Raw genomic sequence first — 57671 nt, forward strand, 5'->3', positions numbered from 1 at the left:
TTTACTGTAGCCTGATATTGAATTTTGGTACAGTTTGTACAGGATAGGCGGGAGCCATTGAAACCGGAGCGCTAGCTTCGGTGGAGGCGCTGGTGGGATACCGCCCTGACTGTATTGAAATTCTAACCTACGGGTCTTATCGACCCGGGAGACAGTGTCAGGTGGGCAGTTTGACTGGGGCGGTCGCCTCCTAAAGTGTAACGGAGGCGCCCAAAGGTTCCCTCAGAATGGTTGGAAATCATTCGTAGAGTGCAAAGGCATAAGGGAGCTTGACTGCGAGACCTACAAGTCGAGCAGGGACGAAAGTCGGGCTTAGTGATCCGGTGGTTCCGCATGGAAGGGCCATCGCTCAACGGATAAAAGCTACCCCGGGGATAACAGGCTTATCTCCCCCAAGAGTCCACATCGACGGGGAGGTTTGGCACCTCGATGTCGGCTCATCGCATCCTGGGGCTGTAGTCGGTCCCAAGGGTTGGGCTGTTCGCCCATTAAAGCGGTACGCGAGCTGGGTTCAGAACGTCGTGAGACAGTTCGGTCCCTATCCGTCGTGGGCGTAGGAAATTTGAGAGGAGCTGTCCTTAGTACGAGAGGACCGGGATGGACGCACCGCTGGTGTACCAGTTGTTCTGCCAAGGGCATAGCTGGGTAGCTATGTGCGGAAGGGATAAGTGCTGAAAGCATCTAAGCATGAAGCCCCCCTCAAGATGAGATTTCCCATAGCGTAAGCTAGTAAGATCCCTGAAAGATGATCAGGTTGATAGGTTCGAGGTGGAAGCATGGTGACATGTGGAGCTGACGAATACTAATAGATCGAGGACTTAACCATATAATATGTAGCAATGTTATCTAGTTTTGAAGGAATATGCCTTCAATAGTTTGGTGATGATGGCAGAGAGGTCACACCCGTTCCCATACCGAACACGGAAGTTAAGCTCTCTAGCGCCGATGGTAGTTGGGACCTTGTCCCTGTGAGAGTAGGACGTCGCCAAGCAAGAACCTAAGTCATTTCGACTTAGGTTTTTTTGTGTTTATTTTTATTTACCGAATGCTATAATCCATAAATTTAATAAAGCTAAAGACGAAAAAGAATGAAATAGCCACTAAAGTAATACTTAAAATAGGACACATTATTTCTATCATAAGTATATATTTTAAATAATGAGATGCTATAAATAAGTATTTAATAATTACAGAAATTACTGCAATAGAGAAAAATAAATAGGATAATAGCATAGTTCTTTCTTTAACAGTTATCCTCCTTAGAAATTAAATCGTTATAATAATACAAGAGTGTATATATTTTGATTTAAAACATACTGAAGTGCCATTTAAAAGATTATACGTAAAATAGATGTCTAGAAATATATATTCTAATTCCCTTTTCTTCTTGCATATAGTTGCAATTCTTCTTTTGAATACAACTAAAACACGAACGTTATTGACTACTAATAAAAAAACATTCGATTATTTATTGACATTGTTTATGAAATATTGTTAATATAACCATAGAAACAATAATATAAGACCTCATATAATCGCGGGGATATGGCCTGCAAGTCTCTACCTAACGACCGTTATTCGTTAGACTATGAGGGAAAGTCACTCGGTATTTTTCTATTCACAAGGGATACGTATGCCTGAGTAGAGCGCTTTCTCTCATAGTAAAAGAGAAACTGTTCTATTTCAGGCTTTTTTTATTTGAATCGGGGGGATTCTAATATGAAATCACTAGTTGGAGTCATAATGGGAAGTACGTCAGACTGGGAAACAATGAAATATGCTTGTGACATTTTAGATGAATTAAATATACCGTATGAGAAAAAAGTTGTATCCGCTCATCGGACTCCGGATTATATGTTTGAATATGCAGAGACGGCTCGTGAACGTGGATTGAAAGTTATTATTGCTGGAGCTGGTGGAGCAGCACATTTACCAGGAATGGTTGCAGCGAAGACAAATCTTCCTGTAATTGGAGTTCCAGTTCAATCAAAAGCATTAAACGGCTTAGATTCATTATTATCCATCGTCCAAATGCCAGGAGGTGTTCCAGTTGCAACTGTTGCAATTGGTAAAGCCGGTTCAACGAATGCTGGATTACTTGCCGCACAAATACTTGGATCATTCCATGATGACATACATGATGCATTAGAATTGAGACGAGAAGCGATTGAAAAAGATGTGCGTGAAGGTAGTGAGCTAGTATGACGAGAATCATTTTACCTGGAAAAACAATCGGCATTATTGGAGGCGGCCAGCTAGGAAGAATGATGGCATTGGCAGCTAAGGAGATGGGATATAAAATTGCTGTTTTAGATCCTACAAAGCATTCGCCATGTGCACAAGTTGCTGATATTGAAATTGTTGCACCATATGATGATTTAAAAGCAATTCAGCATTTAGCAGAGATAAGTGATGTTGTCACATATGAATTTGAGAATATTGATTATAGATGTTTACAATGGCTTGAAAAACATGCGTACTTACCACAAGGTAGTCAGTTGTTAAATACAACGCAAAATCGTTTTACAGAAAAGAATGCGATTGAGAAGGCTGGGTTACCAGTAGCAACGTATAGACTAGTTCAAAATCAAGATCAGCTTACAGAAGCAATTGCTGAGTTATCATTCCCTTCCGTCTTAAAAACGACGACAGGTGGATATGATGGGAAAGGGCAAGTTGTTTTAAGAAGAGAAGCTGATGTTGAGACAGCAAGAAATCTTGTGGATAAAGCAGAATGTATTTTAGAGAAATGGGTGCCTTTTGAAAAAGAAGTATCAGTTATTGTGATTCGTAGTGTAAGTGGTGAAACAAAAGTGTTTCCAGTAGCAGAAAATATTCATGTAAATAACATTTTACATGAATCTATCGTTCCAGCTCGCATTACAGAAGAGCTTTCTCAAAAAGCAATTGCTTATGCAAAGGTACTTGCGGATGAATTAGAACTTGTGGGAACACTAGCTGTAGAGATGTTTGCTACAGATAATGGTGAGATTTATATTAATGAATTAGCGCCACGACCTCACAATTCAGGACACTATACACAGGATGCATGTGAGACGAGTCAATTTGGTCAACATATTCGAGCAATCTGTAATTTACCTCTAGGAGAAACAAATTTGTTAAAACCAGTTGTCATGGTAAACATTTTAGGCGAACATATAGAAGGGGTCCTAAGACAAGTGAATAGATTAACCGGGTGCTATTTACACTTGTATGGAAAAGAAGAAGCAAAAGCACAGCGAAAAATGGGGCATGTTAATATTTTAAATGATAATATTGAAGTCGCTCTAGAAAAAGCGAAGAGTTTGCATATTTGGGACCATCAAGAACAACTGTTGGAGGGAAAAAGATGATTAGTCGTTATACACGCCCTGAAATGGGTGCGATTTGGACGGAAGAGAACAAATTTAAAGCGTGGTTAGAAGTTGAGATTTTAGCTTGTGAAGCATGGGCTGAGCTTGGCGATATTCCAAAAGAAGATGTTAAAAAAATTCGTGAACATGCATCATTTGATATTGATCGTATTTATGAAATTGAAAAAGAAACACGTCATGACGTAGTTGCATTCACTCGTGCTGTATCAGAAACGCCAGCATTAGGCGAAGAACGTAAATGGGTTCATTACGGTTTAACATCTACAGACGTAGTAGATACAGCATTATCTTACATCTTAAAACAAGCGAATGAAATTATATTAAAAGACTTAGAGAACTTTGTAAGCATTTTAGCTAACAAAGCGAAAGAGCATAAATACACAATCATGATGGGAAGAACACATGGTGTTCATGCAGAACCAACGACATTTGGTTTAAAACTTGGTCTTTGGTATGAAGAAATGAAACGTAACGTAGAGCGTTTCAAACAAGCTGCTGATACAGTTCGTGTTGGTAAACTATCTGGTGCGGTTGGTACATATGCAAATATCGATCCATTCGTAGAAAAATATGTTTGTGAAAATTTAGGATTAGAAGCAGCACCAATTTCAACACAAACATTGCAACGTGATCGTCATGCACACTACATGTCAACACTTGCACTAATTGCAACATCTATCGAAAAGATGGCAGTTGAGATTCGTGGTTTACAAAAGAGTGAAACACGTGAAGTTGAAGAAGCTTTCGCAAAAGGTCAAAAAGGTTCTTCTGCAATGCCACATAAACGTAATCCAATTGGTTCTGAAAATATGACTGGTTTAGCTCGTGTTATCCGCGGTTATATGATGACAGCTTACGAAAATGTTCCATTATGGCATGAGCGTGACATTTCTCACTCTTCGGCAGAACGCGTAATTTTACCAGATGCTACAATCGCATTAAATTACATGTTAAATCGCTTTGGTAATATCGTTAAAAACTTAACTGTATACCCAGAGAATATGAAACGCAATATGACAAGAACATACGGCTTAATTTATTCTCAGCGCGTAATGCTTACACTAATTGACAAAGGTATGGTACGTGAAGAAGCTTATGATATCGTACAGCCTAAAGCGATGGAAGCTTGGGAAACACAAGTACAATTTAAAGAGCTTGTAGAAGCTGATGAGCGTATTACAAGCAAGTTAACACAAGAAGAAATTAATGAATGCTTCAACTATGAGCATCATATGCAACACGTTGATACAATCTTTGAACGCCTTGGATTAAACGAAGCGTAAAATTTCATATGGCACAGAATAGAGTCATTCTGTGCCATTCTTTATAAAAACATTATTCACATTTTTCAAACTACAGGGGGCTTGCGAAATGCAAAAGCTAGAATTGCTGTATGAAGGTAAGGCAAAAAGAATTTATCGTACAGAATCAGCAGATATGGTTTGGGTAGAGTACAAAGATAGTGCGACTGCTTTCAATGGGGAGAAAAAAGAGACGATTACAGGAAAAGGTCGTTTGAACAATGAAATTACAACTTTATTGTTCAGAAAGTTACAAGAAGTGGGAATTAAAACGCATTTTGTTGAGAAGTTATCTGAAACAGAACAACTTGTTAAAAAAGTGAGTATTATTCCTTTAGAAGTTGTCACAAGAAATGTAATTGCAGGAAGTCTTTCAAAACGATTAGGAATGGAAGAGGGAACTGTACTTGCAGAACCAATCGTAGAATTTTACTTCAAAGATGATGATTTAGGAGATCCGCTTGTAACGGAAGATCATATTCGTGTATTAAACGTTGCATCACCAGAGCAAGTAAGTGTATTACGAGATATGGCTCTACAAATCAATCAAGTGTTGATTGATCATTTCGCAAGCTGTCGTGTAAGATTAGTAGATTTCAAATTAGAGTTTGGTGTAACGGAAGAAGGAGAAATCATTTTAGCGGATGAAATTTCACCAGATACTTGCCGTTTATGGGATGAAACGAGCAATGAAAAGTTTGATAAAGACGTATTCCGTCGTGATCTTGGAAATTTAACAGATGCTTATGAAGAGATTTTAAAACGTTTAGGGGGAATTTCACATGTATAAAGTTAAGGTATATGTAACATTAAGAGAGAGCGTATTAGATCCACAAGGAACAGCAGTAAAAGGAGCACTTCATAGTCTTTCATTCACAGAAGTACAAGATGTTCGAATCGGAAAGTACATGGAACTAACAATTGATAAATCTGTATCTGATTTAGATAGCAAGGTAAAGGAAATGTGTGAAAAACTATTAGCGAACGTTGTAATGGAAGACTTCCGTTATGAAGTTGAGGAGGTTGTCGCACAGTGAAATTTGCCGTAATAGTATTTCCGGGTTCGAACTGTGATGTCGATATGTTCCATGCAATTAAAGATGAGCTTGGCGAAGAAGTAGATTACGTTTGGCACGATACAGAGAATTTAGATGAATATGATGCAATTCTACTACCAGGTGGATTTTCTTATGGTGACTACTTACGCTGCGGTGCTATCTCTCGCTTTGCTAATGCAATGAAAGCAGTGCAAAAAGCTGCTGAGCAAGGAAAGCCGATTTTAGGTGTATGTAATGGATTCCAGATTCTTGTTGAATCAGGATTACTACCAGGAGCGTTAATGAGAAACGAAAACTTAAAATTTATGTGTCGCACTGTTCAGTTGCGAGTTGAAAATAATGAAACGATGTTTACATCACAATATGGAAAAAATGAAGTAATTAATATTCCAATTGCGCATGGTGAGGGGAATTACTATTGTGATGAAGCGACTCTTAAACAATTAGAAGAGAACAATCAAATCGCATTCCGTTACGTAGAAAACCCTAACGGTAGCGTTTCAGATATTGCTGGTATTGTAAATGAAAAAGGAAATGTACTTGGTATGATGCCACACCCAGAGCGTGCTGTAGATGAATTACTTGGCGGTGCTGAAGGGTTAAAAGTCTTTCAATCTATCTTAAAACAGTGGAGGGAAACATATGTCGTTAATGCTTGAACCAAATCCAACACAAATTAAAGAAGAGCGTATATATGCGGAAATGGGGCTAACAGACGAAGAGTTTGCCATGGTTGAAAAGATTTTAGGTCGTCTGCCAAATTATACAGAAACAGGGTTATTCTCTGTAATGTGGTCTGAACATTGTAGTTATAAAAATTCGAAACCAGTTCTTCGTAAGTTTCCAACTACAGGTGAGCGCGTTCTGCAAGGACCTGGAGAAGGTGCTGGAATTGTAGATATCGGTGATAATCAAGCAGTTGTATTTAAAATGGAAAGTCATAACCATCCTTCAGCTATTGAACCATATCAAGGAGCTGCAACAGGTGTTGGTGGTATTATTCGTGACGTATTCTCTATGGGAGCACGTCCGGTAGCTCTATTAAACTCACTTCGTTTCGGTGAATTACAGTCACCACGTGTGAAATATTTATTCGAAGAAGTAGTAGCAGGAATTGCAGGATACGGTAACTGCATCGGTATTCCGACTGTTGGCGGCGAAGTACAATTTGATCCATGTTATGAAGGAAATCCACTTGTAAATGCAATGTGCGTAGGTTTGATTAACCACGAAGACATTAAAAAAGGGCAAGCGCACGGTGCTGGTAACACAGTAATGTACGTAGGAGCATCAACTGGTCGTGACGGTATTCACGGTGCAACATTCGCGTCGGAAGAACTATCTGAAAGCTCAGAAGCGAAACGTCCAGCGGTTCAAGTAGGGGATCCATTTATGGAAAAACTTCTTATTGAAGCGTGTTTAGAATTAATTCAATCTGATGCACTTGTTGGAATTCAAGATATGGGTGCGGCTGGTTTAACATCATCATCTGCAGAAATGGCAAGTAAAGCAGGAATGGGTATTGAAATGTACTTAGATGATGTACCACAGCGTGAAACAGGAATGACACCATATGAAATGATGCTATCTGAATCACAAGAGCGTATGTTAATTGTCGTGAAAAAAGGTAGAGAACAAGAAATAGTAGATTTATTTGAGAAGTATGGTCTTGCAGCGGTTACGATGGGGAAAGTAACAGAAGATAAAATGCTTCGTTTATTCCATAAAGGTGAAAAGGTAGCTGAAGTTCCAGCAGATGCTTTAGCAGAAGAAGCACCAATTTATCATAAGCCATCAAAAGAAGCAGCATACTTTGCTGAATTCCAAGCAATGAAAATGGAAACGCCAAAAGTAGAAAATTATAAAGACGCGTTATTTGCTTTATTACAGCAACCAACAATTGCAAGTAAAGAGTGGGTATACGATCAATACGATTACCAGGTTCGCACAAGCACAGTTGTTACGCCAGGTTCAGATGCTGCAGTTGTACGTGTACGCGGTACAGAAAAAGGATTAGCAATGACGACAGATTGTAACTCTCGCTACATTTATCTAGACCCAGAGATGGGCGGTAAAATTGCAGTAGCAGAGGCAGCGCGTAATATCGTATGTTCTGGCGGAGAGCCACTTGCAATTACAGATTGCTTAAACTTCGGTAACCCAGAAAAACCAGAAATCTTCTGGCAGATTGAGAAATCAGTAGACGGTATGAGTGAAGCTTGTCGCACATTACAAACACCAGTTATCGGCGGAAACGTATCGATGTATAACGAGCGTAGTGGTGAAGCTGTATATCCAACACCAACTGTTGGGATGGTGGGACTTGTGCATGACTTAAAACATGTAACAACACAAGAGTTTAAGCAAGCTGGTGATTTAGTGTATGTAATTGGTGAGACGAAAGCTGAGTTTGGCGGAAGTGAATTACAGAAAATGATTCACGGCAAAATTTTCGGTCAATCACCAAGTATCGATTTAGATGTAGAATTAAAACGCCAAAAACAAGTATTAGAAGCAATTCAGGCTGGTCTTGTTCAATCTGCACATGATGTTGCTGAAGGTGGTTTAGCAGTTGCGATTTCAGAAAGTGCAATTGGTGCTAAAGGCTTAGGTGCTACTGTGAAATTAGATGGAGAAGCAACAGCAGCATTATTCGCTGAATCACAGTCTCGCTTCGTGATAACTGTAAAACGTGAAAATAAAGAGGCGTTTGAGAAAGCAGTAGAAGCAATCCAAGTTGGAGAAGTAACAAGTACAAATGAAGTAACAATTCATAATGAAGAAAATGAAGTATTACTTACAGCAAATGTAGATGAAATGAGAAAGGCTTGGAAAGGGGCAATCCCATGCTTGCTGAAATAAAGGGGTTAAACGAAGAATGTGGCGTTTTCGGAATTTGGGGGCATGAAAATGCAGCACAAGTTTCATACTACGGATTGCACAGTTTACAGCACCGTGGGCAAGAAGGCGCAGGCATTGTCGTAAATAATGGGGAAAAAATCGTCGGTCACAAGGGGTTAGGTTTAATATCAGAAGTGTTTTCAAGAGGTGAGCTAGAAGGATTAAATGGAAAATCAGCAATCGGACATGTACGATATGCAACAGCTGGTGGAAGTGAAGTTGCTAACGTTCAACCATTGTTGTTCCGTTTTTCCGATCATAGTATGGCGTTAGCTCATAACGGAAATTTAATTAACGCAAAAATGCTTCGTCGTGAATTAGAAGCAGAGGGCAGTATTTTTCAAACTAGTTCAGATACAGAAGTACTTTTACATCTTATTAAACGTAGCACGAAAGATTCTTTAATTGAAAGTGTAAAAGAGGCTTTAAATAAAGTGAAAGGTGCGTTTGCGTATCTTTTACTAACTGGAAATGAAATGATCGTTGCATTAGATCCGAATGGGTTCCGTCCGCTTTCAATTGGAAAGATGGGGGATGCTTACGTTGTAGCATCTGAAACATGTGCTTTTGATGTAGTAGGTGCAACATACATTCGTGATGTAGAACCGGGTGAATTACTTATCATTAATGATGAAGGAATTCACGTAGATCGTTTCACAAACGATGTAGAACATGCAATTTGTAGTATGGAATATATTTACTTTGCACGACCAGATTCTAATATTGCAGGCGTTAATGTTCATGCAGCACGTAAGAATATGGGGAAACGTTTAGCGGCAGAAGCTCCTATTGAAGCAGATGTTGTTACTGGTGTACCAGACTCTAGTATTTCAGCTGCGATTGGCTATGCGGAGGCGACAGGTATTCCATATGAGTTAGGATTAATTAAAAATCGTTACGTTGGACGTACGTTTATTCAACCTTCTCAAGAACTGCGCGAGCAAGGGGTTAAGATGAAGCTTTCCGCAGTAAGAGGTGTAGTTGAAGGGAAACGAGTTGTTATGATTGATGACTCTATCGTAAGAGGAACGACAAGTAAACGAATTGTTCGTATGCTTCGTGAGGCTGGAGCGACAGAAGTTCACGTAAGAATTGCTTCACCACCTCTGAAATATCCATGTTTCTATGGCATTGATATTCAAACGAGAAAAGAATTAATTGCAGCAAATCATACAGTAGAAGAAATCCGTGAAATGATCGGAGCAGATTCTTTAACATTTTTAAGTGAAGATGGATTAGTAGATGCAATTGGACGTCCATATGAAGGGAAATATGGCGGCCTATGCATGGCTTACTTTAATGGGGACTATCCAACAGCTCTTTATGATTATGAGCAAGAGCTTTTAGAAAGCATGAAATAAGAAAAGTGAGAAAAGCTTCTACTTCTTTTGATGTAGAAGCTAGATCCTTTCTTAAAATAGCCCGCCCTGGATGGGGAGAAATTAAAAGACGAGGTGTAAATAACGATGGCGAATGCATATAAGCAAGCAGGAGTAGATATTGAAGCTGGATATGAAGCGGTATCTCGCATGAAAAAACACGTACAAACAACTATGAGAAAAGAAGTACTAGGCGGTTTAGGCGGTTTTGGAGGTATGTTTGATCTATCAAAATTTGCATTAGAAGAACCTGTATTAGTATCTGGAACAGATGGCGTGGGAACGAAATTGATGCTCGCTTTTATGGCAGATAAACATGACACAATTGGTATTGATGCAGTAGCAATGTGTGTAAATGATATTGTTGTCCAAGGCGCAGAGCCGCTTTTCTTCCTTGATTATATTGCTTGTGGTAAAGCTGAACCTAGTAAAATTGAAAACATCGTCAAAGGTATATCAGAGGGCTGTCGCCAAGCTGGTTGTGCATTAATCGGTGGAGAAACAGCTGAAATGCCAGGAATGTATTCTACGGAAGAATATGATTTAGCTGGTTTTACAGTTGGGATTGTTGATAAAAAGAAAATTGTAACAGGTGAAAAGATTGAAGCTGGTCACGTGCTAATTGGCTTAGCATCTAGCGGTATTCATAGCAATGGTTACTCTTTAGTACGAAAAGTGTTACTAGAAGATGGAGAACTATCTTTAGAGCGTATTTATGGCCGCTTAGAACTACCTCTTGGTGAAGAATTATTAAAACCAACGAAAATTTATGTCAAACCTATTTTAGAACTATTGAAGAAACATGAAGTATACGGTATGGCGCATATTACAGGTGGCGGATTTATTGAAAATATTCCACGCATGTTGCCAGAAGGAATCGGTGCTGAGATTGAACTAGGATCTTGGGAAATTCAGCCGATCTTTAGTTTGCTTCAAGAAGTTGGAAAACTGGAAGAGAAAGAAATGTTCAATATTTTTAACATGGGTATTGGTATGGTAGTAGCAGTGAAGGAAGAAGATGCAAAAGATGTTGTTCGTCTTCTTGAAGAGCAAGGAGAAATGGCTCGTATTATTGGACGTACTATACAAGGAGCTGGCGTTACTTTTAATGGGGGCACAGCACTATGAGTAGATTAGCAGTTTTTGCTTCTGGAAGCGGATCTAACTTTCAATCTCTCGTTAATGCGGTAGAAGAAAAAAGATTGGATGCAGAAATTAGTTTATTAGTATGTGATAAACCAGAAGCACGCGCTGTTGGACGGGCAAATTATCATCATATTCCGTGTTTTGCTTTTTCAGCGAAAGCATATGAGTCAAAAGAAGCGTTTGAAAAAGAGATATTAAAGAAGCTAGAAGAATATGAAATTGATTATGTTATTTTAGCTGGATATATGCGTTTAATCGGGCCGACGTTATTAGAAGCATACGGCGGGAAGATTATTAATATTCATCCATCATTACTACCGAGCTTTCCGGGTAAAGATGCTGTCGGTCAAGCGTTAGAAGCAGGTGTGAAAATAACTGGAGTAACAATTCATTATGTAGATGCAGGTATGGATACAGGGCCAATTATTGCACAAGAAGCAGTGGCTGTTTCTGAAGGGGATACGAGAGAAAGCTTACAAAAGAAAATTCAACAAGTTGAACATAAATTATACGTAAATACAGTGAATCAAATTGTTCAGTCTGTGAAAGAATCAACTGTTAACTAACATACAACCAGGGGTGAAGGATAAATGAAAAAGCGTGCATTAGTAAGTGTTTCAGATAAAACAGGAGTAGTAGAATTTGTTAAAGGATTACTAGAACAAGGGATTGAAGTTATTTCAACAGGTGGTACGAAAAAGTTACTAGAAGAAAACGGCTTACAAGTAATCGGCATTTCTGAAGTAACTGGTTTCCCTGAAATTATGGATGGCCGTGTGAAAACATTACATCCAAATATTCATGGTGGTCTATTAGCAGTTCGTGATAATGAAACACATGTAACACAAATGAATGAGTTAGGTATAGAGCCAATTGACTTTGTTGTTGTTAACTTATACCCATTTAAAGAAACAATCGCTAAGCCTGATGTAACATTTGCTGATGCAATTGAAAATATTGATATCGGTGGCCCAACAATGATTCGCTCTGCTGCGAAAAATCATAAATTCGTATCGGTAATTGTAGATCCAGTAGATTATGATATTGTGTTAGCAGAACTGAAAGAGAACGGTGAAGTAGCAGAGGAAACAAAACGTAAACTAGCAGCGAAAGTATTCCGTCATACAGCAGCGTATGATGCGCTAATTTCTAACTACTTAACAGAGCAAATGGGTGAAGAAAGTCCAGAAACATTAACCGTGACATTTGAGAAAAAGCAAGACTTACGTTATGGCGAGAACCCACATCAAAAAGCAACTTTCTATAAAGCGCCATTCGCAGCAACTTCTTCTGTTGCATACGCAGAACAATTACACGGTAAGGAATTATCGTATAACAATATTAATGATGCAGACGCAGCGCTTAGCATCGTAAAAGAATTTACAGAACCAGCAGTAGTAGCAGTAAAACATATGAATCCATGTGGTGTTGGAGTAGGAACTAATATTCACGAAGCATATACTCGTGCTTATGAAGCAGATCCAGTATCAATCTTCGGCGGTATTATCGCAGCAAATCGTGAAATTGATAAAGCTACAGCAGAAAAGTTACATGAAATTTTCTTAGAAATTGTTATCGCACCTTCGTTCTCACAAGAAGCTTTAGAAGTGTTGCAAAGTAAGAAGAACTTACGTTTATTAACTATAAATATTGAAAAAGCGACAAGTGCAAGCAAAAAACTAACTTCTATACAAGGTGGACTTCTCGTTCAAGAGGAAGATACGTTATCATTAGATGAAAGTACAATTTCAATTCCAACGAAACGTGAACCTTCAGAGCAAGAATGGAAAGATTTAAAACTAGCTTGGAAAGTTGTAAAACATGTGAAATCAAACGCAATTGTTTTAGCGAAAGATGACATGACAATTGGTGTCGGTGCGGGACAGATGAACCGTGTAGGTTCTGCAAAAATCGCAATTACACAAGCTGGTGAAAAAACACAAGGTAGCGCGCTTGCATCTGATGCTTTCTTCCCAATGCCAGATACATTAGAAGAAGCAGCAAAAGCAGGAATTACAGCAATCATTCAACCGGGCGGATCAATCCGTGATGAAGATTCTATTAAAGTGGCAGATACTTATGGGATTGCTATGGTGTTCACTGGCGTACGTCATTTCAAACACTAATAGAGGATGTTTAAAAAGTCCGGTTAAGATAACCTTCGCATGTCGTCGTTGCATCGCCAGTGCGGTACTCATGTAGGAAAGCTACACTCCGTGTCCTCCTGGCAAATGCGCCTAGACCTGCTCGGTTCTCTTAATCCTCCTTTTTAAACCTTTATTGATATGGATGTTTAAAAAGTCTGGTTAAGATAACCTTCGCATGTCGTCGTTGCAATGCCAGTACGGTACTCATGTAGGAAAGCTACACTCCGTGTCCTCCTGGCAAATGCGCCTAGACCTGCTCGGTTCTCTTAATCCTCCTTTTTAAACCTTTATTGATATGGATGTTTAAAAAGTCCGGTCGAGATAACCTTTTATTGATATGAAAAAGCAAACTAGGAGCATAGCTTCTAGTTTGTACTTATTTAATTATTGGGGGATGAAATATGAATGTTTTAGTAATTGGCCGCGGTGGGCGTGAGCATGCTTTAGCTTGGAAGTTTGCACAATCTGAAAAAGTAGAAAAGGTATATGTAGCACCAGGTAATGAAGGTATGAGAGATGTTGCAACACCAGTTGATATTGATGAAAATGATTTTGATGCATTAGTTTTATTTGCAAAAGAGAATAATGTTGAGTTAACTTTCGTTGGACCAGAAATTCCGCTTATGAATGGAATTGTTGATCGTTTTAAAGAAGAGGGACTTCGCGTATTTGGTCCGAATAAAGCGGCTGCTGTTATTGAAGGTAGTAAAGCTTTTACAAAAGAGCTTATGAAAAAGTATGATATTCCAACTGCGGCGTACGAAACTTTTACAGATTATGAAGAAGCAGTACAGTACATTCAAAAAGTTGGTGCACCAATCGTTATTAAAGCTGACGGCTTAGCTGCGGGTAAAGGTGTAACGGTAGCGATGACGCTTGAAGAGGCATTACAAGCTGTGAAAGAAATGCTGCAAGATGTGAAATTCGGCGCGGCAAGTAAGAAGGTTGTTATTGAAGAGTTTTTAGATGGACAAGAATTTTCATTAATGGCATTCGTGAATGGAACAACTGTACATCCAATGGTAATCGCCCAAGATCATAAAAGAGCTTTTGATGGTGATAAAGGTCCAAATACGGGCGGAATGGGTGCATATTCTCCAGTACCACAAATTCCAGAATCAGCAGTTCAAGAAGCGATTCAAACCGTATTGCATCCAACTGCTAAGGCGATGATTGAAGAAAACCGTTCGTTTACAGGTATTTTATACGCAGGTCTTATTTTAACAAATGATGGTCCGAAGGTAATTGAATTTAATGCACGCTTCGGTGATCCTGAAACAGAAGTTGTATTACCTCGATTAGAAAACGATTTAGTTGATGTATGTAACGCTGTATTAGATGAAAGTGAACTAACGTTACAATGGTCAGAAGAAGCGGTAATCGGTGTTGTACTTGCTTCTAAAGGATATCCAGAAGCATATAAAAAAGGTGATATTATTAGCGGACTAGATGCACTGCAAAATGTGATTGTTTTCCATGCAGGTACAGCAATGAAACATGGGGACTTTGTAACGAACGGTGGCCGTGTATTATTTGTTGCTTGTAAGGCAAGTAGTTTACAAGAAGCAAAAGATAAAGTATATAAAGAAATCGGTAAAATTGAGAGTGATGGTCTATTTTATCGAAGTGACATAGGATATCGTGCAATTGGGCATGAGATGACGAAAAGTTAATATGTAAAAATCCCGCTGAGGAATCAGCGGGATTTTTTATGCATCTTTATCTTTTTTTAATTTCCCTTTTTGCTTTGCCATTTCTCGAAGTAAATACTCGATGTGTGCATTGACGCTACGAAATTCATCATTTGCCCATTTTTCGATGACTGCGTGTAATTCAGGATCAATACGTAATGGAAAGCTTTTCTTTTTAGCCATAATTACTTATAGCCCTTAGTATAGGCTTCCTGTATTAATAACTGGCTGCGCACCTTTATCTGAAACGATGGCAACTAATAAGTTGTTTACCATATTTGCTTTACGCTCGTCATCGAGTTCTAGTACGCCTTCTTCATCTAACATATGGATGGAGTCTTTCGCCATCTTCACAGCACCTTCAACAATTTCTTTTCTAGCAGCTAATACTGCTTTTGCTTGCTGGCGTTGTAGCATTGCATGGGCAATTTCTGTTGCGTAAGCTAAGTGCGTTAAACGAGTTTCTAATACTTCTACACCAGCAATTTCAAGACGCGCCTCTAACTCACGTTTTAATTCCTCAGAGATTTCTTCAGTATTTCCGCGTAACGTAACGCAGGTTTCATCTTGGAAATTGTCATAAGGATATTTTGTTGCAACATGGCGGATTGCCGTTTCGCTTTGAATTTCTACAAATCGATCATAATGTTCAACACCAAACATTGCTTTTGCAGAATCAACAACTTTATATACGATAACAGCTGCAATTTCAATTGGATTTCCATCAACGTCATTTACTTTTAATTTTTTACTGTTAAAGTTTTCAACACGTAAAGATACAGTTTGACGGAATGCGAACGGAATCGTTAAAAATAAACCGTTTTGACGAATTGTTCCTAAATAATTACCGAAGAACGTAATAACCTTCGCTTGATTCGGTTGAACAATACCGATACCTGTAGCGAGAACTGCGGCTAATATAATAGTTAGTGCCGCTCCTATGAAAATTTCTTGTGCAAGGAAAAATACACCGATAGCAGCTAAAATCAAAATTCCAATAATACCGAGAAAACCATTTACATAAAATACTTGTTTTTCTTTCATATGATCGCCTCCTGATATAAAAATGATATCACTTTTATATCATTTTAAGCAAGAGGTATGCATCTAATTTTCTGAATTTTATTGGTTGATATCTTTTATATACATTTTAAGGTTCAAAAAGAGAATGTACGTTCTGTTTTGTGGTAAAATAAAGAAGACTTAACCGCCCACTGCAGCAGCTAAGTCCCTTTGAGAGCATCTTGCATCGTGACAAATGATTCAAAGCGGTTTTGCCAGGATTATATCTTCAATCGCTGACTCAATCTCTTTGTCAGAAGCGTCATAACTTCCTTTTGACTCTGGCTTGTCATGAGTGGAAGTTTGATTCACTTCTTCTTTAGCATGTCCTTTTTCAGCAAAATTCATGCTAGGCATTTTAAATGCCCCCATATTCATGTATTTTCCGAATTTCCACATTTCAACAACAGGGCAGAAACGAACAATTCCTTCTGCAACTTTCATTGCACCAATCCATAGAAAAATGTTAGACCAAGTGCACCACGGCTTGCGTACAAGTTTAGTTGTACTACATCCGAAGAGGACGAGACCAAGTGTAATTCGAATTAGAGCGTTTATTGTCCCGATATTTTGCTTCATTAGAAAAACACTCCTTTTTATGAAAGTTGAAATAGATAATACTATTTCTTTTATTAGTATCCCGTTTGATTTTTGGGATATGTAATCCAACATTTGACGTGGAAAAAGATGTTGGAATGTGCGTGTGTGTAAGTAACTTTTTTTGTTATAATGAAAGAATGCATAAAAGGAACTTCAAAATTAAATCCTCTAGTTTAAAAAATATGGAAGAGGTAATTCCAAACTTAATTCTCCGTTTTAAACAAATATTTAAGATGAAGTTAAAACAATAATGATGAAAATAAACTGTTATTTTGAACAGAAATATATATAACTAGAGAAAAGGAAGGGTGTTTTCATGTACGATATTTCCGGATGGAAACATGTATTTAAGCTTGATCCAAATAAGGAGTTAAGCGATGAACATTTAGAAATGATTTGTGAGTCTGGAACTGATGCGGTTATTGTAGGCGGAAGTGATGGAGTTACAATTGATAACGTATTACACATGCTAGTTAGCATTCGTAGATATGCAGTTCCTTGTGTATTAGAGGTTTCTGATGTAGAAGCAATTACACCAGGATTTGATTTTTATTACATCCCAAGTGTTTTAAATAGCCGAAAAGTAGAATGGGTAACAGGTGTTCATCATGAGGCATTGAAAGAATTTGGGGATATTATGGACTGGGACGAAATTTTTATGGAAGGGTATTGTGTTTTAAATCCAGAAGCGAAAGTAGCCCAGCTTACAGAAGCGAAATGTGATGTAACAGAAGATGACGTTATTGCATATGCTCGTTTAGCAGACAAGCTATTACGTTTACCGATATTTTATTTAGAATATAGCGGTACGTATGGAGATGTTGAACTTGTTAAAAATGTAAAAGCAGAATTGAAACAAGCTAAGTTATATTATGGCGGTGGTATTTCTAATGCAGAACAGGCGAAAGAAATGGCACAATATGCTGATACAGTAGTTGTTGGAAATATTATTTATGATGATATAAAATCGGCGTTAAAAACAGTTAAAGCAGTAAAAGGAGAGTAGGTGCAGGCGTATATGAGTATGACAGATAAGTTATTAAACGGTTTAAATCCACAGCAACAAAAAGCAGTACAAACAACGAATGGACCACTTCTATTAATGGCAGGTGCAGGTAGTGGTAAGACACGTGTGTTAACACATCGTATTGCGTATTTACTTGGTGAAAAAGGTGTAGCACCATGGAATGTACTAGCTATTACCTTCACAAATAAAGCAGCTCGTGAAATGCGTGAGCGTATTGATACACTTGTGGGACCAGAAGCAGAAGATATTTGGATTTCGACGTTTCACTCTATGTGTGTACGTATTTTACGACGCGATATCGATCGTATTGGTATTAATCGTAACTTTACAATCTTAGATTCAGGTGATCAGCTAACTGTAGTCAAAAAAATTATGAAAGAGCGCAATGTTGATCCGAAGAAATTTGAGCCGCGCTCTATTTTAGCGGGCATTAGTAATGCGAAAAATGAACTGTTATCTGCGGATAAATATGCAAAAAAAATTACAATGGCTGATCCATATGAAAAATTAACGAGCGATGTATACACAGAGTATCAAAAACGTCTTTTGAAAAATAATTCATTAGACTTTGATGATTTAATTATGACGACGATTCAGCTATTTGAACGTGTTCCAGAAGTATTAGAGTTTTATCAGCGTAAGTTCCAATATATTCATGTTGATGAGTATCAAGATACAAATAAAGCGCAATATCTTCTTGTTAAACATTTGGCAGCGCGTTTTAAAAATCTTTGCGTTGTGGGTGACTCTGACCAGTCTATTTATCGCTGGCGTGGTGCAGATATTTCTAACATTTTGTCATTCGAAAAAGACTATGAGAATGCACAAGTAATTCTGTTAGAACAAAACTATCGTTCGTCACAAAATATTTTAAATGCAGCGAATGCTGTTATTGAAAAAAATACGAATCGTAAGCCGAAGAAATTATGGACAGACAATCAAGTTGGAAGTAAAATCTCGTATTATCGTGCTGCAACTGAAAAGGACGAAGCGTATTTTGTTGCAAAAAAAATTCGTGACGATATTCAAATGGGGAAACGAAAATATACTGATTTTGCAGTGCTATATCGTACGAATGCTCAGTCTCGTATGGTCGAGGAGATTTTCCTTAAATCTAACATTCCGTATAAAATTGTCGGGGGTACGAAGTTCTACGATCGTAAAGAGATTAAAGATATTTTGGCGTACTTACGTTTAATCGGTAATCCAGATGATGAAATTAGTTTTGCACGTATTATAAATGTGCCAAAGCGTGGCATTGGTGCGACTTCTATCGATAAAATTATTAATTACGGTGTGCAAAATGGAATTTCATTAACTGCTGTATTTGATGAGATTGAGCATGTTGGAGTAAGTGCAAAAATTACAAAGGCAGTAAAAGAATTCGCGAATTTATTAAATAACTGGGTAAATATGCAAGAGTATTTATCTGTTACAGAATTAGTAGAAGAAGTTATTGAAAAAACAGGCTATCGCGATATGTTGAAAAATGAACGTTCTTTAGAAGCGGAAGGTCGTTTAGAAAACTTAGACGAGTTCTTATCTGTTACGCAAACATTTGAATCTCAAAGCGAAGATAAGAGCCTTGTTGCATTCTTAACAGATTTAGCACTTGTTGCTGATATTGATCGTGTAGATGAAGACCCAACTGCTGGTGAAGAAGTTATTTTAATGACGATGCACTCGGCGAAAGGATTAGAGTTCCCGGTTGTCTTTATTGTTGGCTTAGAGGAAGGGATATTCCCTCATACTCGTTCTCTTATGGAAGAGGATGAAATGCAAGAAGAACGTCGTCTTGCTTATGTAGGTATTACTCGTGCAGAAGAAGAGCTATATTTATCTAACGCGCAAATGCGTACATTATTTGGTAGAACAAGTATGAACGCTGCGTCTCGATTTATTACAGAAATACCGACAGAACTAGTGGAATCATTAAATGAAACAGCGCCGAAGCGTGAAACATCGTTTGGTACAAAAGGCAGAACGGCAAGTAGCGGCAAAACGACAATCACAACAGCAACACGCTCTCGTTCAGCTTTCGCGCGCCCTGCAGCTAAGACGACAGGTGGCGAACAAATTGGCTGGGCTGTAGGAGATAAAGCTTCCCACCAAAAATGGGGAGTCGGTACAGTTGTAAGTGTAAAAGGTGAAGGTGATGCAAAAGAATTAGATATTGCGTTCCCAAGCCCAATTGGTGTTAAACGTTTGTTAGCAAAATTTGCACCTGTGACGAAACAATAGGAAAGGAATGAGGATATGTCAAAAGAGATAGTAAAAAAACGTATAGAAGAATTACGTGACTTGTTAAATACATTTAACTATCAATATCACGTATTAGACAATCCTTCTGTTTCTGATGCGGAATATGACCGTAATATGCAGGAGCTTATAAAATTAGAAGCAGAGAACCCAGAGTTTATGAGTGAAGATTCTCCCTCCGTTCGCGTTGGGGGGACTGTTCTTGATATATTTGAAAAAGTAACACATAAGTCACCAATGTTAAGTTTAGGAAATGCATTTAACGAAGGAGATTTACGTGATTTCGACAGAAGAGTACGTCAAGGAATTGATGGTGCGAATGTAAGATATATATGTGAATTAAAAATTGACGGGCTTGCCGTTTCGCTTCATTATGAAAAAGGACGCTTCATTCAAGGGGCGACACGTGGTGATGGTGTAACGGGTGAAGATATTACTCAAAATTTAAAAACGATTAAAGCTATCCCACTGCGTTTAAATGAAGAAGTAACGTTAGAAGCACGAGGCGAAGCATATATGCCGAAGCGTTCATTCGTTAAACTAAATGAAGAAAAAGAGCAAAATGGAGAAGATGTATTTGCGAATCCGCGTAATGCAGCAGCAGGTTCAATACGTCAACTTGATCCGAAAATTGCAGCGAAGCGTAACTTATCTATGTTTGTGTATGGTCTTGCGAATGTAGAAGAAAAAACAATTTCATCACATGGTGAATCGCTGGATTTCTTAGGTGAACTTGGATTTAAGACAAATCCAAATCGCCGTACATGTGAAACAATTGAAGAAGTTATAGCTTATGTAGAAGAATGGCAAGAAAAACGTCCGCATCTTGATTATGAGATTGATGGAATCGTTATAAAAGTAGATGATGTTGCCCTTCAAGAAAGTCTAGGAACTACAGCGAAGAGTCCAAGATGGGCGATTGCTTATAAATTCCCGGCTGAAGAAGTTGTAACGAGATTAACAGGCATTGAATTAAGTGTTGGCCGAACAGGGGTTGTAACACCGACTGCAGAACTAGAGCCAGTGAGAGTTGCTGGTACGATTGTTCGTCGTGCTTCTTTACATAACGAAGATTTAATTCGTGAAAAAGACATTCGAATTGGTGACTACGTTGTTGTGAAGAAGGCTGGAGATATTATTCCTGAAGTTGTGAACGTTATTTTTGATAAGCGTACTGGTGAGGAAGAAGAATACCGCATGCCAACTCATTGTCCAGCATGTGAGAGTGAACTTGTTCGTTTAGAAGAAGAAGTAGCACTTCGTTGTATAAATCCAACTTGTCCTGCTCAAATTCGAGAAGGGTTAATCCATTTCGTTTCAAGAAATGCAATGAATATTGATGGACTTGGAGAACGTGTCATTACACAACTCTTTGATGCTGATTACATTCGTACATTTGCTGATTTATATGCATTGACGAAAGAGCAATTATTACAGTTAGAACGTTTTGGTGAAAAATCAGCAACAAACTTAATACAAGCAATTGAAAATTCTAAAGAAAACTCGTTAGAGCGATTATTATTTGGTCTTGGAATTCGCCACGTTGGAGCGAAAGCAGCACGTACATTTGCAGAGCACTTTGAAACGATGGATGAGCTTGTAAAAGCAACGGAAGAAGAACTAAAAGCAATTAATGAAATTGGCGAAAAAATGGCTCAATCTGTTGTGACATATTTTGATAATGAAGATGTATTAGAGTTATTACAGCAGTTTAAAGAGTATGGCGTGAATATGACATACAAAGGTATAAAAATTGCAGATTTACAAAATGTTGAATCTTACTTCGCAGGAAAAACGGTTGTTTTAACAGGTAAGCTAGAAGTTATGGGACGAAGTGAAGCGAAGAAGAAGATTGAGGCATTAGGTGGAAAAGTAACAGGAAGTGTTAGTAAGAGTACGGATTTAGTTGTTGCAGGTGAAGCAGCTGGTTCGAAATTAGCACAAGCGGAGAAACATAATGTTGAGGTTTGGAATGAAGAGAGGTTCTTACAAGAGCTAAATAAGTAAGAGGTGCAAACTTACCATGAAAAAAATAGCATTAGCGGTATTAAGCCTTGGCCTACTTGTAAGTGGGTGTAGTGCAGGTGCCGACAAAGATGAAAAAGTGGCTGGGAAATCGGGGAAAGCAAAAGAACAATCAGTTGTTCCAAAATACGCTATTTCGGATGAATATTATAAGACGACTATTCCATTTGATGGTGGAAAGGCACGTGGTTTAGTGGTGCAAGGGTTAAATAGTCGCCTTGATATAGATGAATTTGAAACAGGATTAATGCGAATTGCAAAAGAATCATTTAGTACGAAAGATAATTTTTTAAAAGGCGGAAAAGCTCTAGATACTCAAACTATACAGATGCTTGTTAAAAGAAAACGTACAGATGCTGAACAAAAGGAACTAGAGGAAAAATTAAAAAAAGATGCAGTTAAATTTCCTAATATAGGATTAAATCCTGCATTAGGAACAGGATCCGAATCACTAGAAGTGAAAAATAAAAAAAATCCAATATATATTTCAAATATTTTAGAGCATGATTATTACGTGAAAAAAGGCGATAACGGCGAGGAACGTGTTGGTATGGTAGTTGGATTAGCGATGAATTCTGTTCAATATTTTAACGAAGAGCATGGTTACCCACGTGAAGCTGCAATCCCAGATGAAAAGATGTTAGCTGAAGGGAAAAAAATGGCGCAAGAAATTTTGAAAGTCATACATCAAAAAGAACCTGAAACAAAAAATATTCCGATAACATTTGCGATTTATCGCCAAGCTCCAAAGTCTTCGCTCGTGCCAGGTAATTTTGTTTCTTATGCAAATGTCGAAAAAGGTAGTGAAACGGTTGAAGATTGGAAACAAATTAATGAAAAATATTATTTGTTCCCATCAGAGCAAGCGAAAACAGATAATAAACGTGAAGATCTTGCAAGAGTATCCAACTTTAAGGCAAAACTAAGCGATTATTTCCAAGGCGACTATACAGCTGTTATTGGTACTGGTATGTATAGAGATGATGAATTAAGAGAAATGAAGCTTGATATTCCTGTCCAGTTTAATGGAAAAGCTGAAATAGTTGGTTTTACACAATATGTGGCAGGGCTTGTTATGGAATACTTCCCGAATTATATGAAAGTACAAGTAACGATTAAATCTGTAGAACGCCCAGAAGCTATTATTATACGTGAAGCAAAACAAGATGAACCACTTGTGAAAATTTTAGATTAAATATGAAGGCTGTTCCTCTATGGAACAGCTTTTTTTCTTATATAATTTTGTTATAATTTAAAATGTTGTAAAAAATAGGGGTAAGGGGTAAAGCTCATGGAAGAATTAAGTTTTCAAGTCATTATTTTATTAATTGCATTCGGTTTTTTAGCAGCTTTTATTGATTCCGTTGTTGGAGGAGGAGGGTTAATTTCGCTTCCTGCACTTATGTTTGTTGGCTTATCGCCAGCTTCGGCAATTGCAACGAATAAATTAGCGGCAACAATGGGGACGTTTACGAGTGCGATGTATTTCATTCGATCAGGAAAAGTTGATTTTAAAATTGTAGGAAAGTTAATCCCGTTAACTATTGTTGGAGCTGTTGCAGGTGCTTTAGTAGTAAAATTTATTCCATCGGATATTTTACGCCCATTAGTACTTGTAATGTTGGTATTTATTGCTATTTATATTATTGCAAAAAAGAATTGGGGAAGTGTGTCTACCTATAAGAAGATGACGCAAAGAAAAACATTAATATTTTTCTTTGCTATTTTAATGATAGGATTTTATGATGGTTTTTTTGGACCAGGGACAGGGTCGTTTTTAATTTTTGCATTTTTATTAATTGGCTTGGATTTTATTCAAGCGGCAGCATCTGGAAAACTTTTGAACTTTGTTAGTAATATTGTATCTTTAATTACTTTTTTATTTTTAGACATAATTCATTTTGAATACGGTATTATCATGGGATTATCAATGATCTTAGGTGCTTATTTTGGATCGAAGTTTGCGGTTCAAAAAGGTGTTGGATATGTAAGAACTTTATTTTTATTAGTTACTATATTATTGATTGGGAAAAATGTTTTGGAATATACTCATATTTTGTAGATTCATACGCATGTATGAATCTCTTTTTTTTATTATATTTTAAAAATTTATTAATTTTTAAAATATAAGTCTAGGAATATTTGAATAAATCTAAATTATCGTGTAGAATAATGTTGTAAAATGTAAACGTTTTTCTAAGGGGAGGCTAAAAAAATGGTAGTAGCATACAAACATGAGCCATTTACAGATTTTTCAGTGGAGGCTAACAAATTAGCGTTTGAAGAAGGTTTAAAGAAAGTAGAATCTTATCTTGGACAAGACTATCCATTAATTATTGGGGGAGAAAAAATCACTACAGAAGACAAAATTGTTTCTGTAAACCCTGCAAATAAAGAGGAACTTGTTGGTCGTGTTTCAAAAGCAAGCCGTGAGTTAGCTGAAAAAGCAATGCAAGTAGCGGATGAAACATTCCAAACTTGGAGAAAATCAAAGCCAGAAATGCGTGCAGATATTTTATTCCGTGCTGCAGCAATCGTTCGTCGCAGAAAACATGAATTCTCTGCTATTCTTGTAAAAGAAGCAGGTAAGCCATGGAATGAGGCAGATGCTGATACAGCAGAAGCAATCGACTTTATGGAATATTATGGTCGTCAAATGTTAAAATTAAAAGACGGTATTCCAGTAGAAAGCCGTCCAATTGAATATAATCGTTTCTCTTACATTCCATTAGGAGTAGGTGTTATCATTTCTCCTTGGAACTTCCCATTCGCAATTATGGCAGGTATGACAACAGCTGCTTTAGTTTCTGGTAACACAGTATTACTAAAACCAGCTAGTACAACTCCTGTAGTAGCAGCGAAATTTATGGAAGTATTAGAAGAAGCTGGCTTACCAGCTGGCGTAGTAAACTTCGTTCCAGGTAACGGTTCTGAAGTTGGTGACTACTTAGTAGATCATCCTCGTACACGTTTCGTAAGCTTCACGGGATCTCGTGATGTAGGTATCCGTATCTACGAGCGTGCAGCGAAAGTAAACCCAGGACAAATTTGGTTAAAACGTGTTATCGCTGAAATGGGCGGTAAAGATACAATCGTTGTTGATAAAGAAGCAGATCTTGAATTAGCAGCTAAGTCTATCGTTGCATCAGCATTCGGATTCTCAGGACAAAAATGTTCTGCATGTTCTCGTGCAGTAATCCATGAAGATGTATACGATCACGTATTAAATCGTGCTGTTGAATTAACAAAAGAATTAAAAGTTGCTAACCCAGCAGTATTAGGTACAAACATGGGTCCTGTTAATGACCAAGCTGCATTTGATAAAGTAATGAGCTATGTTGCAATTGGTAAAGAAGAAGGTAGAATCTTAGCAGGTGGCGAAGGAGACGATTCTAAAGGCTGGTTCATCCAACCAACAATCGTTGCTGACGTTGCAGAAGATGCTCGCTTAATGAAAGAAGAAATCTTCGGACCAGTAGTAGCATTCTGTAAAGCGAAAGACTTTGATCATGCACTTGCAATTGCAAACAATACGGAATACGGTTTAACAGGTGCTGTTATTACTAACAACCGTGACCATATTGAAAAAGCACGCGAAGACTTCCACGTTGGTAACTTATACTTCAACCGTGGATGTACTGGTGCAATCGTAGGTTACCAACCATTCGGTGGCTTTAACATGTCTGGTACAGACTCTAAAGCTGGTGGACCTGATTACTTAGCACTTCACATGCAAGCAAAAACTACTTCTGAAACTTTATAAGAAATAGTAGAGGAGCTCTTCACAGAATGTGAAGAGCTCCTTTTAAAATTGAACCCCCATATATTACCGTCGTTCGAAGAGAATGAGCTAAAACCTATTAATAGCGTGATAAACATGTGAACAGAAATAAAATGATGAGAAAAGTTGACTTATTAGTCATATTTTTTAGTATTCATTTTGAGAATTTCCTGTATAATACAATTTGAAAGAAAATCTATGGTTCGACAAGGAACACTCCTTTCAGTTTTGCTCACTGAAAGGAGTGTTTTTTTATGTAGCTAAAAATTCTTGCGTGCTTATTACATTTGCATATACGCCATTTAAACTAGCTAAAATTGTATTGTGAATATAAACAGCTGGTATAGTAGCGTTCTTAAAAGAAAGGTCTTTTGTAGCACAAGCGTCATGTATAACGGTACATTGAAAGCCAAAATCGAATGCAGCCCTTACTGTTGCATCGATACACATATGAGTCATCATCCCGCATACAACGACATGTTCAATATTTAAACGTTTTAATTGCTCTAGAAGATTAGTTTCTCGGAAGCTATTTGGATAATGTTTGACTATAACTGTTTCTTCTCTAAGTGGACGTACGCTTTCATGAATATGTACACCTTCTGTATTAGGTAGGAAAAAAGTAGCGTCATCTTTTATAGCTACGTGTTGGATATGAAAAATAGGTTCGCTGTTTGTTCTAAAGTGTTGTAATAACTGATTAGCATATTCGCTTGCTTCTACTGGATTACGCAATTCCATCTTTCCATTTGGAAAATAATCGTTTTGAATATCGACGAGTAAAAGAGCTGTTTTCATATATTTATCTTCCTCCGAGTTTCATATTCAAATAAATTTATTCAATTCGTAGAGAGGATTCTCCTGTTTAAAAATATGAGGAAGAAGAATTTTAAATAACCTTGAAAGTTACTATTTTTCAGATGAATATTCATCTGAAAATTTTAATAAAGGAATAATTAATATTTTTCTAAAAAATGTATTGACTCTTATTATTCTGAGTTCTATAATGAGAATTAATTAAACGACAATTAAATCGATACATTCTTATCCAGAGAGGTGGAGGGACTGGCCCTACGATACCTCAGCAACGGGTTTTTTAATACCGTGCTAACTCCAGCAAGCCATATAAAGGCTTGGAAGATGAGAAGATGTGAACGAGTACATATAAGTGCTCTCCTTCTTATCTTTATGGTTGATAAGAAGGAGGGCACTTTTTATTTTACCTCGAAAGCTCTGCTTCAAGTTTTTACAGCATATAGGAGGGAAAAAAATGATTTCTTTTAACAATGTAAGTAAAGTGTATGAAGCAGCTGGCCAATCTGTTCATGCGGTGGAGGATGTAACATTATCAGTTGAGAAAGGCGAAATTTTTGGCATTATCGGTTTTAGTGGCGCTGGAAAGAGTACGTTATTACGCTTAGTAAATATGTTAGAGAGACCGACGGCAGGAACGATTTCAATAGATGATAAAGATATTACATCATTATCGACGAAAGAATTACGTAAACTGAGACAAAGAATTGGAATGATTTTTCAAAGTTTTAATTTATTTAATTCAAGAACAGTATTTGGAAATATTGCTTATCCATTAAAGTTAGCGAAAGTACCAAAGAATGAGATAAAAAAAAGAGTAAATGAACTGCTGAAGTTTGTAGGGTTAGAAGATAAAGCAAACTATTACCCAGAGCAGCTATCAGGTGGACAAAAGCAGCGTGTGGGCATTGCTAGAGCACTTGCGACATCGCCAGATATTCTTATATGTGATGAGGCAACATCAGCCTTAGATCCAGAAACAACGACAGAAATTCTAAACTTATTAAAGAAAGTAAATCGAGAATACAATTTAACAATTCTTCTTATTACACATGAAATGCATGTTGTGAAAGAAATTTGTCACCGTGTAGCTGTAATGGAGAAGGGAAAAGTTATTGAAGAAGGAAAACTGTTTGATGTTTTCACACAACCAAAAACAAAGACGACTCAAAACTTTGTACGTTCTGTCATTAATGATCATTTACCGAAAAGTGTTCTAGCGAAAATTCAAAATGGTGGTCAAATTTATCGTCTAACATTTACTGGTGAGGAGACAGGACAGCCGGTACTATCATATATCGCAAAAAACTATAACGTCGATGTAAATGTACTGTACGGAAATATTATTGAACTTCAAAATGTGCTATTTGGAAATCTTCTTGTAGAGTTGCAAGGTGAGCAGAGGGAAATTCAAAAAGCATTACAACATCTAAGACTGCAAGTGCAGCTGAAGGAGGTAGAAGCTCATGCGAGTTGATTGGAGTATATTTTGGCCGCGTATACTAGATGCGACGGGGGATACCCTCTTAATGGTAATTGTAACCCTTATATTTGCTACAATTCTGGGTATACCTCTAGGTTTACTTTTATATGTAACGAGAAAAGGAAACTTTTTAGAAAATAAATGGGTCTTTTCTATTCTTAACATCATAATTAATACAATTCGTCCAGTACCATTCATTATCTTTTTAGTAGCCTTAAGTCCACTAACAAGAAGTGTTATCGGAACGACGATTGGAACAGCAGCGGCAATTTTCCCGATGACGTTAGTCGCATCAATTGGTATTGCTAGAATGGTTGAAACAAACCTTGTTTCCGTTCCGAAAGGAGTAATTGAAGCAGCGCAAGCAATGGGCGCCTCGCCAATTAGAATTGTTTTTGAAATCCTTGTACCAGAAGCGTTAGCACCATTAATCTTAGGTGTCACATTTATGACAGTTGGTTTAATTGAATTCTCTGCAGTTGCTGGGCTTGTCGGTGGTGGCGGTCTTGGTGACTTGGCAATGACATATGGTTATCAACGTTTTGATACATCAGTTATGTTCGTAACGGTCGTGTTACTTATCATTCTCGTACAGATAGCTCAAAATTTAGGAAACTACTTTGCGAAAGTCTTGTTACGCAGATCATAAAAAGGAAGAGAGGAAAAGAAAATGAAGAAAATTTTAGCATTTGCATTATCAGCGATTGTAGGAGTCTCAGCATTAAGCGGCTGCTCAAGTGGAGACACGGGTGCAGGAGCGAAAGAAAAAGTAGTTCGCGTCGGTGTAACTGGAACGGATGGAGACGCTTGGGAAATTTTGAAGAAAAAAGCTGAAAAAGAAGGGATTAAGATTAAACTGGTGGAGTTCTCTGATTACACAACGCCAAATAAAGCGTTAGCTGATGGAGATATTGAATTAAACTCATTCCAGCATATTGCTTTCTTAGAGCAATTTAAAAAAGAGCATAAGTTAGATATTACAGCTGTTGGTACAACGCAAATTGCGCCAATGGGTTTATACTCTGAAAAATATAAGAAAGCAAATGAAATCCCAGATGGTTCAGAAATTGCAATTCCAAACGATCCAACGAACCAAGCACGGGCATTAAAACTTCTTGATGCAGCTGGATTATTAAAGCTTAAAAAAGACTTTGGTCTATTTGGAGATCCAAGTGGTATTGCTGAAAATCCGAAGAAATTAAAAATTACACCGGTTATCGCACAGCAAACACCTCGTGTGTTAAAAGATGTAGCGGCATCAGTTATTAATAACGGTGTTGCTGGTCAAGCTGGATTAGATCCAGCTAAGGATCCTATTTTCTTAGAAGATCCAAAGAATGCAAATGCGAAGCCATATATTAATATTTTTGCAGCTCGTACGAAAGATAAAGATGATCCAACATTGAAAAAAGTAATTGAACTATATCATTCAAAAGAAGTAACAGACGCAATTAAGAAAGAAACAAATGATGGTTCCATTTCAGTAGATCTTTCACTTGATGAGCTTGAAAAAATCGTAAAATAATCATTGGGTTTAATGGACTAACAGAAGGAACCCCTCCGCTGTTAGTTCGTTCAACATATAAACTTAACAAACAAACCCTAATTCTGTACTTTCCAATTTTGTATAACATAGAATCCAATGTTTGTTAAGTAGAGTGATAGACCAGGAGTTTTCCTGGTCTTTTTTTATGAATGAAAGTAGCTAGCGAACAGTAAGGTAATCCAAATTATAATGGGATAAGAAAATAAGCTGAAAAGGAGTGTAATTACGAATTGCTTTGGATGAATTAAGTGTTTTTTTGATAAAAAAAAGAAAATAGAAAAGAGAGTAATGAAAAATGCTGATATTACGCCGGGGTTATAGGAGCGATAAATGAAAAACAAAATAATATGTTGAACAGAGTTGAAGAAGATGGCCCCTTGTATAAAAATAATCCAGCATATAGAAGACAAGAAGTTAAGTTGATATAGAAAGACGATAAGTAATACAAAGATTGTTAATACGGAAATGGCAATGAAAAATTGTTGGCTAGTTATAAGACGGATTGAAAATTGATTAGCAAGGTATTGTGGCATTTGGAAAGCTTCTTCAAGGTTATGAATGAAAAATAATAAGGGAATGATCCAGAATATAGTAGTGGGATGTTTTTTCATCAATTTACATCACTCCAATAAAGTATAGAAAGCCTAAAAAAGGCCCTCTATACAGAGATAGTTATTCAATTATGATATTTTTTAAATTAACTTCATGATGCTCTTGTTCTTTCGGATAAGCAGCTAGTTCCTCTTGTAAAATATTTAATATTTGCTTAGCTGAATGCTGGATGGGATTAGGTAGCTCTTCTAATATATGCATCCCGACTTTTACTTTTGTACGAATTACCCTTCGTAGTAATTCCTCATGCATGTACTACACCTCCAAACCGAATATTTAGTACATCTTCTTCAAATTTTGCTCCTTGAATAGAAAGGTGTGTTAATGTTTTTGGTAACGTGATGTTCCGTTTAACAGAACCAGCTCGAATAATAAGTTCATCACCTTTTTGATTTAAGGAAAGTTCACTTTTGTTTGAGAAGGGAATGGACAGAACGAAAATATACTCATCGCCATCCTTTTTTACATATTGAGTGCGCCCGTTAAATTTCACTTCTGTAGGGGAATGATCAGTTTTAAATAAAGAATCTCCTACACGTTCTAACATAGACAAACCAACAACTTCTTGTTCAAACATTGGAGCTTCGTAAATAGGAAGGGGTTGAAAACTATCTTTAATTAATGTTTTATATTTCTTCTGTGTATCTTTCCATGCCTGAAAATAAGGATCGGTGACAGTGTTAGGGATGACGCGGTTAATCATAATGGCATCTACGTTATAATCGTATAAATTCAAATAAGTAAAGCTGCGCTGGGCTTCTTTAATGACCATTTTTTCAGGATTTACAACGATGCGGATACTTGTTACTTCTCGATTTGATAAAATATCTCTCATTTCTCCGAGCTGTTCAAGTGTACTTGTTAATTCGTCCATAATATCGTCGGTTGGAAGAGGGACACCAAGGAGTGGTTGAGCTACAGGACGAACGACTTTTAAAACTTTTCTTTTAATAGGAAATAATTTTTCCATCCACCAGCCGAGCATGTCTGGAAAGCTTAGCATTGCTAATGTTTCTCCTGTTGGAGCACAATCAATGATAATAACATCATATGTGTTTTGTTTATAATAATCGAGTACGCGAAGTAGGCTAATTAAATCTTCCATACCAGGAAACATCGTTAACTCTTCTGTTGTAATATCATCAGCTGCTTTGGAAGTGAAGAGTAGTGTAATATATTTCTGTAATTTTCCCCAGCCTTTTTCCATTTCATAAATCGTATTAATTTCTTGTGCCCACAAATTTTCACGAATTTCTAGTGGTTCAGAAGATAGCCTTATACCAAATGAATCTCCTAAACTATGAGCAGGATCTGTGCTCATTACTAATGTTTTTAATCCTTGTTTCGCACTTTGAATTGCTGTTGCTGCTGAAATGCTAGTTTTTCCTACGCCGCCTTTACCTGTATACAAGATAATTCTCATCATTCATATCCCCTTTGTTTCGAATGTCGAATATTACGAGTGTCGAAGTAAATGATTGAATAAAAACCCAGATAGGGTTTTATTCAATCGGAATGTTTTTCATTTTAGGTGTAGAAATCTTTTCTTCTGTTTTTCGCTGTGACGTAGCGATGTGATTCATGATTTTTTGGAAGATTTGTAGTAAGAATGCTTTTTCTTCTTCTGATAATGCTTCTGTTACTAAGCTAAAGTAATGGGCCGCATTTTGTTTTACTTCTTGAACGAGCATTACGCCGTTTTCTGTTAACCGAATTAATACAATACGTCGGTCATTTTCATCACGGTAGCGTTCAATATATCCCTTTTTTACAAGGCGATTTACAACGCCCGTTGTTGTACTCATCGGTATATCAAGAAGATCAGCAATTTTCGTCATTGTAATATCTGTATTTCGTTCCATCCAAAGTAAACAAAATACTTCTGTTTTAGAAAGTGTTAAATCTAGGCTTACCCATTCTTCAGGATAGAAAAGTTTCTTGGCGTTATCTAGCAGTAAGTCTAAAAAATGTTCATATTGCAACAATTAATTCCACTCCCGTATATTTCGAGGTTCGTAATATTTATTTTATGTAGAATAGAAATAATTGTCAATGATTTTAATTGTTTTTTCAGATTAGGCAGAAAACTTTCTTTAAAATAGTATTCTTTTATGGTAGATTTATAAATATAAAACTAGAATTTACATAAAAATCCATCATGGTAAATATACTTATCTATAATGGGTATACAGCTAACGAGGGGGAGAACGATGAGAAGACGTAATACGCAAGCGTTCACGTTTTTAGCATGGACTTCATTTGTTTGTGCGCTTTCAGGTATGCTAATTGGGATTTATACGTTAGATGAAACGCTTAGTGTAAAAGGATACTATTTAATTGGAACATTATTTTTAACGATGTCTTGTTTTGTATTACAAAAAACAATTCGTGATAATGAAGAAGATAACGAGAGATTTCCGAAAAATAAAACGTTAGATAAAGAGTAAATTGTAAAGAAAGGCATTTGCCTTTCTTTTTTTATGTAAAAATGGCGTAAGTACTCTGTGTTGACTTGCTTGAAGTACTGAAAATTTGGTATCATCAATAGTATTGTAGATTGAACGATATATTATGGAGGTGGCCTAGCCGTGTCAAGAATTTCCGTTGAGAATGTAAAGCACGTAGCACATTTAGCACGTCTTGCAATTACTGATCAAGAAGCAGAAAAATTTCAAAAACAACTAGATGCAATTGTTACATTTGCAGAACAGTTAAATGAATTAGATACAACAGATGTAAAACCAACAACTCATGTATTAACTATGAAAAATGTTATGCGTGAAGATGTACCAGAAAAAGGTTTACCAGTTGAAGAAGTATTAAAAAATGCACCGGATCACAAAGATAATCAAATCCGTGTTCCAGCAGTATTAGAATAGAGGAGGGGAATTTCGATGTCATTATTTGATCATTCAGTATCAGAGTTACATAAGAAGTTAAACAACAAAGAAATTTCCGTTACGGATTTAGTAGAAGAATCTTACAAACGTATTGCGGATGTTGAAGATAACGTAAAAGCTTTTCTTACATTAGATGAAGAAAATGCACGCGCAAAAGCGAAAGAATTAGATGCAAAAATCGGCGCTGAAGATAATGGTTTATTATTCGGTATGCCAATTGGTGTAAAAGATAACATTGTAACTAACGGCCTTCGTACAACTTGTGCGAGCAAAATGCTAGCAAACTTCGATCCAATTTATGATGCGACAGTTGTGCAAAAGCTAAAAGCTGCTGACACGATTACAATCGGTAAATTAAACATGGACGAGTTTGCAATGGGTTCTTCAAATGAAAACTCAGGATTCTACGCTACGAAAAACCCATGGAACTTAGATTACGTTCCGGGCGGATCTAGTGGTGGTTCTGCAGCAGCTGTAGCAGCAGGAGAAGTACTATTCTCTCTAGGTTCTGATACGGGTGGTTCTATCCGTCAGCCAGCTGCATATTGCGGTGTTGTAGGTTTAAAACCAACTTACGGACGCGTATCTCGTTACGGATTAGTAGCATTCGCATCTTCACTTGACCAAATCGGACCGATTACACGTACAGTCGAAGACAATGCATACTTATTACAAGCTATTTCAGGTATTGACCGCATGGATGCAACTTCTGCAAACGTTGAAGTTGGAAACTATTTAGCTGGTTTAACAGGCGATGTTAAAGGTTTACGCATTGCTGTACCGAAAGAATACTTAGGCGAAGGTGTTGGCGAAGAAGCTCGTGAGTCAGTACTAGCTGCTTTAAAAGTATTAGAAGGTATGGGCGCAACTTGGGAGGAAGTATCTCTTCCACACTCTAAATACGCTCTAGCAACGTATTACTTACTATCTTCTTCTGAAGCATCTGCGAACCTTTCACGCTTTGATGGCGTGCGTTACGGTGTTCGTTCTGATAATGTAAATAACTTATTAGATCTTTACAAAAACACACGTAGTGAAGGTTTCGGTGATGAAGTTAAACGTCGTATTATGCTTGGTACTTTTGCACTTAGCTCTGGTTACTATGATGCATATTACAAGAAAGCACAACAAGTACGTACATTAATTAAAAACGACTTTGAAAATGTATTTGCTAACTATGATGTTATTATTGGACCAACAACGCCAACTCCGGCATTTAAAGTGGGCGAAAAAGTTGATGATCCAATGACAATGTATGCAAATGACATTTTAACAATCCCAGTAAACTTAGCGGGTGTTCCAGCGATTTCTGTTCCATGTGGATTCGGTGCTAACAACATGCCACTTGGTCTACAAATCATTGGTAAACACTTCGATGAAGCGACAATTTACCGCGTTGCACATGCGTTTGAGCAAGCAACAGACTATCATACAAAAAAAGCAAGTCTGTAAGGAGGCGAGCATAGATGAATTTAGAAACAATTATTGGTTTAGAGGTTCACGTTGAGTTAAAAACAAATTCGAAAATTTTCTCTGCGAGTCCAACAGAATTCGGAGCGGAGCCAAATACACAAACAAGTGTAATTGACTTAGGATACCCAGGGGTACTTCCTACTTTAAATAAAGAAGCAGTTAACTTTGCAATGAAAGCTGCAATGGCATTAAACTGTGAAATCGCAACGGAAACGAAGTTTGACCGTAAAAACTATTTCTATCCAGATAACCCGAAAGCTTACCAAATCTCTCAATTTGATAAGCCAATTGGTGAAAATGGTTGGATTGAAATCGAAGTAGACGGTAAAAAGAAACGTATCGGTATTACACGTCTTCATTTAGAAGAAGATGCTGGTAAATCAACGCATACAGCTGATGGTTCATTAGTAGACTACAACCGTCAAGGTATGCCTTTAATCGAGATCGTATCTGAGCCAGATATGCGTACGCCAGAAGAAGCATATGCATACTTAGAGAAGTTAAAATCAATCATTCAATACACTGGTGTATCTGATTGTAAGATGGAAGAAGGTTCCTTACGTTGTGATGCGAACATTTCTCTTCGTCCAGTTGGACAAGAGAAGTTCGGTACAAAAGCGGAACTGAAAAACTTAAACTCATTCACTTACGTACAAAAAGGTCTTGAGCATGAGCAAGTGCGCCAAGAAAAAGAACTGTTATCTGGTGGCATCATCCAACAAGAAACACGTCGTTATGATGAAGCAACGAAGAAAACAATCTTAATGCGTGTGAAAGAAGGATCTGACGATTACCGTTACTTCCCGGAGCCAGACTTAGTTGAACTTTACATCGATGATGAGTGGAAAGAAGCAGTTCGAGCTTCTATTCCAGAACTTCCAGATGCACGTAAAGCTCGCTACGTTGCAGAACTAGGCTTACCAGCTTATGATGCACACGTGTTAACATTAACGAAAGAAATGTCTGATTTCTTTGAAGCAACTGTTGCAGACGGTGCTGATGCGAAATTAACATCGAACTGGTTAATGGGTGAAGTACTTGCATACTTAAACAAACAACAAAAAGAATTAAAAGACGTTGCATTAACGCCTGCTGGTTTATCTAAAATGGTTCAATTAATTGAAAAAGGTACAATTTCTTCTAAAATCGCGAAGAAAGTATTTAATGAATTAATTGAAAAAGGTGGAGACCCAGAAGAAATCGTTAAAGCGAAAGGTCTTGTTCAAATTTCTGACGAGGGTACACTTCGTAAAGTTGTAACAGAAATTCTTGATAATAATGAGCAATCTATCGAAGACTTTAAAAACGGTAAAGACCGTGCAATTGGCTTCTTAGTTGGTCAAATTATGAAAGCTACAAAAGGACAAGCAAATCCACCGCTTGTTAACAAAATCTTACTTGAAGAGATTAATAAGCGATAATAGTAGTGACTTTTAAAGATTAAGCAGAAAAACACCCGTACATGGGTGTTTTTCTAGGTTAATCAAACGTTTGTTTAAATGAGACAAAATCGTTTAAACAAACGTTTGATTAACTGTCAAAAGTGGAAAAATGTTTGTATAGCAACTATGGTATGATAGTTGCAAAAAGGTGGGAATAATGATAAATCTAAACATAGAGGTTTTTTTCATCTCATGAAATAATAGATAGTTATTATTCGTTATATGTAAATTTTTATGGAAGAATGGATAGAAATAAAGTGAAACTTTAATCAGTAGGAGGTTCATCCACCATTGATTATTAGCCCTCACCAATCGGGCATTTACTGCCCGCAAATAGCGGGATAAATTTTGGAGTCAAATAAAAAACCATTGAAATGAATATTTACTTTTGATGGACTACACGAATCGGGTTCTTACTGCCTGTTTGAGCGGGATAAAAGAAGGATAGCAAGATGAGAGGAGGTAGGCATGGGAATACTGAATAGAAGTTCAGTATGTTCTTTTTCGATATATAAAGAAATTTCCTGTGCTAATAAATGATGAAGCGAGCAAGAATTATTTATAATCCTACTTCTGGGCGTGAGCTATTTAAGAAGAGCTTACCAGAAGTATTACAAAAATTAGAACAAGCTGGCTATGAGACATCTTGTCATGCGACAACGGGTCCTGGAGACGCTACTGTGGCGGCGAGACAAGCTGCGGATCGTAAGTTTGATGTTGTTATTGCGGCTGGTGGCGACGGTACATTAAATGAAGTAGTAAACGGTTTAGTTGGGCATGAATTCCGTCCGAAATTTGGAATTATTCCAGTTGGAACGACAAATGACTTTGCACGTGCAATTGGTGTACCTCGTTCTATTGAAGAGGCAGCAGATATTATTTGCGAAGGAAAAACAGTGCCATTAGACCTTGGTAGAGCGAACGATACATATTTTATTAACATCGCTGGTGGCGGTCGTATTACAGAATTAACATACGAAGTACCGAGTAAGTTAAAGACAGTATTAGGACAACTTGCTTATTACCTAAAAGGTATCGAGATGTTACCATCATTGCATCCGACATATGTTGAAATTGAGTATGATGGAAAGTTACTACAAGAAGAAATTACGATGTTTTTAATTACGAATACTCGTTCAGTAGGTGGATTTGAAAAGGTAGCACCGTATGCATCTATTAACGATGGGTTATTTGACCTATTAGTACTGAAAAAAGGTTCTATCGCTGATTTAATTAAAGCAGCAACACAAGCACAACGTGGTGAACATATTAATAATCCAAAAGTGTTATATACACAAGCGAACCGAATTAAAGTACATTCACCAGATAAACTAATGATTAATTTAGATGGTGAGTATGGTGGAGATGCACCGATGGAATTCGAAAATATATATCATTGTTTAGAACTATTTGTTCCTGAACATCAAGAGGATGCCCTGTAAAGGCATCCTTTTTACTTTGTTAAAATGAATTGTAAATTGGGAGTTAGTTTGATTTTTATGGTATTTTTACAATTCTTTTATTTTACATCCATACTTTATTGATACACTGGAAGAGATAAGAAATGAGAGGTAGGGTGCTATGGAGAAGGTAAAGGCGATATTATTTGATAAAGATGGGACATTAATGGATTTTCATTCAATATGGATAAAAGTAGCTGAAGAACTTGTAGCTGAATGTATAAGTTTATATCATTTACCAAGTACAATAGGGCAGACCTTATTAGAAGAGATCGGTGTAGAGGGAGCATTTGTTAATCCGAGGAGTGCAATAGCTGCTGGAACAAGCCTTGATGTAGCGAAGGGGCTTTGTAATTATATTGAGTCTGCTAGAGAAGAAGAGATGCATCATTGGGTAAGTGAGAAGTTATTTTCCCTTATGTATGAGCATCGTTCGCATATGAAAATGACAGCAGATTTACCGAAAGTGTTACAGGCATTAAAAGATAAAGGATTTATATTAGGGGTTGTCACGGCGGATGATTTTGCACCAACAGAATTATTTTTAAAACAATATAAGTTGGAGAACTTTTTTGATTATATTATAGCCTCGGATACATTCCCTGCGCAAAAACCAGATAAAAAGATTATAGAAGTGTTTTGTGAGAAATTTAATTTAGCATCATGTGAGGTTGCGGTTGTTGGAGATACGCCAACTGATTTACATTTAGCCAAAAATGGCGATTGCTATGCAATTGGGGTGCTATCTGGTACGGGAGACCGTCCAACATTAGAACCACTTGCTGATTTAGTGTTAGATTCTGTTGAAGAGTTTATTTCTCAATCGGGTGAGTTTTTCTGGGAGAAAGAAAAGTCTAATGTGTAAGGAAAATAAGTCTATAAAGACTCTTAATGAGTCTTTATAGACTTATTTTTTATGCCTGGATACAAAGAATATAGGATAAATGCTAGAAAAGAAAGTTGGCATACATTTTGCAATAAAAAGAGAAAACAATGTAAAGAAAAGGATGGGGTACGCAATGAACACAAAAAAATTTGCTAAAGTAAATGAACAAATTCCAGGACCGAAAGCGGCATCTTTATTAGAACGCCGTCAAAATATAGTACCAAAAGGAGTAAGTAACGGCATCCCAACGTTTGTACAATCTGCAAATGGTGCTCTTGTAACAGATGTTGATGGTAATCAGTACATTGATTTTGCAGGAGCAATTGGGACAATTAACGTAGGGCATTGTCATCCAACGGTTAAAGAAGCGCTCCATAAACAAGTCGATCAATACATTCATACTGGATTTAATGTCATGATGTATGAGCCATATATTGAATTAGCGGAAAAGCTTGCGGCATTGGCACCGGGAAGTTTCGATAAGCAAGTCCTCTTTTTAAATAGTGGTGCAGAAGCAGTTGAGAACGCGGTGAAGATCGCTCGTAAATATACGAAGAGACCTGGTATTATCGCATTTTCTAAAGGTTTCCACGGGCGTACATTAATGACAATGACGATGACAAGTAAAGTGAAGCCATATAAATTTGGGTTTGGTCCATTTGCTCCAGAAGTATATAAAGCGCCATTTCCATACGAATACCGTCGCCCAGAGGGATTAACGGAAGAGCAGTATGATGATTTTATTATTGAAGAGTTTAAGAACTTCTTCATATCGGAAGTAGCACCAGAAACAATCGCAGCTGTTGTAATGGAACCTGTTCAAGGGGAAGGTGGGTTTATCGTCCCAAGTAAGAAATTTGTTCAAGAAGTACGCCGCATTTGTTCAGAGAACGGCATCTTATTTGTAGCGGATGAAATACAAACAGGCTTTAGTCGTACAGGAAAATATTTTGCAATTGATCACTATGATGTCGTTCCAGATTTAATTACAGTGTCTAAATCATTAGGTGCTGGTGTACCGATAAGTGGTGTCATTGGACGTAAAGAAATTATGAATGAGTCTGCACCAGGTGAACTTGGTGGAACGTATGCAGGAAGTCCATTAGGATGTGCGGCTGCATTAGCTGTTCTCGATGTAATAGAAAATGAGAAATTAAATGATAGAGCGATAGAATTAGGAAAAGTCGTAATGAACCGATTCAAGGAGATGAAAAATAAATATCATTGCATCGGCGATGTGCGTGGGTTAGGTGCAATGTGTGCATTTGAGGTCGTTCAAGATCGTAAGACGAAAGCACCTGACAAAACGTTAACGGCTAATCTATGTGCGGAAGCAAATAAGCGTGGGTTACTGTTATTATCAGCAGGAACATATGGAAATGTTATCCGTGTGTTAATGCCTTTAGTTATTACAGATGAGCAACTTGAAGAAGGTTTAACAATAATTGAAGAATCATTGCAAGCTTGTTATGAGCAAACAAACATCGCTCGCGTTTAAAAACTGAAGTATAAATAGCAAACATTCTAGCTGACTCTATATTAAATGCAGAAAATTCACTTTATAATAAAGGTAGTGAAGTGGATCGATGGATTTGAAGTTAGGGGTGGCTAGGATGGTTGCAGAAAAGGAACGAGTGTTAATGGATTTAAAAGATGTATTTGAATATGCGTTTGACGAAATTTTTGTTACAGATGAGCAGGGGATCGTTGTGCGTGTAAATAGTACATGTGAAAGGCACTACCAACTAGCTGCCGAAGAGTTAGTTGGTAAGCATGTAAAAGAACTACAAAAGGATGGAATCTTTTATCCATCAGCGACATTAGAAGTGATTGAAAAAAAGAGGCCAATTGAACTCGTTCAAACTACAAAATCAGGAGAGTATTTACACGTTCGTACAAGGCCTGTTTTTGATGATGAGGGAAATTTAAGAAGAGTGATTAGTTATTCTCGGGACCTTACTGAACTCTATCAATTACGTCAAAAGGTAGAGGAAATGGATAATCAGCTAAAAACATATAAAAAAGAATTAAGAGAAACATATGAGCATGAAGGACTTATTTTTAAAAGTCTAGCTATGCAAAAAATAGTCGATACAATCAAAAAAGTATCTGTAGTGGATAGTACTGTTCTCGTTTTAGGCGAGACTGGAGTTGGGAAAAGTCGATTAGTACGCCATTTACATGAAGTGAGTCACCGTAAGAATGAAAGTTTCTATGAAATTAATTGTGCGGCATTGCCAACTAATTTAATTGAATCGGAGCTTTTTGGATATTCAGGTGGATCTTTTACAGGTGCGAATCGTGAAGGGAAAAAGGGACTATTAGAATCCGCGCATAAAGGAACTCTTTTTTTAGATGAAATCGGTGAAATGCCGCTGGAAATTCAAGCGAAGCTTTTGCAAGTATTGCAAGAAAAAACATTTCGTCCTATAGGCGGAAGAGAATTAAAAAAAGTGGATGTTCGAATTGTGGCGGCAACAAATAGAGATTTAAGTATGATGGTGAAACAAGGAACATTTCGGAAAGATTTATACTATCGTCTGAATGTTATTCCAATTGCAATTCCCCCGCTTAGGGAAAGAACAGAAGATATTTTGCCGCTTATTTATCATTACTTGCAGCACTTTAATAAAAAGTACGGACGTGATGTGAAACTAGCGCCGAGTACGTTACAAATGTTTGTTGGATATCCGTGGGAAGGAAACAATAGAGAAATAGAGAATGTAATTGAGAGAATTGTTATTACTGTCGATGATGTTGTAACGGTAGAGGATTTGCCACTCTCTATGCAAGAGGCTGCAGTTGAACAATCGGGGCAAAGCCTTTATAAAATGCTGGAAGAGGTAGAGAGAAATATTATTCTTAAAGCGTATAAAACGTATGGATCAAGTTATAAAGTGGCTGAGTTTTTGCAAATTAGTCAATCTGCTGCTACTAGGAAAATTAAGAAGTTCATAGAGGAGGAAGAAAACATTGGATAAAAAGGCGACTTTCGTAAGTATAGATAAAAAGGCGATGTATATAAATGGTGAGTGGATTACACTACAAGAACAAATTGAAGTAAATAATCCTGCGACGAAGGAAATATTTGCAACTGTACCAAAAGGCGGAGTAACAGAGGCAAAGCAAGCTGTTGATGCTGCACATGAAGCTTTTAAAACGTGGTCTAAGTTAACGGCAGCAGACCGTGCAACGAAGTTAAAAAAGTGGTTCATGCTTATTGATAAAAACAAAGAAGAGATCGCAGCGATTATGACAAAGGAACAAGGAAAGCCGTTTGCAGAAGCGCTTGGTGAAGTAAATTATGCAAATAGTTTTGTTGAATGGTATGCAGAAGAAGGGAAACGTGTGTATGGTGAAATGATTCCTGCTTCTCATCCGAATAAGCGCATTTTAGTTATGAAGCAACCAGTTGGCGTTATGGCAGCTATTACACCTTGGAACTTCCCGGCAGCGATGATTACGAGAAAGGTAGCCCCAGCGCTTGCAGCAGGCTGTACAGCCGTTGTGAAACCGGCGAGTCAAACGCCATTAACTGCATTGAAATTAGCTGAATTAGCTCATGAAGCAGATATTCCAAAGGGCGTAATCAATATCGTAACAGGTAGTGCAAAAGCAATTGCTGATACATGGATGGAAGATAGTCGCGTTCGAAAAGTGTCCTTTACAGGGTCAACGGAAATTGGGAAAGAGTTAATGGCTAGTGCGGCGCAAACGATGAAAAAAGTTTCACTTGAGTTAGGTGGTCACGCTCCGTTTATCGTAATGAATGATGCAGATTTAGATAAAGCAGTAGAAGCGGTGATTGGTTCGAAATTCCGTAACGCAGGACAAACGTGTATATGTACAAACCGAGTATTCGTTCAAGAAGAAGTATACGAAGTATTTGTAGAGAAGTTCCAAAAGGCAGTAGGGCAGTTGAAAGTAGGAGACGGTTTCAGTGACGGAACGACTGTCGGACCACTTATTGATGAGAATGCAGTTTCAAAAGTACAAGAACATATTGAAGATGCTATTCAAAAAGGTGGAACAGTTTTATATGGTGGTCAAAAGGTCGCAGAGTTAGAGGGACATTTCATTCAACCGACTGTAATTGGATTGGCAAATGATACGATGCTTTGTATGAATGAAGAAACATTTGGGCCAGTGGCACCAGTTGCGAAATTTAAAACAGTTGATGAAGTAATCGAACGTGCAAATAATACACCATACGGTTTAGCTGCGTATATTTTCACGAAAGACATTAGCCAAGCATTCCAAATTAGTGAAGCGTTAGAGTACGGTATTATCGGTCTAAACGACGGTCTTCCATCAGTTGCACAAGCACCATTCGGTGGCTTTAAAGAAAGTGGTATCGGTCGTGAAGGAGGCCATTTCGGCATCGAGGAATATTTAGAAATTAAATATATTTCATTGGGACTATAAGTAGTATACTAGAATCTCTATAAGGTAACAGAGAAGGAGATTTTAGTATGGTATATTGGCTATTATTACTTGTTACAATTATTTTTGAAGTAGCTGGAACAATTGCGATGAAACTATCAAATGGTTTAACAAAGCTCGTTCCGAGTGTACTGATTTTCGTATTCTATGGTATTTGTTTTAGCGTATTTGCCATCGTCGTTAAAAAGATTCATTTAAGCATTGCTTATGCTATTTGGTCTGGCGTTGGAACATTACTTATTACAATCATTAGTGTTTACTTTTTTAAAGAGCATATTAGTTTATTCCAAGCATTTTGTATTCTTTTTATTGTTTTGGGTGTCATTGGGCTTAAGGTTTCATCGGCATCATGAAAGCTATCTTTTGTAGAAGATAGCTTTTTTCTATTTGTGCAGTTAGCAATTAATACGACAAAATATGACAAGAAAGCGTAAAGCATTTTGTTATGATACATATGAAATATTGTCTTATGTGGGGGAAAGAGTATGTTAAAAAAGGTGAGTCAAATTTTTTTGATTTTTGGCATAGCTTTTAGTTTAAGTGCTTGCACTGAGACTAAAGATAGTAATGAAAGTAAACAAGAAGATGTTCAAGATAAAGTGTATAAAATAGGGGAGACAGTAGAAGTAGATGGTTTGCAAGTAACTATCGATTCAGTTAAATTAGGATATCCGGATTATGATGAGGATAAAAAGAAAGAGGAGATTTTGGGGATTATTTTCAAAGTGGAAAATAATAGTAAAAAGGAAATACCTTTTGCATTTTATGAATTTGAGATTACCGATAAGAAAGGTACAAGATTTAAAGAATATAATAACCCTGATAGCTTTATTAGTAAAAAGTTAGCACCAGAAGAAAAAATTCAAGATATCATGCTATTTGACGTAGCGAAAGAAAATACGTATATCGCTACGTATAGACCAGAGTTTACGCGTGAAAATAGAATAATAAAATTTGAATTGAAACCAAATAAATAAAGAAACACATTGGATTATCCAATGTGTTTCTTTATGGTAATAAATTTAAAACGCCCAGTTACCTTTACGGAAGATAGGCTCATGTCTGCCATCAGCAGTAATACCGTCAATATCAAGCTCAGCTGATCCAATCATGAAGTCGTTGTGTGTGATACTAGCGTTTGCGCCGTTTTCAGCAAGTTCTTCTTTAGACATTGTTTTTCCGCCAACTAAGTTAAATGCGTAAGCATTTCCAATCGCAAGGTGGCAAGATGCATTTTCGTCAAATAGTGTATTGTAGAATAAAACATTTGTGTTTGAAATTGGTGAGTCATGAGGTACTAAAGCTACTTCCCCTAAGAAGTGAGAACCTTCATCTGTTTCTACTAAATGTTTTAAAGCTTCTTCACCAGCTTCAGCTTTATAGTCTACGATACGTCCGTTTTCAAATGTTAACGTGAAATTATCGATAATATTACCTGCAAATACTAACGGTTTTGTACTAGAAACTTGGCCGTTTACACCTGTTTTAAGTGGCATTGTAAATACTTCTTCAGTTGGAATATTAGCCATAAATGGTACGTTCTTTTCATTTAAGCTACCAGCACCAGCCCATACATGTTTTTCTGGAAGTTCGATTGTTAAATCTGTTCCAGGACCTGTATAGTGAAGAGCTTTATAATGCTTTTCGTTTAAGTAATCCACTTTTGTATGTAATGTTTCATCATGTTCTTTCCATGCTTCTACAGGATTTTCTAAATCAGCACGAGTAGCTTTGAAAATAGCATCCCATAACTTTGCTTCTTGTTCTTCTGGCGCTACGTCAGGGAATACTTTCGCAGCCCATTCTTTCGTAGGAACAGAAATGACACACCAACTTACTTTATCTGCTTGTACGTAATCACGGTATACTTTCATTGCTTCTCCAGCTACTTTATGAGCTGTTGCGATACGCGATGGTTCTACACCTTTTAATAAATCAGGGTTTTCTGCATAGATAGACATAAATGCAGCGCCTTCTTTTGCTAATTCTTCACGAGCATGTGCTTTCCAAGATGGAAATTCAGCGAAAGCTTCTTCAGGAGCTAGATCGAATTTTAAGCGTGTTAACGTCTCATCATTCCAATCTACATATACGTGTTTTGCACCAGATTTATATGCTTTTTCTGTAACGAGGCGTACAAATTGTACAGCTTCAAGAGGTGCACTAATTGATAAAGTTTGTCCAGGTTGAATATTAACACCAACATTAACTGCAAGAGCAGCATATTTCTCTAACGTTTGTTCAAATGACATATGTATAATCTCCTTTAATTTGAAAGATTTCTTACTATATATAATACAAGAAAATTCTAAAAATATATATAAATATAAAGTAAAAAGAGAGCTCAAAATGTATTGAGCCCTTATATTTACTTAATTGAAGAAGCAAACTGCTCTACAGTCGTTGTATGGTGTATACGAACGCGCTTCATCTTTAACAATTCATCAGGTTCATCCTTCGTAATGAATTGCCCAGGCTTTGTCGTCGTCGCAAATTGATAATACTTCTTCGTTTCTGCAACAACCTTATCATCTACATGACCGAATGGATAAGCAATCGCGATAACAGGCTTACCTGTTATTTTTTCTAGCTTTTCTTTTGAACCTTTTAACTCTTCCTCATAGTTTGTAATTTTCGGTAAGTCTGCATGTGTTGCAGTATGAGATTGCACCGAGAAAATGCCGGAATCAACCATTTCTTTTATTTCAGAAGTAGACAATGCTCCTTCTACATCAACGTTATCAACAATCATATATTCTGTTGCTGCCGGTTTAAAAGTATCATCTTTTAGCTTTTGTAAAATGTGAAATGCATTCATATTATTTTTCATACCGTCATCAAATGTAACAAAAATCGGCTTATTTACTTTATTTATATCGCCCCAGCGTTCAAACGTTAAAAGCGTATAACCATTATCCTTTAAATATTTTATTTGTGCTTCAAAGTTAGCTGGTGATACGAATAAGTCTTTAATACCTTGACCATGATAATCATCGATTGCGTGATACATAAGAACAGGAACCTTTTGTTCGAAAGTAATAGTAGATTTCGTAAGCGGGATTGTTTTCCCATCTTCTTTCATTCCTGTTGCTTCAATTTGAAACTCACCGCGTTTTCCTTCAAATTCTTTTATATCAAAAGGAATTGCAAATTGTTTCTCCTTTTCTTTAGAAGAAAAAGATTTAGCACGTTCCTTTCCATCAGCTGTGCGCCAAATTTTATATTGTACTTCATTTAAAGAATCTTTTATGTCTGTAATATGAATACTTGTGTTTGTAGATTCATGTGTAATTGCATTATATGAGATTTTACCTTGTTCTTGCACAGTCTCTGCTTGTTTCTTAATCCCTTGAGCCGTTTTCTCTTTTTTAGGTTCTGGACTTACATTGTTAGTATTACAGCCTGCTAGAATGGCAGACGTAAATAAAGCAATTGCTGCGTATTTTCTCATAAAAATCACCTTCTATTGTGTAGTATGTTGCATATTTACATTAAAATCCCCACCGCTATAAGAGTGGTGGGGATATACCCTTGTTCATCATATCATTTGAAGAAAATGAGGGGAATATGATTTTTAGGAGGTTATTAATGTAATAGATTAGTGACTTTGAATAGATGTGTTTTTTTGTTTCTTATTAGAATTAATAATAATATAACCGACTACAAAGATAAGAGGAATAATGAAGACATAGATAGGCATTCCCCATACATAATAGCTTTTCAGGGTTAAGACTAGTAAATGTAAGAAATCGAAAATTGCGTGAGCTTTCATAATATCCTTCAATGGTTTTTTGAAAATTATAACATTTTAAACTTGTTATTTGTATAATTTGGAAAGTGATTTAAGCTAATTTTAAAGTAAGAAGAAGACTTATTAATATGCAATTTTGCATACAGGTATGGATTTTATTAAAATATAAAGATTTTATACTATAATAAAAACCGCTATAAAACTAAGTAAGAATAATGTATGGAGTGGAGAATAGAAATGAAATATAAAAAAATAATATATATCTTTTTCATATCACTATTTATAGTTGGTTGCCAAAGTGAAGTGAGTAAAGCAAATAGTGTGGAAGAGTATATTCCATCGCATTTTATGAATGCGGAAGTGACGGCGGATATTATGACACTTGAGATGGAACCAGATACTCTTAAAAAGGTAGGGAGTATTGGTCAAAGAATGAGAGAACATCTAGCAAGTAATATGGAATGGTATTTAAAATATGTAGAAGAACATGCAGAGAAAAAAAGTTTTCCATATCACCCTAATTTCGGTGTTACAAAAGAAGAGTATGAGTTTATACTAAATGCAATTGATCAAAGTAAATTGGTTAATACAAAAGATGGAAAGCTGAAATTTAAGAAAAAAAATGATCATGAAGTAGAGATTTTTTCAAGTGAAAGCATAAAGCTCCTTAAATATGTAGTTATTGATACGAAGAAGAATATAGTAAAAACACCTCTAGGCGAATGTGAATATTTTGGAGAAATACTGGCGTCACCAGAACAGAAGTTAACTGGACCTTGGCACGGAAAACAATGGATGTTAAAAAAAGATGATTTAATATATATATTTTCTTTAGGGAAAATGGAAGCAGAAAATAAATCAATTATTGATATTTCGGTGAAAGGTAAATATAAGGGGGAAATTATTAATAAGGAAGAGGCATTAGAGTTTTCTTCAGTTTCTTAAATGATGACAATAAAAAAATCACCTTGCTGTCTAAGCAAAGGTGATTTTTTATTAAATAAACAATCCAGCGATTGTCGCAGATAAAATAGAAGCAAGTGTTGATGCAAATAGCATTTTCCAACCAAATTTAGAAACAACGCTTCCTTGTTTTTCAGAAAGGGCACGGATTGTACCAACGATTGCACCAATTTGGCTAATACTTGCGAAGCTAATTAAGAATACTGTAACGATTCCAACTGTACGTGGAGCTAATGTTGTAGCTGTGTCTTTTAAATCAAGGATTGCTACAAACTCATTTAAAACAATCTTCGTACCCATAATACCACCAGCTGGGATAATATCTTGAGTTGGAATACCCATTAAGAATGCGAATGGAGAAAGTACGTAACCGAAGATTTGTTGTAAAGTAATGGCATGTCCCATTGCGCCTGAAGCTGCACTAATTACGTAGTTTACAACTTCCATCACACCGATAAAGGCGATCATTAATGCGGCAACGATACCAGCTACTTTTAAACCATCAAGCGCACCGTTAATCATTGCACCGATAAAGCTGTCCCCGAATAGCGTTCTATCAAATTTTTGAATCACTTCATCTTCTTTCTTCGTATCAACTGGTGTTAATAACGAACAAACGATTAAGCTTGAGAATAAATTTAGCGGAAGAGCTGCTAGTACGTATTTTGCATCTAACATCATTACGTATGATGCTGTAACAGAAGCAGAAACGGAGCTCATCGCAGAACAACAAATGATAAACATACGGTTTTTATTGAAATGCTGTAAATCGTTTTTAATAACGATTAACGCTTCACTTGAACCGAAGAATACAGAGTTTACTGCGTGGAATGACTCAACGCGTGGTAAACCAGTGATTTTTGAAATTGCACCGCCGACAACGCGAACGATGAATGGTAAAACACCTAAATAACTAAAGATTGAAAGTAGTGCTGAGAAAAATACGATAATTAATAATACGTTTAAGAAAAAGACAAAATCTCTTTGAATTCCATTAAAGAGAAAATCGACACCTGTCGTACCAAGTTTAATTAGTTTGTTGAAAACTTTACTAATGAAAATAATGATTTGTTGACCAATCTTTGTAGCAAACATAAACCAACCGATTAAAATTTGGAAACCAATCATAATTGCAATTGCACGGAAGTTGATTTTACTTTTGTTGTTTGACAAAGCAAAACATAAACCTAACACGGCAATAATACCGATAATGCTCATTACATATTGCATGTAGTTGCCCCTTTCAGAAGTTCGTATAAAGTTTGTACATAAAACGCTCGTTATATTACTAAAAATAAAGGAATGAGGTTTTATGTCATACGTAAGATGTCTGACCTTTTAGAAAAATAAAAATAAAAAAAGACCCATATGGATTCACTTTCATCTATGAGAGAAAGCTAATCAATATGAGTCCTTTTTTGCGCATAGGCTAATATTCATTAGTTTTCCCCATAGTCCAGCAATTTAAGGTTGCCGGGTAGAAACTCTCGATCCATATTATCAAGTATATATGAGGTAACATCGTCCGTATTAAATTAGTAGTAGCGTAACATTAACAGAGAAGTATCGTCAATAGCTTTTTTTCTTCCAATAGAAAAAGACCATATAAGTATGATAAAATGTAACGCAGTGTTATGAAAAAGAGAGGTCGGAAAATGAGTATTAAAATGACGCCACCAGTTGAGAAAAACGAGTTTATAGATGTAGTATTTGAAGATTTAACACATGATGGTGCCGGTGTTGCGAAAGTAAAGGGCTATCCTATTTTCGTTAAAAACGGATTACCAGGTGAAGAAGCGCAAATTAAAATTATTAAAGTGAAGAAAAACTTCGCATTTGGTCGTTTAATGAAGCTTCATACAGAAAGTCCATATCGTAAAGATGCTGAATGCCCAGTATATAATCAGTGCGGCGGTTGTCAGCTTCAGCACTTAACTTATGAAGGACAATTACAAGCGAAAGAAAAACAAGTACGTGACGTTATGCAACGTATCGGAGGACTAGGCGATGTTCCTGTTCATCCTGTACTTGGCATGAAGAACCCGTGGGTATATCGCAATAAAGCACAAGTACCAATCGGAGAACGTGAAGGCGGACTTGTAGCTGGTTTCTATCGCCAAGGAACGCATGACATCATTAATATGGAATCATGCTTAATTCAGGCAGAAGAAAACGATACATTAATTCAAGAAGTAAAACGTATTTGTGAAAAGCACGGTATCACTGCGTACAACGAAGAGCGTAACAAAGGAACACTTCGTCACGTAATGGCTCGTTATGGACAAGTAACAGGGGAAATTATGCTTGTCTTCATTACACGTACAGCAGAATTGCCGAACAAAAACGCAATCATTGAAGAAATTGCAGCGAAATTCCCAGAAGTAAAATCCATTGTTCAAAACGTAAATACGAAGCGTACGAATGTAATCTTCGGAGATAAAACGACAGTACTGTACGGATCAGAATATATTTATGACTTTATCGGTGACATTAAATTTGCGATTTCAGCACGTTCATTCTATCAAGTAAACCCAGAACAAACGAAAGTGCTATACGATAAAACGTTAGAATACGCAAAATTAAACGGTAACGAAACAGTAATTGATGCCTATTGCGGAATCGGATCAATCTCGTTATTCCTAGCGCAAAAAGCGAAAAAAGTATACGGCGTTGAAATCGTCCCAGAAGCAATTGAAGACGCAAACCGAAATGCAGCACTAAACAACATGACAAACGCTGAATTTGGCGTAGGAGAAGCAGAAGTAGTCATTCCAAAATGGTACAAAGAAGGCGTAATTGCTGACACAATGGTCGTAGACCCACCGCGTAAAGGCTGTGACGAAGCATTACTAAACACAATCATCGACATGAAGCCAAACCGCGTCGTATACGTATCATGTAACCCAGCAACATTAGCACGTGATTTAAAAGTACTAGAAGAAGGCGGATATAAAACACAGGAAGTACAACCTGTTGATATGTTCCCGCATACGACTCATGTGGAGTGTGTGGCTTGGCTTAAGTTAGTATAATAGGAAAGCAGTTGATATAGAAAAAATCTATACCACCTGCTTTTTGGTTTACAAAAATACCATTCATAAGCGATTTTAGTTAAAATAAATATTGCTGATTTTCACAAATTATAAATTTAGATTTTGAAATTGTATTCATAGTGAGAGGATTTGAATTTGAAATGATAGATAATTTTTGGCGTGAATTACCACGACCATTTTTCGTACTTGCACCAATGGAAGATGTGACAGACGTTGTTTTCCGTCACGTAGTAAGTGAAGCTGGTCGTCCGGATGTATTCTTCACAGAGTTTACAAACTCGGATAGCTATTGCCATCCAGAAGGTATGAAAAGTGTACGTGGCCGTTTAATTTTTACAGAAGACGAACAACCGATGGTAGCACATATTTGGGGAGACAATCCCGAATACTTCCGTCAAATGAGTATCGGTATGGCAGAACTAGGATTTAAAGGCATCGATATTAATATGGGTTGCCCAGTACCGAATGTAGCATCAAGAGGGAAAGGTAGTGGCCTTATTCTACGTCCAGACGTTGCAGCAGAACTTATTCAAGCAGCAAAAGCGGGCGGACTACCTGTCAGCGTAAAAACAAGACTTGGCTTTAAAGAGTTAAGCGAGTGGGAAGATTGGTTAACGCACATTTTCAAACAAGATATTGCAAACCTTTCTATTCACTTACGTACAAGAGAAGAAATGAGCCAAGTAGATGCGCATTGGGAACTAATTCCGGAAATTAAAAAATTACGTGACCGTATCGCACCAAATACGTTAATAACAATCAATGGAGACATCCTTGATCGTAAAATGGGGCTGGAACTTGCTGAAAAATACGGCATTGATGGCGTAATGATCGGACGAGGCATCTTCAAAAATCCATTTGCTTTTGAAAAAGAGCCAAGAGAGCATAGCAGCAAAGAACATCTAGATCTTTTAAGACTACAACTTGATCTTCAAGATCAATATGCAGAAGTATTACCACGATCCATAACAGGATTACATCGCTTCTTCAAAATTTATGTGAAGGGCTTCCCAGGAGCTGCTGAACTAAGAAATCAATTGATGAGCACGAAGTCGACGGATGAAGTGCGTGCTTTGTTGGATAAGTTTGAGGATAGTGTTGGTGTGGCTCAGGATAGTGAGACGGTTTAACTTTTAAGCAGTTAAATCATTTCATATGTAGTGCATGACATGAGTGAGTTGAAAATAAGTGCAGAGCTGGAAAAGAACAGTGTATTTGAGAAATCAAAGCACTGTTTTTTTCTTTTAGTTAATGTTAAGAGAGAAATCTTTTTATAGGCATATAAAAAACATGTAAGAGCTCTGTAGATACAATGATAGAGAAAAGTTCGGGTAAGACTATAAAACATATCTTTAAAATGTTAAAGTATTAATTTAGCGGACAATAACTAAAAGGTTAGATTAAACATGATAATTTAAAGCAGGTTATAGCATAAACTTTAACCGCTGAATAAATAATCAACATTTCAGGAGGAAACCCAATGGCAATGAGCAACAACGATATATTAAAAAGAGTAAGATACGCTTTAGATATAAAAGATATAGATATGGTGGAAATCTTTAAACTTGGCGGGATGGAAGTAACGAAAGAAGACGTAGTTGATATGCTTACAAAAATAAAGAGAGCGCCTCAGCATGAAGCTGAAAATGATGAGGTAGCTGAAGATGAGTACGTAAAAACATGCGATATGATGATGTTAGAGGCATTTTTAAATGGATTTATTACTTTAAAAAGAGGAAAGCAAGATCCAAAACCAGGGCAGCCTGCACCTGTACAGAGCAAGGAGAGTGCCAATAACCTTCTTCTAAAGAAAATGAAAATCGCACTATCTTTAACGAGTGAGGATGTACTTGATATATTAGATAGCGTGGGCGTTACGGTAACAAAAGGAGAGTTAGGCGCTCTATTAAGAAAAAAAGGCCATAAAAATTACAAAGAGTGCGGCGATAAATACGCAAGGAATTTCATTAAAGGATTAGCTGTAAAGTATAGAGGATAATGAGTTCGTTAAAGCAGTAAATGATATAATAGGTAGAGTAGGACGTTCGTATCCTACTCTTTTTTATTTGTAAAAATACTATGCTAGGTGATGAAATGGTACATACATATTTAGGTGAGACAATTAATTTTCATATAACTTATAAGAAGAAAAAGTCCGTGCGTCTTTTTGTAGATTCGTATGGAAATGTGGAAGTGCAAGCTCCGAAAGGGACACCTGTTGAATACTTAGTCCAGTTGCTAGAAGAGAAGTGGGGTTGGATTCAGACAACACGTAAAGAAATGCAGGAGCGAGCGCATGGACCACAGGAAAAGGATTATGATCAAGGAGAAGGCTTTTTGTATTTAGGGAATACGTATCCGATACAGATTTCCCAAGATGCAAGCATTGAGCAAGACAACGCAGTATTTAAAGGGGATAAGTTACATATTTATGTGAAAGAGCTTAAGGATGAGAAAATACAGCAAGCTTTAAAACGATTTTATTATAAGCAGTGTAAAACTTTAGTAGAGAAGAGCATTAAAGTGCATCAAAGTAACTTTAAGACAAAACCACGTTCTATTCGTATTACAGATAGTAGTCGTACTTGGGGTACTTGCGATTCGAATTTACAACTAACATTCAATTGGAAGCTAGCAATGGCACCACAGCGAGTAATTGACTATGTAGTTGTTCATGAAATGTGTCATATGGTTCATTTAAATCATGATCGATCTTTTTGGCGTCTTGTCGGGAAGATAATGCCTGATTATAAAGAAATGGAGAATTGGTTAGCATTATCTAGTTGGAAGATGACGGTTTAATGTTGCGCTTTGTATAGGTTGCGATTATTGTCAATCTTTGTCGGTAAGTCGATATATTTCGAAAATCGCTGATATATTTGAAGTTGCGCCGATATATTTCGAAAATCGCTGATATATTTGGAGTTGCAATCGATATGTTCAATGAAGAGAAAGTAAAAGGAGATGTCACAGCAGACATCTCCTCTTTTCGAGTATATAGATTATCGTCCAAACTTCACAACAAAATCTTCATCAACTTTCTCCATATCATACCCACGATATCCATCCGAAAGCAACGCCTGCTGTCCAACAGCATCATTCATTAGAATACTTTGAACATCCGTCCAATCTCTTTCTTTATCTCCGCGCAATTCCTTCACAAAAACATACCGCAGACTACCACCATACTTCTCTTTCAGTGCAGCAATCTCCATCCCTTGCGCAAACTTATCCTTCAAACTCGGAATGTTAAAAGGAGCAACGGTGCAGCATACATAATCATATTTGCTGTCTTCTTTTTGCAATTCTTCCATAATGACTTTTGCTAATATTTTTTGGATACCATTTCCTCGGCAGTTCGGATGAACGTTTGAGATTTCTTGATAGATGACGCGGTGTAGTTCACTTTCTGGCAAACCAATATCAAACCCTAAATGTTCATCGTCGATAGGAGGGACGAGTAGAGCGCGAAATGCGATGAGTTCGTTTTCGATAAAAGCACCGATCATCATGCCGTTTCCTTCTAGAATGTATTGAAATTCTTCTTGTGAGAGTGGTTGTAAACGACTTTTATCTTCTAGTGCTTCAACTACAATGTTTTGTAGTGATAAAATTTGTTCGATGTGCTCTAGTGATAGTAATGTAACGTGAAATGATTCGTTATTTTGTTTTAATGTTCCTTCGTATAGAACCGTCATATGATAGTCCTCCTTTAGCGTACAACATCTTGAAAGACGGTTAGTTCTTGTAGTGTATCTTCATTTATTTCAATGCCGAGTCCGGGCTTTTCGTTTAAGCGAATGAATGGTACATCGTAATGTAAGTTTCCGATGTCTTTCGTGAATTTTAATGGTCCCGTTAGCTCTACGCTCGTAATGATTTTCTTTGAGAAAGCGACATGGAATCCTGCGGAAGAGGCAACAGATGATTCGACCATTGATCCCACTTGGCATTCAATGCCGGCCATTTCAGCTTGATGAGCGAGCTTTACAGCTGGATATATGCCACCGCATTTCATTAGTTTTATATTCACTTTATCAGCAGCTTCTAATTTAATAATTTGGCGCATTTCACGAGAACTTTTTAGTCCTTCATCAATCATAAGCGGGAGGTCTGTCTTAGAACGGATATGAGCCATGGCATCAATATCGTCCGCGATAACAGGTTGTTCAATCCAGTCAATGTTTAAATGTCCTAATGAACGCAGTGCTGTTAATGTGTTTGCGCTATTTTTCCAGCCTTGGTTTACATCAACGCGAATCGCAATGTCATTTCCTACACGTTCTCGTACAGCTTCAATACGTTTCACATCTTCTTTTACATTCGTACCAACTTTCATTTTGAAAGATTGGTAACCTTTTTGAATCATAGAAGCAGCTTCTTCAGCCATATCTTCAGGATCGGCAATACTTAAAACGTGAGTGACAGGGAATTCTTCATGATAGCGCCCGCCAATTAATTGATATACAGGTTGATTTAGTTTTTTGCCCATTATATCAAAACAAGCAATATCAATTGCGGCTTTCGCTGTTGGAACACCGTAAATTGTATTGTCCATCATGTCGTGTATTTTTTCGATATTCATTGGATTTTGTCCGATTAGGGCCGGGGTTAGCGTATGTTTTAAAGTATGGAAAGTACTTTCCCATGATTCACCTGTGACGTGATCATCAGCAACGCCTTCACCGTAACCGATAATACCTTCATCTGTTTCCATTTTGACGATAATAGAGGGCATATCAGAATAAGATCCATAACTAATAACAAACGGATTGCGAAGCGGTAAACGAATTGCGTAAAGATGAATAGCTGTAATTTTCATTGAATAGAAACCCCTTCCTGTTTACAATAGTTTTGTACATTTGATATAGTTGACGTTAAATGGTCGTTAATTAATGATAAGGAGTTAGAGAAAATGATGATAAAAATTGCAGTTGTCGGTTCAAAGGAGTTTATGGAGAACCTTTTTCCTATTGCTCAAAAATTAGAAGGAATAGAAATTGATCCATATATTTACCTTCATCCGACGGAATCTTCTGAACTATTAAAGTGTCTAAAGCCTTGTGATGTCATCTTTTTCTCAGGTGCTTTACCTTATTATATGGCAAAAGAAATAAGAGAACAATTACGAATTCCAAGTACATACTTACAGCAAAACGAGACAACTGTCGCATCTTCAATTCTTTCTATCATGTATCATCAAAGTATTCAACCACATAACATTTCCATCGATTTAGTAGACCGCTCGTTTATTACAAATGTGTTCCATGATATTGGTATAAAAGAAAGCCCGCAAGTGTTGGATTATGAAAATATGCTGTGGAGTAAAGATGAGATAAATAGAGTTATCGATTTTCATGTAGCTAAATATCAATCTGGAGAAGCTCATTTAGCTTTAACTAGTATTCACGCTGTTTACGACGAGCTTCAAAAAATAGGTGTTCCTTCAGAGCGCATGATTGATCCAACACAGTCCATTATACATGGGCTAAAAGATGCAAAAATAAAAGCTGAGTTAGCAAAAAGCTATTCAGCTACTGTTGGTGCTTGTATTATTTCTTCTTTAGAATTACGAACGCGTTTGCTTGAAAAACTAGATGTCATTTCAAAAGAACTACGTGGTTCATTTAAACAAGTGGATGAAATGACATGCATTTTGTATACAACTCGTGGTGATATCGAATCGATTATTAAAACAAATGCGATAGATAACTTGTTTGCGAGCGTAGAAGGAACGATAGCTATTGGATTTGGTTATGGAAAAACCGTGAAAGAGGCGGAGCAAAATGCAAAAATTGCTCAAAGTTTTGCAAAGAACAATCCAATAGATCGTTGTTTTTATATACTAACAAGTGATAAAGATTTGTTTGGTCCGTTCCCGAAAGAACAGAGAGTACAAAGTTTGAAAAATGATAATCCGGAACTAATGAAAATAGCGAAGGAAACGAAGCTTAGTCCGGCCAATTTGTCAAAAATCATTCAATTTAGTCAATCGCACCCGTCATTGAAGTTTACAGCAGCTGACCTTTCTGAGTACTTACAAGTGACTCGAAGATCGACAGAAAGGTTGTTAAAGAAATTAGTTGATTACGGGTATGCTCATATTTGCGGCGAGGAAATGCCCTATCAACAAGGGCGACCTCGCGCACTATATGAACTGAATTTACCGCTATTTTTAAGCTTCTAGTTGAGCTTTTTGTTTCTTTAGTAGTTCTGCTTTTTCAATGTCTGATAGTTTTACAATTGTGAAGCCTGTTATACCATAAATGATTGAGATAATAGGTACGATGAAATTCAAAATAGCATAAGGAGCATATTCAAATGCACCTACGCCAAGTGTTGCGAGAATAAATACACCGCACGTATTCCAAGGAACGAAGACAGAAGTTAATGTTCCACCATCTTCTAATGCTCTGGATAAGTTTTTTGAATGTAGTCCTTTTTCCGTGTATGCATTTGCGTACATTCTTGAAGGGACAACAATTGAAATATATTGTTCAGAGCAAGTAAGGTTTGTTGCAAAACAAGATGCGATAGTAGAAGCGATAAGCCCTTTTGCTGATTTCGCTAACTTTAAAATTTGATTTACAATTGAGCGAAGAATACCTGTATGTTCTAATACTCCTCCGAAAGTCATAGCGACAATTGTCATAGAGACTGTATTCATCATCGAATCTAAGCCACCGCGGTTAAATAGTTCGTCTACTAGCTTGTTTCCAGTGTCTATAACAAATCCAGCTTGGAGTGCACCGACAGATGCTGAGACAGAACCACCTTGAATAAAGACTTGTGATAAAAATCCTAAAATAATACCGACGAGAATCGCTGGTATGGCAGGGACCTTTTTAGCGACCAATACCATAACGACTACGGGTATAATGAGTAGGAAAGGTGAGATAACAAAGTTTTGTTGCAATACTTGTAACGTTTGATCGATGCTTTTCGCATCAATATTGTTAGCGCCGAAGCTTCTTCCTAAGACTGCGTAGACGATAAGAGTAATAATTAAACCTGGAACTGTAGTAAATAACATATGACGAATGTGTGCGAATAAATCTGTATTTGTTAATCCTGCGGCTAAGTTAGTTGTATCTG

The 57671-nt window shown here is 37.0% G+C and carries 51 protein-coding genes, 2 rRNA genes, 2 pseudogenes and 3 riboswitches (2 of these 58 only partly in view); of the genes and pseudogenes, 40 read left to right on the forward strand and 15 right to left on the reverse strand.

Annotation, left to right across the window (positions count from 1 at the left end; genetic code table 11):
* Both NST86_RS01650 and rrf read left to right on the forward strand, forming a co-directional pair.
* Positions 1-826 (forward strand): 23S ribosomal RNA (locus NST86_RS01650) (it extends 2097 nt beyond the left edge of the window).
* A 49-nt stretch (positions 827-875) separates the two neighbouring features.
* A 5S ribosomal RNA gene (gene rrf, locus NST86_RS01655) occupies positions 876-991 on the forward strand.
* 43 nt (positions 992-1034) lie between these two features.
* Here rrf and NST86_RS01660 read toward each other — a convergent pair.
* A pseudogene (locus tag NST86_RS01660) lies at positions 1035-1233 on the reverse strand (hypothetical protein).
* Positions 1234-1507: 274 nt separating this feature from the next.
* Positions 1508-1609, forward strand: a riboswitch (purine riboswitch).
* A gap of 110 nt (positions 1610-1719) precedes the next feature.
* On the opposite strand from NST86_RS01660, the gene purE reads away from it, so the two are divergent.
* The 12 genes from purE to purD all read left to right on the forward strand — a co-directional run bounded on the left by purE (position 1720) and on the right by purD (position 14979).
* Positions 1720-2205 (forward strand): 5-(carboxyamino)imidazole ribonucleotide mutase, encoded by a 486-nt coding sequence (gene purE, locus NST86_RS01665; protein WP_000839367.1) that lies wholly within the window; start codon positions 1720-1722, stop codon positions 2203-2205.
* A complete protein-coding gene (gene purK, locus NST86_RS01670; RefSeq protein ID WP_193533428.1) occupies positions 2202-3353 on the forward strand; it encodes a 5-(carboxyamino)imidazole ribonucleotide synthase in 1152 nt (383 codons plus the stop codon). Before purE ends, purK begins: the two co-directional genes overlap by 4 nt.
* Complete coding sequence (purB, locus tag NST86_RS01675) at positions 3350-4657, forward strand: adenylosuccinate lyase (RefSeq protein ID WP_000625682.1); 1308 nt, start codon at positions 3350-3352, stop codon at positions 4655-4657. Before purK ends, purB begins: the two co-directional genes overlap by 4 nt.
* An 88-nt stretch (positions 4658-4745) precedes the next feature.
* Positions 4746-5465: a phosphoribosylaminoimidazolesuccinocarboxamide synthase gene (gene purC, locus NST86_RS01680; RefSeq protein WP_001170544.1), complete on the forward strand. Its 720-nt coding sequence runs from the start codon at positions 4746-4748 to the stop codon at positions 5463-5465.
* Positions 5458-5712, forward strand: coding sequence for a phosphoribosylformylglycinamidine synthase subunit PurS (gene purS, locus NST86_RS01685; protein WP_000278823.1), 255 nt, complete (start codon positions 5458-5460; stop codon positions 5710-5712). Before purC ends, purS begins: the two co-directional genes overlap by 8 nt.
* Positions 5709-6392 (forward strand): phosphoribosylformylglycinamidine synthase subunit PurQ, encoded by a 684-nt coding sequence (gene purQ, locus NST86_RS01690; RefSeq protein WP_000666790.1) that lies wholly within the window; start codon positions 5709-5711, stop codon positions 6390-6392. The genes purS and purQ overlap by 4 nt, the downstream gene beginning before the upstream one ends.
* On the forward strand, positions 6376-8595 hold the full coding sequence (purL, locus tag NST86_RS01695) for a phosphoribosylformylglycinamidine synthase II (protein WP_000055558.1): 2220 nt from the start codon (positions 6376-6378) through the stop codon (positions 8593-8595). Before purQ ends, purL begins: the two co-directional genes overlap by 17 nt.
* A complete protein-coding gene (gene purF, locus NST86_RS01700; protein WP_000879025.1) occupies positions 8580-9995 on the forward strand; it encodes an amidophosphoribosyltransferase in 1416 nt (471 codons plus the stop codon). Before purL ends, purF begins: the two co-directional genes overlap by 16 nt.
* 105 nt (positions 9996-10100) lie before the next feature.
* Entirely contained in the window at positions 10101-11141 is a 1041-nt protein-coding gene (gene purM / locus NST86_RS01705) for a phosphoribosylformylglycinamidine cyclo-ligase (protein ID WP_001262439.1), read from the forward strand.
* Complete coding sequence (gene purN / locus NST86_RS01710; protein ID WP_000088588.1) at positions 11138-11725, forward strand: phosphoribosylglycinamide formyltransferase; 588 nt, start codon at positions 11138-11140, stop codon at positions 11723-11725. Before purM ends, purN begins: the two co-directional genes overlap by 4 nt.
* A gap of 24 nt (positions 11726-11749) precedes the next feature.
* Complete coding sequence (gene purH / locus NST86_RS01715; protein WP_000745433.1) at positions 11750-13285, forward strand: bifunctional phosphoribosylaminoimidazolecarboxamide formyltransferase/IMP cyclohydrolase; 1536 nt, start codon at positions 11750-11752, stop codon at positions 13283-13285.
* Positions 13286-13707: 422 nt separating this feature from the next.
* Positions 13708-14979 carry a phosphoribosylamine--glycine ligase gene (gene purD, locus NST86_RS01720; protein ID WP_061662922.1) on the forward strand — a complete coding sequence of 424 codons (1272 nt, stop codon included), beginning with the start codon at positions 13708-13710 and terminating at the stop codon, positions 14977-14979.
* Positions 14980-15015: 36 nt separating this feature from the next.
* On the opposite strand, the gene NST86_RS01725 is transcribed toward purD, so the two are convergent.
* The 3 genes from NST86_RS01725 to NST86_RS01735 all read right to left on the reverse strand — a co-directional run bounded on the left by NST86_RS01725 (position 15016) and on the right by NST86_RS01735 (position 16638).
* Entirely contained in the window at positions 15016-15180 is a 165-nt protein-coding gene (locus NST86_RS01725; RefSeq protein ID WP_001085171.1) for a toxin-antitoxin system HicB family antitoxin, read from the reverse strand.
* Between the two features lie 15 nt (positions 15181-15195).
* A complete protein-coding gene (locus tag NST86_RS01730) occupies positions 15196-16041 on the reverse strand; it encodes an SPFH domain-containing protein (protein ID WP_000660669.1) in 846 nt (281 codons plus the stop codon).
* Between the two features lie 219 nt (positions 16042-16260).
* A complete protein-coding gene (locus tag NST86_RS01735; RefSeq protein ID WP_227593371.1) occupies positions 16261-16638 on the reverse strand; it encodes a YgaP family membrane protein in 378 nt (125 codons plus the stop codon).
* A 337-nt stretch (positions 16639-16975) separates the two neighbouring features.
* On the opposite strand from NST86_RS01735, the gene NST86_RS01740 reads away from it, so the two are divergent.
* The 6 genes from NST86_RS01740 (at position 16976) to pruA (ending at position 25733) form a co-directional block, all read left to right on the forward strand.
* Entirely contained in the window at positions 16976-17665 is a 690-nt protein-coding gene (locus NST86_RS01740) for a heptaprenylglyceryl phosphate synthase (protein WP_000272103.1), read from the forward strand.
* A gap of 12 nt (positions 17666-17677) precedes the next feature.
* Positions 17678-19927, forward strand: coding sequence for a DNA helicase PcrA (gene pcrA, locus NST86_RS01745; protein ID WP_002100669.1), 2250 nt, complete (start codon positions 17678-17680; stop codon positions 19925-19927).
* Positions 19928-19942: 15 nt separating this feature from the next.
* The gene (gene ligA, locus NST86_RS01750; protein WP_000031612.1) at positions 19943-21952 is read left to right on the forward strand and encodes an NAD-dependent DNA ligase LigA; all 2010 of its coding nucleotides are present in this window, start codon (positions 19943-19945) and stop codon (positions 21950-21952) included.
* A gap of 16 nt (positions 21953-21968) precedes the next feature.
* Positions 21969-23165 carry a CamS family sex pheromone protein gene (locus NST86_RS01755; protein ID WP_000717034.1) on the forward strand — a complete coding sequence of 399 codons (1197 nt, stop codon included), beginning with the start codon at positions 21969-21971 and terminating at the stop codon, positions 23163-23165.
* A 96-nt stretch (positions 23166-23261) separates the two neighbouring features.
* Positions 23262-24032, forward strand: a complete 771-nt coding sequence (locus tag NST86_RS01760) for a TSUP family transporter (RefSeq protein ID WP_000391975.1) — start codon at positions 23262-23264, stop codon at positions 24030-24032.
* Positions 24033-24185: 153 nt separating this feature from the next.
* Positions 24186-25733, forward strand: a complete 1548-nt coding sequence (gene pruA, locus NST86_RS01765; RefSeq protein WP_000259552.1) for an L-glutamate gamma-semialdehyde dehydrogenase — start codon at positions 24186-24188, stop codon at positions 25731-25733.
* Positions 25734-25983: 250 nt separating this feature from the next.
* Here pruA and NST86_RS01770 read toward each other — a convergent pair.
* Positions 25984-26549 (reverse strand): annotated as a pseudogene (locus tag NST86_RS01770) (cysteine hydrolase family protein).
* Positions 26550-26792: 243 nt separating this feature from the next.
* Positions 26793-26898: riboswitch (SAM riboswitch) on the forward strand.
* Positions 26899-27021: 123 nt separating this feature from the next.
* Between NST86_RS01770 and NST86_RS01775 the strand changes: the two are divergent.
* Genes NST86_RS01775 through NST86_RS01785 form a run of 3 tightly spaced genes read left to right on the forward strand, consistent with a single transcriptional unit; the run spans position 27022 to position 29572 of the window.
* Positions 27022-28041, forward strand: a complete 1020-nt coding sequence (locus NST86_RS01775) for a methionine ABC transporter ATP-binding protein (protein ID WP_227593372.1) — start codon at positions 27022-27024, stop codon at positions 28039-28041.
* Entirely contained in the window at positions 28031-28696 is a 666-nt protein-coding gene (locus tag NST86_RS01780) for a methionine ABC transporter permease (RefSeq protein WP_001261865.1), read from the forward strand. Before NST86_RS01775 ends, NST86_RS01780 begins: the two co-directional genes overlap by 11 nt.
* 21 nt (positions 28697-28717) lie before the next feature.
* Complete coding sequence (locus NST86_RS01785) at positions 28718-29572, forward strand: MetQ/NlpA family ABC transporter substrate-binding protein (RefSeq protein WP_000721593.1); 855 nt, start codon at positions 28718-28720, stop codon at positions 29570-29572.
* A 164-nt stretch (positions 29573-29736) separates the two neighbouring features.
* Here the strand turns inward: NST86_RS01785 and NST86_RS01790 are convergent, their stop codons facing one another.
* From NST86_RS01790 to NST86_RS01805, 4 genes are all read right to left on the reverse strand, one after another.
* Positions 29737-30204, reverse strand: a complete 468-nt coding sequence (locus NST86_RS01790; RefSeq protein WP_016117075.1) for an HXXEE domain-containing protein — start codon at positions 30202-30204, stop codon at positions 29737-29739.
* A 61-nt stretch (positions 30205-30265) separates the two neighbouring features.
* Positions 30266-30457, reverse strand: coding sequence for a DUF3926 domain-containing protein (locus NST86_RS01795; protein ID WP_000544104.1), 192 nt, complete (start codon positions 30455-30457; stop codon positions 30266-30268).
* Complete coding sequence (locus NST86_RS01800; protein ID WP_016117076.1) at positions 30450-31631, reverse strand: ArsA family ATPase; 1182 nt, start codon at positions 31629-31631, stop codon at positions 30450-30452. The genes NST86_RS01795 and NST86_RS01800 overlap by 8 nt, the downstream gene beginning before the upstream one ends.
* Positions 31632-31707: 76 nt before the next feature.
* Positions 31708-32190 (reverse strand): MarR family winged helix-turn-helix transcriptional regulator, encoded by a 483-nt coding sequence (locus tag NST86_RS01805; RefSeq protein ID WP_000942484.1) that lies wholly within the window; start codon positions 32188-32190, stop codon positions 31708-31710.
* A gap of 225 nt (positions 32191-32415) precedes the next feature.
* Here NST86_RS01805 and NST86_RS01810 point away from each other — a divergent pair, with 225 nt between their 5' ends.
* From NST86_RS01810 to NST86_RS01860, 11 genes are all read left to right on the forward strand, one after another.
* Positions 32416-32652, forward strand: coding sequence for a YiaA/YiaB family inner membrane protein (locus tag NST86_RS01810; protein ID WP_001254395.1), 237 nt, complete (start codon positions 32416-32418; stop codon positions 32650-32652).
* Positions 32653-32793: 141 nt separating this feature from the next.
* Positions 32794-33084: an Asp-tRNA(Asn)/Glu-tRNA(Gln) amidotransferase subunit GatC gene (gene gatC / locus NST86_RS01815; protein ID WP_000086999.1), complete on the forward strand. Its 291-nt coding sequence runs from the start codon at positions 32794-32796 to the stop codon at positions 33082-33084.
* A gap of 15 nt (positions 33085-33099) precedes the next feature.
* A complete protein-coding gene (gene gatA / locus NST86_RS01820) occupies positions 33100-34557 on the forward strand; it encodes an Asp-tRNA(Asn)/Glu-tRNA(Gln) amidotransferase subunit GatA (RefSeq protein ID WP_000051441.1) in 1458 nt (485 codons plus the stop codon).
* Positions 34558-34571: 14 nt separating this feature from the next.
* On the forward strand, positions 34572-35999 hold the full coding sequence (gene gatB, locus NST86_RS01825) for an Asp-tRNA(Asn)/Glu-tRNA(Gln) amidotransferase subunit GatB (RefSeq protein ID WP_001047685.1): 1428 nt from the start codon (positions 34572-34574) through the stop codon (positions 35997-35999).
* Between the two features lie 557 nt (positions 36000-36556).
* A complete protein-coding gene (locus NST86_RS01830; RefSeq protein WP_000977679.1) occupies positions 36557-37462 on the forward strand; it encodes a diacylglycerol kinase in 906 nt (301 codons plus the stop codon).
* 139 nt (positions 37463-37601) lie between these two features.
* Positions 37602-38345, forward strand: a complete 744-nt coding sequence (locus NST86_RS01835; protein ID WP_000416659.1) for an HAD family hydrolase — start codon at positions 37602-37604, stop codon at positions 38343-38345.
* Positions 38346-38499: 154 nt separating this feature from the next.
* Complete coding sequence (gene gabT / locus NST86_RS01840; protein WP_016117078.1) at positions 38500-39864, forward strand: 4-aminobutyrate--2-oxoglutarate transaminase; 1365 nt, start codon at positions 38500-38502, stop codon at positions 39862-39864.
* A 115-nt stretch (positions 39865-39979) separates the two neighbouring features.
* Positions 39980-41347 (forward strand): sigma-54 interaction domain-containing protein, encoded by a 1368-nt coding sequence (locus NST86_RS01845; protein WP_044795613.1) that lies wholly within the window; start codon positions 39980-39982, stop codon positions 41345-41347.
* Entirely contained in the window at positions 41340-42791 is a 1452-nt protein-coding gene (gene gabD / locus NST86_RS01850) for an NADP-dependent succinate-semialdehyde dehydrogenase (RefSeq protein ID WP_000358129.1), read from the forward strand. Before NST86_RS01845 ends, gabD begins: the two co-directional genes overlap by 8 nt.
* 47 nt (positions 42792-42838) lie before the next feature.
* Positions 42839-43162 (forward strand): DMT family transporter, encoded by a 324-nt coding sequence (locus tag NST86_RS01855; protein WP_000263262.1) that lies wholly within the window; start codon positions 42839-42841, stop codon positions 43160-43162.
* Positions 43163-43294: 132 nt separating this feature from the next.
* A complete protein-coding gene (locus NST86_RS01860; RefSeq protein ID WP_000915099.1) occupies positions 43295-43786 on the forward strand; it encodes a DUF4352 domain-containing protein in 492 nt (163 codons plus the stop codon).
* Between the two features lie 45 nt (positions 43787-43831).
* On the opposite strand, the gene NST86_RS01865 is transcribed toward NST86_RS01860, so the two are convergent.
* A complete protein-coding gene (locus tag NST86_RS01865) occupies positions 43832-45061 on the reverse strand; it encodes an aminopeptidase (RefSeq protein WP_000007357.1) in 1230 nt (409 codons plus the stop codon).
* Between the two features lie 116 nt (positions 45062-45177).
* Entirely contained in the window at positions 45178-46260 is a 1083-nt protein-coding gene (locus NST86_RS01870; RefSeq protein WP_227593374.1) for a polysaccharide deacetylase family protein, read from the reverse strand.
* Between the two features lie 537 nt (positions 46261-46797).
* On the opposite strand from NST86_RS01870, the gene NST86_RS01875 reads away from it, so the two are divergent.
* Positions 46798-47505 carry a hypothetical protein gene (locus NST86_RS01875; protein ID WP_227593375.1) on the forward strand — a complete coding sequence of 236 codons (708 nt, stop codon included), beginning with the start codon at positions 46798-46800 and terminating at the stop codon, positions 47503-47505.
* A 51-nt stretch (positions 47506-47556) separates the two neighbouring features.
* Here NST86_RS01875 and NST86_RS01880 read toward each other — a convergent pair whose 3' ends face one another.
* The gene (locus NST86_RS01880) at positions 47557-48753 is read right to left on the reverse strand and encodes a NupC/NupG family nucleoside CNT transporter (RefSeq protein ID WP_044795616.1); all 1197 of its coding nucleotides are present in this window, start codon (positions 48751-48753) and stop codon (positions 47557-47559) included.
* A gap of 202 nt (positions 48754-48955) precedes the next feature.
* A riboswitch (purine riboswitch) is annotated at positions 48956-49057 on the reverse strand.
* A 121-nt stretch (positions 49058-49178) separates the two neighbouring features.
* Here NST86_RS01880 and rlmD point away from each other — a divergent pair.
* From rlmD to NST86_RS01900, 4 genes are all read left to right on the forward strand, one after another.
* Positions 49179-50555, forward strand: coding sequence for a 23S rRNA (uracil(1939)-C(5))-methyltransferase RlmD (rlmD, locus tag NST86_RS01885; protein WP_044795617.1), 1377 nt, complete (start codon positions 49179-49181; stop codon positions 50553-50555).
* Positions 50556-50716: 161 nt separating this feature from the next.
* Positions 50717-51706 carry a tRNA dihydrouridine synthase gene (locus NST86_RS01890; protein ID WP_000566708.1) on the forward strand — a complete coding sequence of 330 codons (990 nt, stop codon included), beginning with the start codon at positions 50717-50719 and terminating at the stop codon, positions 51704-51706.
* Positions 51707-52056: 350 nt separating this feature from the next.
* The gene (locus tag NST86_RS01895; protein WP_227593376.1) at positions 52057-52575 is read left to right on the forward strand and encodes a YehS family protein; all 519 of its coding nucleotides are present in this window, start codon (positions 52057-52059) and stop codon (positions 52573-52575) included.
* Between the two features lie 95 nt (positions 52576-52670).
* On the forward strand, positions 52671-53378 hold the full coding sequence (locus tag NST86_RS01900) for a M48 family metallopeptidase (protein ID WP_227593377.1): 708 nt from the start codon (positions 52671-52673) through the stop codon (positions 53376-53378).
* Positions 53379-53578: 200 nt separating this feature from the next.
* On the opposite strand, the gene NST86_RS01905 is transcribed toward NST86_RS01900, so the two are convergent.
* Complete coding sequence (locus NST86_RS01905) at positions 53579-54274, reverse strand: GNAT family N-acetyltransferase (RefSeq protein ID WP_227593378.1); 696 nt, start codon at positions 54272-54274, stop codon at positions 53579-53581.
* Between the two features lie 14 nt (positions 54275-54288).
* Positions 54289-55398, reverse strand: a complete 1110-nt coding sequence (locus tag NST86_RS01910) for a mandelate racemase/muconate lactonizing enzyme family protein (RefSeq protein WP_016117088.1) — start codon at positions 55396-55398, stop codon at positions 54289-54291.
* Positions 55399-55491: 93 nt separating this feature from the next.
* Here NST86_RS01910 and NST86_RS01915 point away from each other — a divergent pair, with 93 nt between their 5' ends.
* Positions 55492-56763 (forward strand): hypothetical protein, encoded by a 1272-nt coding sequence (locus NST86_RS01915; RefSeq protein ID WP_061662928.1) that lies wholly within the window; start codon positions 55492-55494, stop codon positions 56761-56763.
* Here the strand turns inward: NST86_RS01915 and nhaC are convergent.
* Positions 56752-57671, reverse strand: the 3' portion of a protein-coding gene (gene nhaC / locus NST86_RS01920; RefSeq protein WP_000711529.1) for a Na+/H+ antiporter NhaC. Its footprint extends 502 nt past the window's final position; 920 of the gene's 1422 nt are visible here — the last part of the coding sequence; its start codon lies off the right edge, out of view — the gene reads right to left on this strand; the stop codon is at positions 56752-56754. The two genes, NST86_RS01915 and nhaC, sit on opposite strands and share 12 nt — an antisense overlap.

This window comes from Bacillus sp. FSL L8-0199, from assembly GCF_038005705.1.
In the GTDB taxonomy this organism is placed as follows: Bacteria; Bacillota; Bacilli; order Bacillales; family Bacillaceae_G; genus Bacillus_A; species Bacillus_A cereus.

What these genes read in the sequence shown, in the direction of transcription:
- purN (WP_000088588.1), top strand. Translation starts at nt 11,138, where the DNA reads ATGAGTAGATTAGCAGTTTTTGCTTCTGGAAGCGGATCTAACTTTCAA.
- purH (WP_000745433.1), top strand. Translation starts at nt 11,750, where the DNA reads ATGAAAAAGCGTGCATTAGTAAGTGTTTCAGATAAAACAGGAGTAGTA.
- NST86_RS01845 (WP_044795613.1), top strand. Translation starts at nt 39,980, where the DNA reads ATGGTTGCAGAAAAGGAACGAGTGTTAATGGATTTAAAAGATGTATTT.
- NST86_RS01865 (WP_000007357.1), bottom strand. Translation starts at nt 45,061, where the DNA reads ATGTCATTTGAACAAACGTTAGAGAAATATGCTGCTCTTGCAGTTAAT.
- NST86_RS01795 (WP_000544104.1), bottom strand. Translation starts at nt 30,457, where the DNA reads ATGCATGAGGAATTACTACGAAGGGTAATTCGTACAAAAGTAAAAGTC.
- NST86_RS01740 (WP_000272103.1), top strand. Translation starts at nt 16,976, where the DNA reads ATGTACGATATTTCCGGATGGAAACATGTATTTAAGCTTGATCCAAAT.
- NST86_RS01895 (WP_227593376.1), top strand. Translation starts at nt 52,057, where the DNA reads ATGGCAATGAGCAACAACGATATATTAAAAAGAGTAAGATACGCTTTA.
- purK (WP_193533428.1), top strand. Translation starts at nt 2,202, where the DNA reads ATGACGAGAATCATTTTACCTGGAAAAACAATCGGCATTATTGGAGGC.
- purC (WP_001170544.1), top strand. Translation starts at nt 4,746, where the DNA reads ATGCAAAAGCTAGAATTGCTGTATGAAGGTAAGGCAAAAAGAATTTAT.
- NST86_RS01785 (WP_000721593.1), top strand. Translation starts at nt 28,718, where the DNA reads ATGAAGAAAATTTTAGCATTTGCATTATCAGCGATTGTAGGAGTCTCA.
- NST86_RS01890 (WP_000566708.1), top strand. Translation starts at nt 50,717, where the DNA reads ATGATAGATAATTTTTGGCGTGAATTACCACGACCATTTTTCGTACTT.
- gatA (WP_000051441.1), top strand. Translation starts at nt 33,100, where the DNA reads ATGTCATTATTTGATCATTCAGTATCAGAGTTACATAAGAAGTTAAAC.
- gatB (WP_001047685.1), top strand. Translation starts at nt 34,572, where the DNA reads ATGAATTTAGAAACAATTATTGGTTTAGAGGTTCACGTTGAGTTAAAA.
- NST86_RS01725 (WP_001085171.1), bottom strand. Translation starts at nt 15,180, where the DNA reads ATGGCTAAAAAGAAAAGCTTTCCATTACGTATTGATCCTGAATTACAC.
- NST86_RS01910 (WP_016117088.1), bottom strand. Translation starts at nt 55,398, where the DNA reads ATGAAAATTACAGCTATTCATCTTTACGCAATTCGTTTACCGCTTCGC.
- NST86_RS01800 (WP_016117076.1), bottom strand. Translation starts at nt 31,631, where the DNA reads ATGATGAGAATTATCTTGTATACAGGTAAAGGCGGCGTAGGAAAAACT.
- NST86_RS01905 (WP_227593378.1), bottom strand. Translation starts at nt 54,274, where the DNA reads ATGACGGTTCTATACGAAGGAACATTAAAACAAAATAACGAATCATTT.
- NST86_RS01810 (WP_001254395.1), top strand. Translation starts at nt 32,416, where the DNA reads ATGAGAAGACGTAATACGCAAGCGTTCACGTTTTTAGCATGGACTTCA.
- NST86_RS01835 (WP_000416659.1), top strand. Translation starts at nt 37,602, where the DNA reads ATGGAGAAGGTAAAGGCGATATTATTTGATAAAGATGGGACATTAATG.
- NST86_RS01915 (WP_061662928.1), top strand. Translation starts at nt 55,492, where the DNA reads ATGATGATAAAAATTGCAGTTGTCGGTTCAAAGGAGTTTATGGAGAAC.
- gabT (WP_016117078.1), top strand. Translation starts at nt 38,500, where the DNA reads ATGAACACAAAAAAATTTGCTAAAGTAAATGAACAAATTCCAGGACCG.
- NST86_RS01760 (WP_000391975.1), top strand. Translation starts at nt 23,262, where the DNA reads ATGGAAGAATTAAGTTTTCAAGTCATTATTTTATTAATTGCATTCGGT.
- NST86_RS01775 (WP_227593372.1), top strand. Translation starts at nt 27,022, where the DNA reads ATGATTTCTTTTAACAATGTAAGTAAAGTGTATGAAGCAGCTGGCCAA.
- NST86_RS01880 (WP_044795616.1), bottom strand. Translation starts at nt 48,753, where the DNA reads ATGCAATATGTAATGAGCATTATCGGTATTATTGCCGTGTTAGGTTTA.
- NST86_RS01755 (WP_000717034.1), top strand. Translation starts at nt 21,969, where the DNA reads ATGAAAAAAATAGCATTAGCGGTATTAAGCCTTGGCCTACTTGTAAGT.
- purF (WP_000879025.1), top strand. Translation starts at nt 8,580, where the DNA reads ATGCTTGCTGAAATAAAGGGGTTAAACGAAGAATGTGGCGTTTTCGGA.
- ligA (WP_000031612.1), top strand. Translation starts at nt 19,943, where the DNA reads ATGTCAAAAGAGATAGTAAAAAAACGTATAGAAGAATTACGTGACTTG.
- purL (WP_000055558.1), top strand. Translation starts at nt 6,376, where the DNA reads ATGTCGTTAATGCTTGAACCAAATCCAACACAAATTAAAGAAGAGCGT.
- purS (WP_000278823.1), top strand. Translation starts at nt 5,458, where the DNA reads ATGTATAAAGTTAAGGTATATGTAACATTAAGAGAGAGCGTATTAGAT.
- NST86_RS01735 (WP_227593371.1), bottom strand. Translation starts at nt 16,638, where the DNA reads ATGAAGCAAAATATCGGGACAATAAACGCTCTAATTCGAATTACACTT.
- NST86_RS01870 (WP_227593374.1), bottom strand. Translation starts at nt 46,260, where the DNA reads ATGAGAAAATACGCAGCAATTGCTTTATTTACGTCTGCCATTCTAGCA.
- purE (WP_000839367.1), top strand. Translation starts at nt 1,720, where the DNA reads ATGAAATCACTAGTTGGAGTCATAATGGGAAGTACGTCAGACTGGGAA.
- purD (WP_061662922.1), top strand. Translation starts at nt 13,708, where the DNA reads ATGAATGTTTTAGTAATTGGCCGCGGTGGGCGTGAGCATGCTTTAGCT.
- purM (WP_001262439.1), top strand. Translation starts at nt 10,101, where the DNA reads ATGGCGAATGCATATAAGCAAGCAGGAGTAGATATTGAAGCTGGATAT.
- rlmD (WP_044795617.1), top strand. Translation starts at nt 49,179, where the DNA reads ATGAGTATTAAAATGACGCCACCAGTTGAGAAAAACGAGTTTATAGAT.
- NST86_RS01855 (WP_000263262.1), top strand. Translation starts at nt 42,839, where the DNA reads ATGGTATATTGGCTATTATTACTTGTTACAATTATTTTTGAAGTAGCT.
- NST86_RS01830 (WP_000977679.1), top strand. Translation starts at nt 36,557, where the DNA reads ATGATGAAGCGAGCAAGAATTATTTATAATCCTACTTCTGGGCGTGAG.
- NST86_RS01875 (WP_227593375.1), top strand. Translation starts at nt 46,798, where the DNA reads ATGAAATATAAAAAAATAATATATATCTTTTTCATATCACTATTTATA.
- NST86_RS01780 (WP_001261865.1), top strand. Translation starts at nt 28,031, where the DNA reads ATGCGAGTTGATTGGAGTATATTTTGGCCGCGTATACTAGATGCGACG.
- NST86_RS01730 (WP_000660669.1), bottom strand. Translation starts at nt 16,041, where the DNA reads ATGAAAGAAAAACAAGTATTTTATGTAAATGGTTTTCTCGGTATTATT.
- NST86_RS01860 (WP_000915099.1), top strand. Translation starts at nt 43,295, where the DNA reads ATGTTAAAAAAGGTGAGTCAAATTTTTTTGATTTTTGGCATAGCTTTT.
- pcrA (WP_002100669.1), top strand. Translation starts at nt 17,678, where the DNA reads ATGAGTATGACAGATAAGTTATTAAACGGTTTAAATCCACAGCAACAA.
- pruA (WP_000259552.1), top strand. Translation starts at nt 24,186, where the DNA reads ATGGTAGTAGCATACAAACATGAGCCATTTACAGATTTTTCAGTGGAG.
- purB (WP_000625682.1), top strand. Translation starts at nt 3,350, where the DNA reads ATGATTAGTCGTTATACACGCCCTGAAATGGGTGCGATTTGGACGGAA.
- NST86_RS01900 (WP_227593377.1), top strand. Translation starts at nt 52,671, where the DNA reads ATGGTACATACATATTTAGGTGAGACAATTAATTTTCATATAACTTAT.
- NST86_RS01790 (WP_016117075.1), bottom strand. Translation starts at nt 30,204, where the DNA reads ATGAAAAAACATCCCACTACTATATTCTGGATCATTCCCTTATTATTT.